Origin of the sequence: Bradyrhizobium hereditatis (genome assembly GCF_020329435.1) — a bacterium.
Classification (GTDB): Bacteria; Pseudomonadota; Alphaproteobacteria; order Rhizobiales; family Xanthobacteraceae; genus Bradyrhizobium; species Bradyrhizobium hereditatis.
This window is the reverse complement of sequence record NZ_JAGKJK010000010.1, coordinates 229,910-287,580: the sequence shown is the minus strand read 5'-3', so window position 1 is coordinate 287,580 and position 57,671 is coordinate 229,910. Positions and strand designations below refer to the sequence as shown.

Below are 57,671 nucleotides of genomic sequence, written 5' to 3'. Positions count from 1 at the left end.
CTTGGCTACTCGCCAGTTCGCTGAATCCGCAGGGCGCCCGGCGCGTTCGCAACCTTCCACATATCTCGGCCAATGGCTCTTCACCCAGGTCGGCATCAGGAAGTTTGCGGAAATCGGATCCCAGCCACGGGCGGCTGCTTCCGTTACTCCCTTTGAGAACGGCGCCACCGCCGTCACCACGATCGGTGGGTGAGGTCGTTGCAGAGGACGCTGGATGAAGCCCTGGCCGATATCCTCGATCAGGGTTTTCTGAACCGATATGTTCCAGTATTTGCCTTGAAGATTGTACGGCGGCTCGCTGGCCCAGATCTGAAGCACCTGATTGATCGCTTCCAGGAACATGGCGTTCCTATCTGCGTCCAGATTCCCGAACACTTCCGCGTCCGATAGCAGGCCGCCCGGGCTGATGCCGAAGATCAGGCGCCCATCAAGCATGTGATCAAGCATCGCGATCGAGGCTGCGATCGCTGCCGGATGCGCGTTCGGCATGTTAACGGTGCCAGTGCCGAGCTTGATTTGCCTGGTTGCCGCAGCAAGCCATGCGATGAAGGCGATGCAGGATGTAATGTTCTCGGCTCTATCCGTGGTGTGCTCGCCGACATAGCCTTCGGTAAACCCGAGCTCATCGGCCAGCAGGAAAGCCTCGCGATCCTCCTTGAGCGAAAGGCGCCAATCCTTGTCGACAGGGTGGATCGGCATTGTAAAGAACCCAAGCTTCATGGTCCGTTCTTCCCTAAGGGCGCCTTTTGTTTGGCACAGAACGTGCGTTGTTCGCCGCGCGAAAACAAGCTCAAAGTCGAACAATATCCGAGAACAAACTTGACCTTTGGCGGTCTCACCCTTCTAATCCCGAGAAAATGCCGATAGTTGGCCGGGGAGGTCACGCCAGAATGAAAGCCTCGGCTTTCGCGTATGCCCGCGCAACCAGCGTTGCAAATGTGCTGGAGCTGCTGAGCGCGTATGGCGAGAGGGCCAAGGTGCTGTCGGGCGGGCAGAGCCTGCTGCCGGCGATGAATCTGCGCCTGATCGCACCTGAACTCGTCGTCGATATCGGCGAATTGGGTGAATTGCGCGGGATCGCGGTGAAGGGAAGCGTCATCACCATCGGTGCGCTGACTCGTCATGCAGATCTTCTGAAATCGTCGGAAATTGCGGCTCACGCTCCTTTGTTGAAGGATGCAGTCGCCCATGTCGCCCATCCCGCAATCCGCAACCGAGGAACAATAGGTGGAAGCCTAGCGCAGGCAGATCCAGCTTCGGAACTGCCGGCCTGCATGCTCACGCTTGGCGCAACCATTGTTGTTTGCGGACCAGGCGGCGAGCGACGGATTGCGGCGCGCGAGTTCTTCTCTGGCATATACGAAACCGCCCTTACGCCGCAGGACCTGCTGGTCGCGGTCGAGTTGCCCGTGACGCCAAGAACGTCAACGCATTTTTTTCATGAGTTCGCCCGTCGCCATGGCGACTACGCGATCGTTGGCCTCGCAGCGCAAGCCGTCGTGACGGATGGACGGTTCGCTGATCTCCGTCTTGGTTTCTTTGCTGTCGGAGATCGCCCGCTACTGGCTATGTCGGCCAGCAGACTGGTTGGTGTCTCCATTACGCCTGCAGTATTGTCCGAAGCATGCACTGCGTTGGATGCGGAGCTCGACCCCCCGGAAGATCAGCAAGCCACATCCGCCATGCGCCGGCATCTCGCGAAGGTCTTGCTGACACGTTGCGTATCCTCGCTGCTCGCCCGTCCTGATCTCTGTGCGGGAGCATCGGCGTGACAGGTGCAGTTGCGATTTCCCTGAGTGTCAATGGTGAGCGGGTTGACGCGAGCGTATTACCGCGCCTGAACCTGGTGGATTTTCTACGCGAACATCTCAAGCTGACCGGCACGCACATAGGATGCGAACACGGCGTATGCGGCGCATGCACAGTCCGTGTCAATGGCGATATTGTTCGTTCTTGCCTCTTACTTGCAGTACAGACGCACAATGCATCCGTAGAGACGATCGAAGGGCTCTCTGACAACGGTGAGATCGCCGATTTGCAGTCCGCATTCCGAGAACGTAACGCACTGCAATGCGGCTTCTGCACACCGGGGATGCTGATGGCAGCGCAGGATCTGCTGAAGCAGTCACGGTCTCCGGACCGGGAGCAGATTCGCGAACATCTCTCGGGCAATTATTGCCGCTGTACCGGATACCAGGCAATCGTCGACGCCATCGAGACCACCGCGCGGGCGCGTACCGGACGCTTGCCATGACATCGGAAGCGGAAAATCCTGAAACGCTTTCCGTACTGGACCGTCCGAACTCTTATATCGGCAGGGCAGTGCCGCGGCCGAACCTCGACCGGCTACTGCAGGGACGCGGGCTCTATGTCAGTGATATCGAACTGCCACGCATGGCGCATGTCGTGTTCGTCCGTTCGCCGCACGCACATGCGAAGATCAACCGCATTGACGCTTCGGCAGCCAAACAGATGCCCGGAGTTATCGCCGTCGTGTCAGGCAGAGAACTCTCAAACGTCATCACGCCCTGGGTCGGCGTACTCTCGCATTTGAAGGGCCTCAAATCTGCTCCTCAAAATGCCATCGCGATCGATCGTGTCTGCTGGCAGGGAGAGGCAATTGCGGCCGTCGTGGCAAGCAGCCGTGCCCAGGCCGAGGACGGTGCCGAGCTTGTCTCGGTCGAATATGAAGAGCTCCCTGTCGTCACGGATATGCGCACGGCGCTCGATCCAGCGACGCCCGTGATCCATGCTTCACTTGGCGACAACCTAGCTTTTGAGCGCATTCACGATGCGGGCGCCGTTGACCATGCGTTTTCCGAAGCTGACGAGATGGTGGAGGCAGAGTTCGTTTTCGGACGCCACACCGGCGTGACGCTGGAGCCGCGCGCAGTGGTGGCAGACTGGAACGCGGCAGAAGCAAGGCTGACCATCTATCAAGGCACGCAGGCGCCGCATATGGTGCAAAATATCGCGGCGCTCCATCTCGGCTTGAGGGAATCGCAGGTCCGCGTGGTCTGCAAGGACGTCGGCGGCTCCTTCGGTATCAAGGTCCATATTTATGCCGATGAGATGGCGACTTATGCGCTGTCCAAGCTGTTGCGGCGTCCGGTCAAGTTCGTCGCCGACCGGGTCGAAAGCTTCAACACCGACATTCATGCCCGCGACCATCGCTGCAAGGGAAAGATTGGTGTCAAGCGCGACGGCACCATCACAGCATTCGAGATTGATGATCTCACGGGCATCGGACCTTATTCAATGTATCCGCGCACCAGCGCGATCGAGGCCAATCAGGTCGTCAATCTCGTCGGCGGGCCCTATGTAACCAGGAATTACCGGGCCCGCGCCCGCGTCGTGTTCCAGAACAAGAACGTGATGTGCCAGTACAGAGCGGTTGGTCATCCGATTGCCTGCTCGGTGACGGAAGGCCTCGTCGATCTGGCGGCCATGAAGATCGGCATGGACTCTGTTGAAATCCGGCGCCGGAACTTGATCGCCGATGACGGATACCCCTGTGCCTCGCCATCGGGCCTGCGCTTCGAGCAACTGTCGCATCAAGCGGCGCTCGCCAAGATCGTCAGGATGATGGATTACGAGGCGCTGCGCGCGGAACAGGCTGCCCTGCGCAAAAGGAATGTCCATCGGGGGATCGGCATCGCCAGCTTCATCGAGGTTACCAATCCCAGCGCAGCGTTCTACGGGGTCGGGGGCGCGAAAATATCTTCCCAGGATGGCGTCGCGGTTCGGCTCGATCCTCAGGGTTCGGTGATTTGCCAGACCAGCATAACGGAACAGGGGCAGGGGTCCGAAGCGCTCACGGCTCAGATCGTTGCAAGCGTGCTTGGCGTGTCGATGGATCGCGTTCGCGTGATCCTGGGCGATACCGACAACACGCCATATGGCGGGGGCACCTGGGCCTCGCGTGGCGCTGGCATCGGTGGCGAGGCCGCACTGCAGGCCACCAAGGTACTGCGCAAGAACATTCTCGATATCGCGGCGGCCATCCTCCAGTCGGCGCCGGGTGAACTCGACATCGTCAACAACAGGGTGGTGAATGTCGCCGATGGCGCGCCGCGGATCGAGTTGAGCGAGCTCGGTCGGATTGTCTATTTTCGTCCCGATACGCTGCCGCCGGGTATTCAGCCCGAGCTGATGGCGACCAGACACTTTGTCCCGCGCGAATACCCCTTCGCCTTCACCAATGGCATTCAAGCCTCGTGGCTGGAGGTCGATATCGAGACCGGGTTTATCAAGCTGCTGAAGCATTGGGTCGTCGAAGATTGCGGCACCATCATCAACCCGCAACTGGTCGATGAGCAGATCAGAGGTGGCGTGGTGCAGGGCATTGGTGCCGCTCTATTCGAGAAATGCGTGTATGACGAACGTGGTCAACTCACCAATGCGAACATGGCCGACTATCTGTTTCCAATGGCTGGGGAAATGCCTGACATCGATGTCGGGCATGTGGTGTCACCGACTATGGAATCTGAGCTGGGCGCGAAGGGGGCGGGTGAGGCTGGCACGGCAGGTGCCGCAGCGGCAGTAACCAATGCGGTCAACGACGCACTCAGGCCGTTTGGGACAATTATCACGGAGATTCCTCTGACGCCTCAGGTGATCCTGACCGCCTTAGGACGAATCTAGTACGAAGAAGGGCGGTAACCGCCGCCGTTCGCGCTATTCGGCTGCCGCGTTCGCAATCGTGCTCGCCTGCCGGTTTGTGACGACCACCTTGATCGCGTCGTCGATGCGCTCGCGGGCATATCGCAGCGCAGTCGGCAGGTCGGCTAGCGGAAATGTGTGGGTATGGATTTTCGTGGCGTCGAAACGCTTCTCGGCCATCAGCGCCATGGCGCGGTGAGTAGCGCTGCGGCCTTCGCCTCGAATTCCGTACGCATAAATATTGTTCCTAACGAGATGCGCGAGATCCATCACGACTGGATCGTGCGGAAACGCGGCCAGACATATTTTCCCGCCGCGATTGGTCATGTGAATGGCCTGGTTGATTGTCGCCTCGTTGCCGGCGCACTCCACCACATAGTCTGCGCCGATGCCGCCGGTGAGTTGTTTAACAACCGCGACCGCGTCTTCGTCGTTGATATTGATGACACGGTCGGCCCCGAGCTCCTGGCCGATCGCGAGCCGTCTGTTGCGCGTTCCAGTCAGAATGACCGGGCTGGCGCCAAGCGCCTTTGCGACGGCCACTGCGAGTAGTCCGATCGGCCCCGGGCCGATCACCACGACGCTCTCGCCGGCAATCAATCCCCCCAACTCCGTCAGTCCATACATCGAGGTCCCCGCGGTAACGACCAGCGTTGCCTCGGCGTCACCCATCGTGTCGGGTACCCGCGCCAGCGTGTTGATGTGATTGACCGCGTATTCGGCAAAGCCGCCATCCGTCGTGAAGCCGTTTGCGCGATGGCCTTTTTCCGGCTTCCCGTAGTTCAAGCATGACGTGTACATGCCCTGGCGGCAGCGTTTGCACTGTCCGCATCCGGCATGAATCTCCACGCTGACCCGCTCGCCGATCTCGAATTCGTCGACGTCGGGCCCCAGCGCTACGACCGTGCCCATATATTCGTGGCCGGGCGTGAAATTCTTGTTGAAGGGCAGGCCGCCTCCAATGCTGGCCGGCGAACCCCGATGAATGATTTCGAGATCGGTGGCGCAGATCGCAACCGCATCGATCCGGATCAAAACTTCGGCCCGCGAAGGAATGGGTACCGGCTTCTCCCGCAGCAGGAGCTGATCCGGATCGCCGAGCACCCAGGCTCTCATCCGCTCAGGAATCGGAAGATCGGGCGACGTCTTCACGCTTGGAGGTTGGTACATGATCCTCTCCTCTCGCGCTGGATGCTAGCGCAAATCGCTGGCACGCGAAATTGCCAGATGCCGCCGGCGCCGTAGCTTGCTGCAAAGCAACACGTCTGTCGCAAAACCTTCATACGCGGTCTATACTTGCACACCGGCTGATGCTGAAATCGCAAATGGCGATGCTAATCCGGAGTGACACATGAACGCCGCCCGCTTTGTTCTTGCCCTATTGGCGCTGTTGTTGATCGCGCCCTGGCAGTCCGCCAAAGCGGCCGATGTCATCTGCTACAATTGCCCGCCGGAATGGGCGGACTGGGCGTCCATGCTCAAAGCCATCAAAGCCGATCTCAACTACGATGTCCCGCACGACAACAAGAATTCCGGCCAGGCGCTGGCGCAGATCCTTGCCGAGAAGAATAACCCGGTCGGCGATATCGGCTATTTCGGTGTCACCTTCGGCATGAAGGCCAAGGCGCAGGATGTGCTCGAACCCTACAAACCCGCAAACTCGGATCAGGTGCCCGCTGGCCTGAAGGATGCCGACGGCTATTGGACTACGATTCATTCGGGCACGCTGGGGCTCTTCGTGAACAAGGACGCGCTCGGCGGCAAACCGGTGCCGGCCTGCTGGAAGGATCTCCTGAAGCCCGACTATAAGGGCATGGTCGGCTATCTCGATCCGTCGTCCGCGGCGGTCGGATATGTCGGCGCTGTCGCCATCAATCTGGCGCTTGGCGGCTCTGAATCGAACTTCGATCCTGCCATCAACTTCTTCAAGGATCTGCGGAAGAACGACCCTATCGTTCCGAAACAGACTTCCTATGCCCGCGTCGTCTCCGGCGAGATGCCGATTCTTTTCGACTATGACTTCAACGCGTATCGCGCGAAGTATTCAGAGAAAGGCAATTTTGAATTCGTGATCCCCTGCGAGGGATCGGTGGTGTTTCCCTATGTGGTCGGCCTCGTCAAGAACGCCCCCCACAAGGACAAGGCCAAGAAGGTGCTGGACTATCTTTTGTCCGACAAGGGGCAGGCGATTTGGACCAACGCCTATCTTCGCCCCGCGCGACCGATCGATCTGCCTGAAGCGGTCAAGAAGAAATTCCTGGCTGACAGCGAATATGCCCGCGCGAAGAATGTCGATTGGGGCCAGATGGAAAACGTGCAAAAAAGCTTTGTCGACCGCTATCTCGCCGAGGTCCGCTGAGGCAATATGGCCCCTCTCGCCCGGGGCGCCAATTTCAGATGTCACATAGGTCCTTCGTCTGGCTATGCCTGCTGCCGCTCGCGGTGGTGACAGCAGCATTTTTTCTGCTGCCCATGGCGCGGCTCGTCGTAACCGGGGCAGGGGGACCGCAGGGGCTCGCGGGATATCTCGCGATCCTGACCGAGCCGCGCTACCGCGCGACGCTTTTCAACACGGTCCTGCTCGCCACCGCGACCACCATTGTAACCCTGATCGTGGCAACAATCGCCGGGATGTTCTTGCAACGGCATCGATTCCCCGGGCGCGCCGTTCTGATCGCGATGCTGACCTTTCCACTGGCGTTTCCAGGCGTCGTGGTCGGTTTCATGATCATTCTGCTCGCCGGACGGCAGGGCTTGATAGGCGATTTCTCCAACCGCCTGTTTGGTGAGAAGCTGGTCTTCGCCTATTCGATCTACGGGCTGTTTCTCGGATATCTCTATTTCTCCATTCCGCGTGTCATCCTCACCATCATGGCTGCGGTACAGAAGCTCGATATCGGGCTGGAGGAAGCCGCGCGTTCGCTCGGCGCAAGCCCGTGGGCGGTGCAGCGCGACGTCGTTCTGCCGGCGCTGGCACCGGCTTTCGTCGCCTCCGGCGCAATTGCCTTTGCGACCGCGATGGGAGCGTTCGGGACAGCGTTTACGCTGGCGACGAACATCGACGTGCTGCCGATGCTGATCTATACGGAGTTCACGCTGGCCGCGAATTTGTCGGTCGCGGCGGCGCTGTCGGTCGGCCTTGGTATCATCACCTGGTTCATTCTTGCGCTTGCCCGTTCCTTTAGTGGAAGCGCCGTAGCTGCCGCCGGATGAAGCCATGCGGGATCGCCTGATCTTCACCGGTCAGCTCATCTTCACCCTGCTGGTCGCTTCCTTTTTGGTGGTCCCGGCGATCCTGTCGATTTCCGCCGGCGTGACCGTGAACTATTTCCGCGGCATCCAGTCCGGCGTGACGCTGCAATGGGTCGCGCAGGTATGGGACCTCTATGCCGGCACCATTCTGCTCTCATTCGTGGTCGCATTTGCAACCCTCGCACTGACGCTGATCGTCGGCGTACCAGCCGCCTACGCGCTGCACATCAGGGGAGGGCGCATGTCGCGTCTCATCGAGGAGATCATCACTTTGCCGCTCGCGATCCCCGGCCTCGCCATCGCGCTGGCCTTGCTCTTGACCTTTGGCGGCTTCGGCGACTTCCGCCGTTCCTGGCTATTCATTCTCGTGGGCCATGTCATCTTTACCATGCCGTTCATGGTGCGGTCGGTGATGGCCGTATTTGCGACCATCGACATCAAGACGCTGGACGAAGGCGCAGCGTCGCTTGGTGCTTCGCCGTGGCGGCGCTTCCGCGATGTGATCGTGCCTAATGCACTGCCGGGCATATTGGCAGGCAGCCTCATGGTAGTGACGTTGTCGCTCGGCGAGTTCAACTTGACCTGGATGCTGCACACACCATTGACCAAGACGTTGCCGATCGGGCTCGCCGACAGCTATGCCTCGATGCGGCTGGAAGTAGCTTCGGCCTATACGTTGATCTTCTTCGTGATGATCATTCCGCTGCTGGTTGCCATGCAATTGCTTGCCGAGAAGGACATGAGGAGATGAGTGCGCAGACCGGGCATGGCGCCGCGGTACGTATCGAGGCCTGCGGCAAGACCTTTGCGGATGGCACTCGCGCGCTCGAACCGGCAACGCTCGACATCGCACGCGGTGAAACACTGGTTCTGCTTGGTCCTTCCGGCTGCGGCAAGACCACCATGCTGCGCATCATCGCCGGCCTGGAGCAGCCCGATGCAGGCGGCAAGGTATCGTTCGACGGCAAGGACATGACGGCCGTGCCGATCGAGCGGCGTAACGTCGGCATGGTGTTTCAGTCCTACGCGCTCTTTCCCAACATGACTGTCTCGGAGAATATCGGTTATGGCCTGAAAATCCGCGGGGTCTCTAACAAGGAGCGTGCCGAACGCGTCGCCCAACTGGTGGCGCTCACCAACATCTCAGGCCTTGAGAATCGCCGCATCGACCAGCTTTCCGGCGGCCAGCGCCAGCGCGTGGCGCTGGCGCGTGCGGTTGCGATCCGGCCGGGCATACTGTTGCTGGATGAACCGCTGACGGCGCTCGATGCTGCATTGCGCGACCGGCTGCGCAGTGAACTGAATCGCCTGCTGCGCGCGCTTGGCATCACCACGATCTATGTGACGCACGATCAATCCGAGGCGATGGAGCTCGGCGACCGTATCGTCGTGATGCAGAAGGGGGAGATTGCCCAGATCGGTACGCCGCGCGAGATCTACTTCACGCCGCGAAGCCGTTTCGTCGCTGAATTCATTGGCGCTGCGAATATCGTCGAAGCAGCTATCGAGCACGGTCATCTCATATTGCCGGGTGGACGGCAACCGATTTACTGCGACACGGACGTGCCGGCGGCGGTTGCGATGATCCGCCCCGAAACGATCCGCGTAGCGGCAGCTGGAGCTGCGTCGCTTTCCGGTACCATCGACAGCGTCAGCTTCATTGGCGACAGGCAACGGTTGGTCGTAAGCGGCGTATCCGACAGGTTGATCACGATCGACGCGCCGAATACGGTTCAAGCCAGGCCCGGTGAACGGATCGGACTATCGATTTCGCCGGATGCCATCCGCTTGCTGCCGCCCGAGAACTGAGAAGGTCGATGTCGCCAAAACCGGTTCATATTGCCCAGATTTCCGATCTGCATATCAAGCCGCCAGGATCACTTGCCTATGGCCGCGTCGATACCGCCAAGGCGCTCGAACGCTGCGTGGCCGCTCTCAATGAATTCGAGCCGGCGCCCGACTTTGTGGTGATCTCCGGTGATCTGGCGGACACGCCGACGGCCGAGGAGTACCAGCATCTTAAGCGGCTGCTGGCGCCGCTCAGGCTTCCGTTTGCCGGCATTCCGGGCAATCACGACTCGCGGGAGTTGATGCGCGCAGCGTTTCCTTCCGCTTCGTATGCTTTCGTATCCGGTCCGCTTAACCAGAAGATCGAGGTGGCTGGGCTCGACCTGCTACTATTGGACTCGAGTGTGCACCGAAAGCCGCATGGCGAACTCGATGAGCCAACGTTGCAATGGCTTGATGCGATCCTCGCTTCCTCTCCCCATCGGCCGGCGCTGCTGTTCCTGCACCATCCGCCATTCAAGGCAGGCATTTGGCACATGGATCGCCAGAATCTCCTCAACGCGGACCAACTCGCGCCGATCGTCCAGCGTCATCGGCGCGTGCAATTGATCGCGACCGGGCATGTCCATCGGGCGACGCTGACCATGTTTGCGGGCGTGCCTACCACGATCTGCCCGGCCCCTAATCACGCGGTCGATCTCGACCTGGCCGAGTTGCGCGAACCCTCCTTCAAGGTCGAGCCGCCAGCCTTCCATCTGCATAGCTGGTTTCCGGGCGAGGGGAGCGGCGCCGTCGTCACCCACCAGGTCCCCATAGGCACCTTCGACGGCCCACACCCGTTTTTTGGACTGGACGGAAAGCTGCTTTAACTGCCTTCCACATCTTCAGCCGGCAAGAAGCCGGTCGATTCGCTGTCCGCCCATCGCACATTGTGGGATCATTGCAAAGTGGAGAGTTCGGAGGCAAGCTTTGCCTAACTAAGAGGCGGCGCCGTACGTGAAAATCTGCCGGCGAGGGGGAGACGAATGCGTCTGATCCAGTTGCTGCTGCCTGTGTGCGTGGTGTTCTCAATCCAGCACGCGATCGCCCAAGCGAACTATCCGGATCGGCCCATCAAGATGATCGTGCCGCTGGCCGCGGCAAGTGCCGTCGATGTCGCCGCGCGGATCGTCACCCTGAAGATGGCCGACAATTTGGGCCAGCAGATCGTGATCCTGAACCAGCCGGGTGCGTCAGGACTGATCGGGGCGGAAGCGGTCGCCCGCGCCGAACCGGACGGCTACACGATTGGCGGGTTCAACGACAGCATCATGACAATGGTGCCGAATCTGCAGTCCAAAATGCGCTGGGACATCTTGAAGGATTTTGAGCCGGTGTCTTTGGTTGCAACGGTGGAATGGGGACTGGTTGCCAGCAATCGAGCGAGCTTCAAGAGTGCAGCAGATCTGATCGCGGCCGCAAAGGCGGCGCCCGGCAAGATCGACTATGGTTCAGGCGGACCGGGAAGCCCGCAGCATTTGGCGATGGCGATGTTTGCATCGGCGGCAGGCTCATCGCTTACGCATGTACCCTATAAGGGCGCTACCCAAGCAGCCACCGATATCGCAGCCGGCCAAATCCCCGTCGGCTTTCAGGGACTGGGCACGGTCGCAACGCTCATGCGCGGCGGTCAGCTAAAGCTGATCGGGGTGACCACGGAGAAGAGATTACCGCAATTTCCTGACGTGCCGACCGTCTCGGAATCCGGCCTACCCGGCTTCCTTTTCAACTCATGGTTCGCGGTTCTTGCTCCAGCGGGTACCCCGAAGGATATTCTCGCCCGCCTGAACGCCTAGGTGCTGAAGGCGGTCCACGATCCCGAAGTTCGCCGCAAACTTGAAGAGCTTGGTTTCGCGGTGCGCGGTAGTTCAGCGGAGGAGCTGCGTGCCATGACGCGCGATCAGCTTGCGAAGTATGAGCGCGTGATCAGGGAAATCGGAATCGCCAAGGAATAGCTGCCGACTGTTGGCGCCGTTGCCGCCCGCGGCCGGCAATCAATCCTGCGATCAATAGCAGGCGTAGCGCCGGCCGCCGCGGCCGATATAGTAGTCGGCGCCCATCGCACAGGGGCTAACACCCCACGCATAAGCTCCGCGAATCTGACTACGCAGCTGATATTCGCCGGTATAGGGGCTGTTAGGCCCCTTGTTCTGGCAGTTTGCGTTCGGATAGAATTGTGCACAGTAGCCAGGATTGTAGACCACCTCCTGTGCCGCGGCCGGCATTGCGACTGCTGCAGAAAGGAGGGCTGCTCCGCCCAGCAAAGCAAATCTCAACATAGTATTTTCCTCAATCGCTATCAAAGCGCGCCGGATCGAGTACTCTTGGCCGCCGCGCGGTTTGTGTTGAACGGCTAGTTCGAGCCGTTAGTGCCAAGCATGCCCGGAAAGGTTCACCGAGGAGACGGTGCAATGTGCGGAGTGGCTGGACCGTTCTGCAACCAGCAGTTGGCGAATGGAGAAGCTGGCTCTCAGATCCAGACCGTGCGCTCGCAGTTCATCACAGGCGCCGGATCGTCAGCCGGTCATCGGAATAATTCCGCCTCTGCGGCACTGTTGCCTGGAAGCGGGACAATATTATGCGCCAAGCAAATGCGATCAGCCAGACATATGCTGAGCTGATCGCATTACCTGAAGATGCTGAAGTTTTACGCGCTGACCATCTCGCGCTGTTCCGCCTTGGCCGCGGACGTGAGAGCTGGATTCGGGCAAAGCATAAGGATGCCGATGTACTCTATGCCCTCGTGAATGAAGTTCTTGATTTGTACGTCGTAAGTCGCGTCGACGTTGGTACCAATCTTCATTAACACCGGAAGCGGATTATCAGAGCGATAGTTGGAAAACGTAATCGAAGTTATGCGTTCGGTTATTTCTTTGGGAATGGCTCCGGCGTGCTTTTCCCAGTTGTTATAGCCCTTTGTTGAACCATATTGGTCGGCCCAATCGGCCGGTCGCGGCAGCAGCGTCTTTGCGAACATTCCAAAACTGTATGCTCCATTCGTCTTTTCAAACTCGACGAATTTCCTAGCCGTCGCCTTGATATTGGCCGGGCTCGTCAGAGCATTCATGTTTTTCTCGAATTCGTCGCTGTAAATGCCACCCATCGTCGACTTCCTTTGCAGGTTGAGCTATCGGTATTGAGGCGTGCACCAGGTTCGCGATCGTCTGGCACCGAGCTGTTTTGCTTCACCAGATGGCGTCGCCTTGTCGAAGCCATCAAATGTCGCGGTCACATGCACGCTGTTGTCAATTTACAGCAAAATCCCTGGTTGCACAAAACGTTTGTAATGTTGGATCGCCTTTCTGCAGTCCAGGGTTGTATCTCCCATTCGACAGCGGATGAAATCTAATGAAGAGTACTTCGGTTGCTGTCGCAGCGCCTAAGCCCCAGAACACGAACATCCGGCGATCACTCGAGGGCTCAATTCCGGCTGTATTGCTCAGTTTCGCCGCGCCCAGTTTCGTTCAAATTCTGGTTCAAAATGCAGTAGCAGCTATCGAGATTTTTTTCCTCAGCCGTCTTGGCATCGACGCGCTTGCGGGAATAAGTGTCGTTGCGCCGCTCGTTACGCTATTTGTTGCAGTGACCACCATTGCTATGGGTGGCGCGATATCGTCCGCGGTAGCTCAGGCGTTGGGCGCCGGAAGATCTTCGGAAGCGGAGACGCTTGCGATGCATGCGATCCTGCTTTCGCTGATCCTTGGTGCAGTTTCGGCCGGGATACTGCTTGGTCTTGGACCAGTGATCTTCGGTGCGTTAGGAGCAAGGGACGAATCTCTTAAGCAAGCGTTGGCGTACTCCAATGTCGTATTTGGTGGCTCGGTCAGTCTTTGGCTTCTCGGTAGCCTGACCGCCATAATCCGGGGCACCGGAGACATGAAAACGACAGTTCGCATCACCATTTTGCGCGCGGCCGCTACGCTCCCGCTTTTCGCGATTCTGATATTTGGATGGGGACCGATTCCCAAACTTGGGATAGTAGGCGCCGCGATCGCGATGTTGAGCTATTACGCGCTTGGCGTCGTCGGAATGTTGATCCATTTGCAGTCCGCCAAAAGTCCCATCCATCTCACCTTCGCGAATTTTCGACTCCGTTGGGACCTCTTATCTCGTATTCTTAAGGTTGCATCTCTGTCATCGATGCAGATACTGGTCACCAACGTCGCTCTGATCGCGATCACGGCATATGTCGCTCGCTTCGGGGTCGAGGCGCTGGCCGGATACGGATTGGCTTCCCGCGTCGAACTTCTTATTTCGTCTCTGGTACTCGCCTTTGGGGTGGGCACGACGACGATGGTAGCGGCTTGCGTCGGAGCGGGCCTCCTTGAGCGGGCGCGTCGCGTGACTTTCGTCTCGTGTGCGCTGGCTGCTTCCGTGTTCACGGCGATGGGGCTCGGTGTTGCAATCTCAGGTCGGTCGATCGCTGGCCTGTTTACCGACGCCGAGAAGGCCGTTTCCGCGGCATCCGACTACTTCCAAGTGACAGGAGTGGCCTACGGGTTCATGGCCGTTTCGGTCGTGCTGCTGTCTGCCTACCAAGGATGGGGGCGGGCCAGCACTCCGTTGCTTGTGAGCCTGTCCAGGGCCGTTATAGTGTTGATTGGTGGATGGTTGTTGCTGCAACAGCCCGTCGCGCAGCTAGATTGGCTGTACTATCTGATCGCTGGTTCCACGGTTATCGGTGCGTTAATGCTGGCGGCCATCTTCATTTTTCGGCCGCTAAATCGACGCAGTGCCGCGCTTTCCGGTTGAAAAGCCGGCCGGCCTTGATTACGGAAGGGCTGCAACCCCTGTTCCCTGGAGTTTGACGTCGTGCCTCAACAAAGGACGGGTGAAGCTCACGGATTTTCGAACGGCAAGCTGTCGGTGCTGCGCAAGCACCCGTTTTTTGCTGACCTCGAGCCCGAGGCGTTCGAGCAACTCTGCCGTTATGCGAAACACGCCACGTTGAAGCGGGGCGCCACGCTGTTCTCCAAGGGAGATCCCGGCAACAGCCTGTATGCGGTGATCTCGGGCACCGTGAAGATGAGCATTTCCTCGCCCGATGGCCGTAGCGCGATTCTGAATATCATCGAGCCAGGAGAAATCTTCGGCGAAATCGCGCTGCTCGACGGCGGCGCCCGCTCGGCCGACGCGATTGCAAACTCCAATTGCGAGCTGTTCGTCATCGACCGGCGCGAATTCATTCCTTTCGTGAAGGAGCAGCCGGCGCTGGCGATGAAGTTCATCGAATTGCTCTGTGAGCGGTTGCGATGGACCAGCGACCAGGTCGAGCAGATTATACTGCAGAACCTGCCCGGACGGCTGGCGAGCGCATTGCTACGCCTGTCCGAAAAACACAAGCCGGCGCAGCCGGGTCGAACCATCGCGATCACCCAGCAGGAGATCAGCGAGATGGTCGGCATGACGCGGGAGAGCATCAACAAGCAGCTGCGCGCCTGGGCAAACCGCGATTGGGTGCGCCTCGAGCATGGTGCCATCGTCGTGCTGAATGCCGAGGCGCTTCGTGATCTCGCTGAAGCGGGATCCGGGAGTGAGGGGGAATAAGCTGCTTCTTATCCGCGACAACGCGGCCGGGCTTGCTTGCTTTCACATATCAAACACCGCCACGGCACGGATTGGCGACGCTGTCCCGCCGCGCCACTTCATCGGCAGGCCGATGAAAGTGAACTGGCCATGCCCCAGCAACGCTTCGAGATTGCACAGGCTCTCGATATGGGTGATGTCGAGGTCGAGGCAGGCCTTGTGAACGAGCGCGTTCACCTTGCCCTCGGGGCCCGGCCGCATCGAATCGATGCCGAAATGCACGATGCCCTGCAGCGCCAGCCATTCGGTGGCCGCGACGTTCACACCGGAATTGTCGGTTGAATATTCCTTGTGGGGGAATGTTCGCTCGTGATGACCGGTGCAGAGCAGGACGGTGCCGCCTTTCGGCACCGGCACGCCGGCCTTCCTCACCGCGGCTTCCAAATCGGCAGGCGTGATCTCGGCGCACGGTGCGATGTGGCGCAGGTCGAGGCAGATGCCCGGCACGATGCATTTCTCGAGCGGATACTGATCGATGGATATGCCGCTCTTGCCGAAATGCCTGGGCGCGTCGATGTGGGTGCCGGCATGGTCTACCATGGAGATGAACATAGACGCCAGCCCGTGCACATTGCCGGACTCCGCGAAGGATTCTTCGTGAGTCTTCCAAACGCCATGCATCACGGGTGGGTGGCCGGGATAGCTCGGCGTACGGTGATAGAGCTCGCGGCTGAGGTCGATGATCTTCATACGGAGTCTCCTGACGCGAACTGCGTTTGCTAGAATCCGAACGCCCTTGGCAGCGCCAGCGACAGCCAGGGTACGTAGGTCACGATCATCAGCACCGTGAACATCACGTAGTAGAACGGCCAGATACCGCGCATTACCTCGTCGACCGAAACCTTGCCGATGGCACAGCCGACGAACAGTGTCGTCCCTACCGGCGGCGTCAGCAGGCCGATGCCGAGATTGAGCAGCATGACGATGCCGAAATGCACGGGATCGATGCCGAAGCTCTTCACCACCGGCAGCAGGATCGGGGTGCAGATCAGCAGCAGAGGAGCAAGATCAAGCGCCGTTCCAAGAACCAGCAGCATGATGTTCAGCCACATCAGCAGCACGTATTTGTTGCTCGATGTGGCGACGAAGAATTCGGTCATCTTCGCTGGCATCTGCATCAGCGCGGCGACATAGCCGAAGCACGACGCGGTCGCGACCAGCGTCAGCACCATCGCCACCGTTTGCAGCGTCTTGTAGACCAGCAATGGCAGCTCGGACCATTTGTAGTCGCGATAGATGAACATGGTGACGAAGAACGCCCAGACGCAGGCGACCGCGCCAGCCTCGATCGGCGTGAAGACGCCGGTGAGTATGCCTCCGAGAACGATGACCAGCGTCACGATGCCCCATGCGGCGTCGCCGAGCATCTTGAGCGCCTGTCGGATCGGCACAGGCTCCCCCTTGGGATGCTTGTCACGATAAGCATAGAACAGGCAGAGCACCATCAGCGAAAAGCCGAGCAGCAGGCCGGGAAGCACGCCGGCCAGGAACAGGCTGGTTATCGACACCACGCCGCCAGTCGCCAGCGAATAGATCACCGAGTTGTGGCTCGGCGGGACAATGATGGCCTGCAGCGAAGCGCTGATGGTCACGTTGGTCGCGAACACCCGCGGATAGCCTTTGGCGGCCATCTGCGGTATCATCACCGATCCGATGGCGGAGGTGTCGGCGACCGACGATCCGGAGATGCCGCTCATGATCGTGGTCGCAAGGATATTGACCTGCGAGAGACCGCCCCGGATGCGGGTGAACCCGACGACCACGGCTGCAAAGTCGACCAGCCGCTTGGCCATTCCGCCCTCGGCCATGATGGCGCCCGCCAGTACGAAGAAGGGGATGGTCAACATCGAGACTTTCCCGACGCCGCTGGCAAATTGCTGCATGACCGCGCCGACCGGCAAATCGATCCAGAGCGCACCGACAAGTGCGGACAGCGCCAGCGCGTAGGCGATCGGCATGCCAATCGCGAAGAACAGGCACATGCTGAGGAGCAGGACCGCGATATCCATGGCAGTTACTCGACCGGTACGTGAGCATCAGCGCCGTCGCGCGGCGGCGGGCCGATGGTCAGGCGTTCGACGACGAACAGGAGCATCATGGCGCCGCTGACCACGATCGGGAGATAGGTGACGCCGACCGAAAGCCACGGAAATTCGTCCACCGAATTGTCCCAGGTGGTCCGAACGAGGCGCAGTCCCCAAACGATCATGAAGATAGCAATCACGCCCATCAATATTTCGCTGAGGAACAGCGAGGCGCGGCGCAGCAGCGGCGGCAATAGGTCAGTCCCAACCGTCATATTCATGTGAATGCGCTGGCGATAGCAGTTGGCTGAGCCGATGAAGGTAATCCCGACGGTCAACAACACGGCCATCGGTTCCGGCCATGACGAGGCGCTGTTGAGGATGTATCGGGTGTAAACGGCCCATGGGATCACCGCCGAGACCAGGACGAGCGCTACGCACGCGATCGCGGCGCCGGTCCAGTACACCGCATCGTTCACACGCCGGAAAATTCCGGCCACAGAATAGGACATTTTGACCTCGGAACTGACAGCGTTCTTGATCCCGCAAGAGACTCAAGAGGCGTGACCGGCACTAACAGACGCCGGCCACGCCTCGGTCGCGAGCGGTGTCTCATTGGACGGCTTCGATGCGCTTGACCATCGCGGCATACTTTGCGCCGTACTTGTCCCAAACCGGCTTGACGGCTTCCTGGAACGGCTTCTTGTCGATGTCGGTGATGATCTCGGTGCCGGCCGCCTTCATCTTTTCGATGGCAGCGTTCTCCGCTTCATACCAGAGCACGCGCTGCTCCTGCTGCGCTTCCTTCGCAAATTTCTTGATCAGAGCCTGGTCTTCCGGCGACAGTTTCTGCCAGGAGATGCGCGAGAACACCAGAAGCTCCGGAATGATCAGGTGTTCGGTCATCGTAAAATACTTGGCCACCTGATAGTGGTTCTGCGCCATGAACGAAGGTGGATTGTTCTCGGCGCCGTCGACCACGCCCGTCTGCATCGAACTGAACACCTGATCGAAGCCGAGTGCGACACCGTTGCCGCCCAGTGCGTTCATCGTGTCGACGAACAGCGGGTTGCCCATCATGCGGACCTTGAGGCCCTTGAGGTCGGCGATGGTCCGTATCGGCCGCTTGTTGTTATAGACATTGCGCGAGCCGGCGTTCATCCAGCACAGCGCGATCAGGCCGGTCTTTTCATTCGCGGAGATCTTCGCCAGCAATTCGTCGCCGATTTCGCCGTCGATAACCTTCTCCATGTGCTTTGTATTACGGAAGACAAACGGCATGTTGAAGACGTTGACGTCATCCACCACGGGACCGACGGCGCCGACCGAAATACGGGCGAACTGCAGCGCGCCGAGCTGGGCCTGCTCGATCATTTCCTTTTCGCCGCCGAGCTGCATCGAGGGGAACATCTGGATCGTCAGCCGGCCGTTGGTGGCGGCTTCCAGCTTCTTACCCATCCGGACGACGGCCTCGACCGTCGGATAGCCCAGCGGGTGAACGTCCGATGCTTTCAGCACCATCTTGGTTTGCGCAAATGCTGATGATAGCGGCGTCGTAGCCGCCATCGCGGCACCGAGCCCTGCGCTAAACTTGATGAAGTCGCGGCGTTTCATGGTGTTCCTCCTGACGTTTGTTTATCGTTGTGGACTTTCCAGACTCTACGGTTGTTCGTCGAAGTACTCCGGATTGATGTGCTGGGTGGCCGAGATGTTCTCGAGAAGGCTCTCGAGATGAATTTCCATTGCCCGCCTCGCGCCTTCCGCATCATGCGCCTCGATCGCGGTCAGAACGGCCTCGTGTTCGACGATCACCTTTGCGATCCGCCCGCGCTGGGGCAGGGTCAGCCGGCGATAGCGGTCGACGTGAACCTTCACTTGCTGGATATACTTCCAGATACCAGGATAGCCGGCGACATCAGCGACCGCAGCATGAAACATCTCATCGGCCTGATGGAACGTGTCGCTATCTCCGGCAGCGCTGGCCTCGCGCTGGCGTTCCAGGATCGACTGCAGCGCCAAAATCTGGCTCGATGTTGCGCGCTCCGCAGCTAGCCGCGCAGTGGTCTCCTCCAGCGCCTTGCGGATGATGATGGCTTCGGGCAGTGCTGCGATCGGAATGCGCGAGACAAATATGCCGGACTGGGGGTAGATCTCCAGCAGACCTTCATCCGATAGTTTGAGAATGGCCTCGCGGACGGGGGTACGGCTCACGCCGTAGGAGAGCGCAATCTGCGCCTCCGAGATGGCTTCGCCGGGGCGGCGCTGCAGCGACACTAGCTCGGCTCGAAGATCGGAATAGATCCTGGATGCGGCGGTCGCCGCGCGCGGTCTTCCGCTGCGGCGGGTACCGGCCGCAATCCGGCGAACCGTTGGTGCCGTCTTCTTTGATGCACGGGCGGGCATGTGTTTCCTCGATTAATATATTAGTATATGAATGTGCTTTGACAACCAAAAATAGTATCACGCATTGGTTGGTGCGGCGCGCGGCGTGTCGTTCAGGAGCTGGACGATGAGGTGAAGCTACCTCCGGCGGCTGATGAAACCGGCTCGCGTCCGCTGTTCATGTTGTTCGGCACCGATCAGCAAGTCGATCAGGTGTTGGGCCTGTTGCGGGTGAGCAGCCGCGGTCGTGATGCCGGCCGTGTACATCGTTGCAAGTTCGCAGTCCGGGGGCAGTGAGCCGCACAAGGTCACGCCCTTGGTGCTGATGATCTCGGTCGATTGCGTGCAGCCGATCGGACGCCGTGCTTCGGATGTCGCCAGTTCACGCATCGCTGTTGCGCCATTGGGGAAAATTCTTAAGCGGGCGGCGACCTCATCGGCGATGCCGAGTTGCTGAAGGACGTTTGCAACGTGAATTCCAGCCGTCGACGATTTGGTGTCCGGCACGAAGATAGCATCTGAGGCCAGCAAGACTTGGCGCAGGCCGACAGCATCCTTTACCGCTGCCTCCGGATCGCCGGAGCGAACGGCGAGGGCGGTTTCGACCAACCCGACGTCGTCTATCGATGCGGCAACGACAAGCTTCTCCTGCGCCAGTTTGGCGATGAGGGCCGCGGTCAGGATGACGATGTCAGCCGGCGTGCCCTGGCGCAATTTGTCTGCCATGACGCCGACCGCGCCGAACTCGCCCGAGATGTTGAATCCGGTCAGGGCCTTGAAGGCCGGCGTCAGGCTGCCCACCAGGCCTTGCGCTGCACCGCCGCTCAGGATGTTCAGGCTGACCATCAGGTCAATTCCATCGCGGCGATAAGTCTGTCGCGCGTGATCGGCAAATCGCGCACCCGCACGCCCAGCGCGTCGAACACGGCATTGGCAATGGCGGCCGTCACCGGACCGTGGGCGGCCTCGCCTGCGCCGACCGGGTCCATGTCGGAGCGCTGGATGAGTTCAACCTCGACATCGGGCACTTCGCTGAAGCGCAGGATCGGATATTCCGTCCAGGCTGTGCTCGTGATGCGTTGCCGGTCGAAGCGGACGCGTTCCTTTAGCGCCCAGCTCGTGGATTGAATGGCGCCGCCTTCGACCTGGTTGATGACGCCGTCGGGGTTGATGGCCTCGCCTACATCGACTGCCAACGTCAGCTTGTTGACGCGGATGTCCTGCGCGCCCTCGATCTCGGCGATCGCAGCGCAATAGGCGCCGGTGTTCTTGTAGCGGCCAAAGCCAATGCCGTACCCGATACCGGGCTGCTTCTCCGGCTTCCAACCGACACGGGCTGCGACGGCGCGGATGACGTCCTTGGCGCGCTCATCCCGCAAGTGGCGCAGCCGGAACGCGACCGGATCCTCGCCGCGCTCGACGGCGATTTCGTCGAGCATGGATTCGATCGCAAACACATTGCCTTGCCCACCAAGCGTCCGCAGTGCGGAGACGCGTATAGGCATCGTTGTCAGGCGGTGGCTTTCGATGTGCCAGGATGGAAAATCATAGAGCGGGATCGAATTACGATCACCACCCCCGCCATTGGCCTGCGGCGGATTGGTCGAGACCATGCGTGGAAAGGGGTTCTCCAGTTCGAACCCTGCCAGTAAGGCGGGCTGCGCCGCGCGACCCGGCCGCGCCACGTGGCCGTTGCTCCAGATGTCGTGTCGCCAGCCGATGATCTCATCCTGCGCATCAAGCTCGGCCTCGATCTCGATTGCCATCGCCGCGCCGAACGGCGCATCCGACATTTCGCCTTGCCGCGACCATTGCACCCGCACCGGCCGGCCGCCGGCGGCTTTGGCGAGCAGGGCGGCATCGAGCGCGACATCGTCGGCAGCGTTATGCCCGTAGCAACCCGCACCTTCGATATGCTCGACGGTGATGTTTTCGACGGGCAGCTTGAGAACCATCGCAAGATCGGTGCGCAGGAGATAGACGCCCTGGCTGTGGGTCCAGATTTGGAGGCGGTTGCCGGACCACTGCGCGATCGCACAGGACGGCGCTATCGATGCATGCGCAATATAGGGGCGGGTATATTGCTGCCGGATGGTTCGCGCGACTGTGCCGGGCGATGCCGCAGTTTTCTTGCTGATAACAGAGGATTCGCACGGCTGCGCTTTGGGGAAATTGGCGAGATCGCTTTCGTCCGGCAGGGGCTCGCCATCGGACCATTTCGCGCCTTTGCGCAGCGCATTGAGGGCCGCCTCCGCACCGTGCTCGGTTTCGGCGACCACTCCCGCAAAACTGCCGTCTCGCACGATTGCGACGAAACCGGCAACGGAACGCGCGTCATCTTCCCTCAGTTCGACAAGTTTCGCGCCTGCGTTCTCCGGGCGCAGCACGCGGCCATGCAGCATTCCCGCCAATACCTGATCATGGATGAAGCGCGGCCGCGCAAACACCTTGTCCGGAATGTCGATTCGCGGAACGGAATTTCCGGCCAACGTTCGGCGCGTCGCAATCTTGGGCGTCACACCGGGCGTAGCGTCGCGATCGAGCGAGACTTCTTCTGCGAGCTCCCAGTAGCTTGTCCTGATATTGCCGGGCCCTGAAATGGTGCCGTCCTCGATCTCGAGCGCATCGACATCGACCCCCAGCCGTTCCGCTGCCTGCTCAAGAAAGATCCGGCGGACCTCGGCGCAGGCATGGCGCAGCGCGCGGCCGGATTGCTGGATGGAAAGACTGCCCGATGTGACGCCTTCATTGGGACTGCCGGCGGTGGATGCGCGGACCATCTGCACGCGAGCCAGATCGATATCGAGCTCATCTGCGGCGATCTGCGCCAGCGCCGTCACGATGCCTTGTCCGATCTCCACCTTTCCGGGTGAGATCGCGACCTGTCCGTTGCTCGAGAATTTCAGCCACGCCGAGAGTTTTGGGTTCGCTGCAAGGCTTACCGGCAGTGTTGGCGGGGAGAGGGAGGGCGCCTGCTGGTTCATCCTGCCGCCATTTCTTCCGCCGCGCGCAGCACCGCCCGCAGCATGCGGTTATGCGAACCGCAGCGGCAGAGGTTGCGGTCGAGCGCTTCCTTCACCTCGCGGCTTGTCGGCGAGGGATTTCGTTTCAGCAGTGCCGCGGCGCTCATCAGGATACCCGAGACGCAATAGCCGCATTGCAGCGCCTGTTCAGCGATAAAGGCGCGCTGCAGCGGATGTGGTCGCTCGCTCGTTCCCAGCCCTTCGATGGTCATGACGTCCTTATCGGCCACCGACCATAGCGGCATATCGCAGGCGGAGACCGCGCGATCGCCGACAATCACATTGCAGGCGCCACATTCGCCGGCGCCGCAGCCGAAATGCGGCCCCGTCAAGCCAAGCTGCCCGCGCAAGATACTTAGCAATGAGCGGTCGGGATCGGCGTCAATTTCCAGCTCGACGCCGTTGAGGCGAAATCGAACGATTGGCATCGAGGGCAGGCCTTCTCTGGTGGCTTCTTATTGCGGTGGCTTGTCGAACTTCTTGACCACTTCCGCCCACTTCACGATATCGCCGCGGAGGAATTTGTCGAATTCGTCTGACGTCATTGACATAGGGACGACACCTTGCTGAGACCATAGTTTTGTGATGTCAGGTCGCTTCACAATGTCGTTCACCGCCGCGTTGAGTTTGTCGATGATCGGCTTCGGCGTGCCCGCGGGTGCCATCAGGCCGAGCCAGATGGTGGCCTCATAACCGGGAACGCCGGCCTCGATCACGGTCGGCGCATTGGGTAGCACGGTCGAACGCATCTTGCCCGTCGTAGCCAGCGCGCGAACCTGATTTTCGGCGATGTTGGGAGCCATCGCCGGAAGTGCATCGATCATCATCTGAACCTGGCCGCCGATCACGCCGCTGCGTGCCTCGCCGCTATTGCGGTACGGCACATGCACAAGATCGACGCCGGCCATGGCTTTGAACAGCTCGCCCGCCATGTGGTATGGCGTGCCCTGGCCGGAAGAGGCGTAGTTCAATTTTCCCGGCTGCGATTTGGCCAGCGCAATGAATTCCTGCAGGGTCTTGGCCTGCACGGAAGGATGAACCACGATCACGAGGTCGGAATAGTTCACCGGCGCGATCGGCGCGAGATCGCGCATCAGTTCATATTTGCGCTGCGGCACCAGCGATTCATTCGCGGTCTGGGTATTCGACATCATCAGCAGCGTGTAACCATCTGGCGGCGACTTCACGGCTTCCTGCGTGCCGATCACACCGCCGGCTCCCGTGCGGTTCTCGACCACAAAGGCCTGACCGAAACTCTCCTGCAGGATGTTGCCGATCTGGCGCGCCGTAACGTCGGCTGGCCCTCCGGCGCCGAACGGGACGACTATTTTCACCGGTCGCGAGGGATAGTCCTGCGCGTGTGCGCCAGTGAGCGACGTTGCGAGCAGAGCCAGAGCCAATACAATCCTTGGGCCCGTCATTTCTCCCATCCCCTGACGCTTGTTTTATTTCTTCTCGCAAGTCTAGCTGCAATGGGAACGCGCTGTCGACGAAAGACTGGCTGCGCGATCTTGGAATAAAAGATAATCTCGGGTGTCTCGGAAACCGCGCAGGAGCGAGCCCGAAGAAGGCTCGATAAAGGAATATTGGGAGCGCCTATGAAGATCTCGATTTCGCGACGTAATGTGCTCCAGGGCGCCGGCGCTGTTTTCGCAAGCGCAGCATTTTCAACGCGCGTGATTGCTGCTGCTCCGCCGCCGGAGGGAGTGACGCTCGCGTTGATCGAGGCTGCGAAGAAGGAGGGCAAGGTCATTTATTACACCTCGACCGATCTACCGGTCGCGGAGAAGCTGGCAAAAGCCTTTGAGGCGAAATATCCGGGCATTGCGGTACGGGTCGAACGCACCGGCGCGGAGCGCTTGTTCCAGCGCATCGGCCAGGAATACTCCAGCAACATTCATGCCGTCGACGTGGTGAATTCATCCGATGCGGCGCATTTCATCGTCTGGAAGCGCGACGGCATTCTGGCGCCTTACGTGACGGAGGATGTCGCGAAATATTATCCTGAGGAGCACAAGGATCCGGATGGTCAGTTTGCGAGTTTCCGTGTTTGGCTCAGCATCATCGCCTACAACACCAATCTGGTGAAGGCCGAGGAGGCGCCGAAGAGCTTTGCCGATCTGCTCGATCCGAAATGGAAGGGCAAGATCGTCAAAGCGCATCCGGGTTACAGCGGCACCATCATGACCGCGACTTATCAGATGCAGCGCGATCTCGGCTGGGGCTACTTCGAAAAGCTCGCCAAACAGAACATCATGCAGGTGCAGTCGTCGGCCGATCCGCCGAAGAAGCTCGATCTCGGCGAGCGCGCGGTGATGGCCGACGGCAACGAATACAACATCTTTCAGATGAAGGAGGCGGGCCGCCCGGTCGCGCCGGTCTACGCCACGGAGGGCTCGCCGCTGATCATCGGGCCGAACGGCATTTTCAAACATGCTCCCAATCCCAATGCGGCAAGGCTGTTCCAGTCGTTCAGTCTTAGCCGGGAAGCCCAGCAGCTCATCATTGACGTTGGCGGCCTTCGCTCGGTGCATTCGCAAGCCGTCGAAAAGGCCGGCCGCACGCCGCTCAAGGACATCAGGACGATGAAGGACGATGCGGCGGCGGTTGAGAAGGAAAGCGAGGCCATCAAGGCGCGCTACACAAAAATCTTCCGCGTTTGACCGGCATGGCTTCCGGATTGCCCAGGATTTCGGTCGCCGAAACGCTGGCCGAAAAGATCGTCGCACTCACGCCCGGTACATTGCCGGAAGCCACCGTGCGCAAATGCGAGGACCTTTTGATCGACGTGGTCGGCCTGTGCATCACCGCGCGCAACGAGGACTATATCAGAAGCGCGCTGGCCGGCTGCGACGACGATGGCCGATGCACGGCGATCGGGCACAAGCGGACCCTAAGCGCAGCCGGCGCTGCCTTCGTCAACGGCACCGCTGCGCATGGCGAGGATTTCGACGATACGTTCGAGGGCGGCCCGGTTCATGCAGGCTCCGTGATCGTGCCGGCGGTGCTCGCCGCTTGCGAGCGGCACAATCCGGATGGCCGCATGGCGCTGATCGGGATCGCGGTCGGCACCGAAGTGCTGTGCCGCTTGAGCCTTGTGGTGTCGAAGGCCGTTCACAAGGCAGGCTTCCATCCGACAGCGATATTTGGCGCGCTGGGCGCGGCGGCCGGCGTTAGCGCTGCGCTTGGCCTCAATGCCAGGCAGATCGTTGATGCGCTCGGTGTCGCCGGTAGCATGGCAGGCGGCATCATCGAATATCTTGCCGAAGGCGCCTGGACCAAGCGGCTGCATGCCGGTTGGGCCGCGCAATCGGGTATCCGCGCGGCGCTGCTGGCTCGGGCAGGATTCGTGGGGCCACGTACGGTGCTTGAGGGCGCGCATGGCCTGTTCCATGGCTTTGCTCGCACTACCCAGGGCGACTACGACGCACTGACCGGCGACTTCGGCACGCGATGGGTGACGGATACATTGGCGTTCAAGCCCTATCCATGTGGAACGATGGCCCAGCCCTATATCGATTGTGCGCGCCGCCTGGCCGCGCGCGGCATCAAGCCAGAGGACGTTGTCGAGATCGTCTGCGAGGTGGCGGAGGGAACCGTGCACCGGCTCTGGGAGCCGCTCGTCGATAAACAGCGTCCGGCCAACGGCTATGCCGCCAAGTTCGCCGCGCCTTATCTGTTGGCCGCCGGATTCGTGCACGGCGGCGTAGGGCTCGGTGCATTCACGGAAAGCGCAATCCGTGATGAGCGCGTGCTGGCGCTTGCTGCCAAGGTGAAATTCGTGATTGATCCGGTCAATCCATATCCGAACAACTACACCGGCCATGTCCGCGCCACCCTCAATGACGGCAGCGTTGTCGAGGAGCGCCAGCCCCATCTGCGAGGCGGCGCGCGGGAGCCGCTGACCCGGCAGGATGTGATCGACAAATTCAGGCTCAACGCCGAGTATGGCGGCTGGAGCGCTGCACAAAGCGATGCGGCGCTGCAGCTGATGGCGCGGCTGTATAATGGCCGCATCGATCTTTCCTCATTCCGCGGCTAGCAGCTTATGACCAAGGAACTCTCCGGCAAGGTAGCCGTCGTCACCGGCGCAGGCCGCAATATCGGCCGCGCGATCGCGCTGACGCTTGCGGAAGGCGGGGCGTCCGTCGTGGTGAGCGCGCGCAGCAACCGCACGGAGGCGGAAGCTGTCGCCTGCGAGATCGAGGCAGCGGGCGGCAAAGCGCTCGTTCAAATCGGCGATGTTGCCAACGCCGCAGCGGTGCAGGCGATGGTCGATGCTGCCATGAAGCAATTCGGCCGCATCGATATCCTCGTCAACAACGCTGCGCTGCGGCGCGAAAAGCCCTTCGCCGAGATGGATTATGCGGCGTGGCGCGAAATCCTAGACGTGACCCTCGATGGAACGTTCCACTGTGTGAAGGCCTGCCTGCCGGCGCTGCGAAAGTCGGGCGCCGGGACCATCGTCAATATCGGCGGTCTCAGTGCCCATACCGGCGCGAAGAACCGAGCCCATGTGGTGACGGCAAAGGCCGGTATCATCGGCTTCACCCGCGCGCTGGCGCACGATCTTGCCGATGACGGCATCACCGTGAACTGCGTTGTGCCCGGCCTGATCGGCACGTCACGGCCGAAGGATAAGCCCGAGCCGGCGCATCATCTGACGCATCAGACGATCACCGGCAATCGAGGCCTGCCGGAAGATGTTGCCGCGGCCGTACGTTTCCTTTGCGGGCCTGGCGCGCGCTATATCAATGGGCAGGCGATCCACGCCAATGGCGGCGCCTATTTGGGCGCTTGACGCATGGCTAGCGGCCGTTTTTGCAGGTGCACTGCCGGACAAAGCCCCTCGGCGACCGCGGTTTTTGATGTTATCTAAAACGCATGAACCAGCATACCAAGATCGATATCCGCCATTCCACCTGTCCGCACGATTGTCCGTCGGCCTGCGCGCTCGATATCGAGGTGATCGAGGGGCGTTCGATCGGCCGGGTCCGCGGCTCCAAGGTGCAGACCTATACCGCGGGCGTCGTTTGCGCCAAGGTGGCGCGTTACGCCGAGCGCATTCATCATCCCGATCGGTTGCTCTATCCGATGCGCCGCATCGGACCGAAAGGCTCCGGTCAATTCGCGCGGATTTCCTGGGACGAAGCGCTCGATGAAATTGCCGTGCGGTTCGATCAGGCCGAGCGCGAATTCGGCGCTGAATCGGTCTGGCCTTATTATTACGCCGGCACGATGGGGCTGGTCATGCGCGACGGCATCAACCGCCTGTCGCATGTGAAGAAGTATTCGCGCTTCTATTCGACCATCTGCGCCAACGTTGCGCGCGTTGGCTTTTCTATCGGCACCGGCAAGATCGCCGGGGTCGATCCGCGCGAGATGGGCGTGTCCGATCTCGTCGTGATCTGGGGCACCAATCCGGTGAACACCCAGGTCAACGTGATGACGCACGCCTCGCGCGCCCGGAAAGAACGTGGCGCCAAGATCGCGGCGATCGACATCTACAACAACGAGACCATGAAGCAGGCCGATATCAAGATCCTGCTTCGGCCAGGCACCGACGGCGCATTTGCCTGCGGCGTTATGCACGTGCTGTTCCGGGAAGGTTATGCGGACCGCGCCTATATGGACCGCTATACGGACTGTCCTGACGAACTCGAGGCACATCTGGCGACGCGCACGCCGGAATGGGCCTCAAGGATTTCCGGCGTGCCGGTCGAGGAGATCGAGGCGTTCGCGCGCGCCGTTGGCCAGACCAAGCGAACGTTCTTCCGCCTCGGCTACGGCTTCACCCGCAGCCGCAACGGCGCGACGCAGATGCACGCAGCGCTGTGCATTCCGGCGGTGACGGGGGCCTGGCAATATGAGGGCGGCGGCGCCTTTTTCAACAATGCCTCAATCTGGCAGTTCGACGAATCCATCATCGAGGGCCACGACGCGATCGATGACACGACACGCTGGCTCGACCAGTCCAAGATCGGCCGGATCCTGACCGGGGATGCTGAGGCCCTGAAGGGTGGTGGTCCCATCAAGGCGATGCTGATCCAGAATACCAATCCGATGACGGTCGCGCCCGAGCAGGCGCTGGTGCGTCAGGGCTTTGCGCGCGAGGATTTGTTCGTCGCGGTGCATGAGCAGTTCATGACTGAGACGGCCGCCATGGCCGACATCGTGCTTCCCGCCACGATGTTCATGGAACATGACGATCTCTATTACGGCGGCGGCCATCAGCACATTTCGGTGGGCGCGAAGCTGATCGATCCGCCCGGCGAGTGCCGTTCCAACCATGAGGTGCTGCAAGGCCTCGGCCGCCGCCTCAACGCCGTGCATCCCGCATTTGAGATGACGCCGCGCGAGCTGATCGACGCTACGTTGAAGAAGAGCGGTCACGGCGACATCGAAACGCTGGAAGCGGATCTGTGGCGCGATATTCAGCCGGACTTCCGCACCTCGCATTATCTCGACGGCTTTGCGCATGCCGACAAGAAATTCCACTTCAAGGCTGACTGGGCAAATCCGCCGTTCGGCAGGCCAGGTCTAGGCCCGTGGTCAGAAATGCCGTCGCTGCCCGATCATTAGACCATCATCGAGGAGGCTGACGAGCAACATCCGTTCCGCCTCGCCACTTCACCGTCACGCAGCTATCTCAACACCAGCTTCAACGAGACGCCGGGGTCGCAGGCTCGCGAGGGCGCACCGACGGTGATGATCCATCCGGAAGATGCCGCAAGCCTTGCGATCTCCGACGGCGAGGCCGTGACACTGGGCAACGCGCGGGGTGAAACCACGCTGACTGCGAAATTGTTCGATGGCGTTCGACGTGGCGTGCTGATTGCCGAGTCGATCCATCCGAACAAGGCGCATATCGGCGGCCGTGGCATCAACATGCTGACCGGAGCCGAAACAGTGGCTCCAGTCGGTGGCGCTGCGTTCCATGACAACAAGGTCTGGGTGAAGAAGGCCGCGCCCGCAGCCTAATTCCCGCTTGCAGCCACCGCCGTCCTGCCGCAAAAGTTTCCAATCCAGGGCAAACAGGCGAGCGGAACAATGAACGACATGACAAGCGTGATACGCGAGAAGCGCGGGCAGGCGTTCTGGATCACCATCAACCGGCCTGACAAGCGTAATGCGATCAACGCCGACGTCGTCGCCGGGATCGCCCGCGGCTATCGCGAAGCGCATGACGACACCGATGTCCGCGTTATCGTGTTGACGGGTGCCGGCGACAAAGCGTTTTGCGCGGGCGCGGACCTGCAAAACAGCGGCGCTGCCTTTGCGATGGATTTTTCCAGGCCGAACGTCGATTACGCGGACCTGTTGCGGCTGTCGCAAAACGCCACCAAGCCCGCGATCGCCCGGGTGGGGGGCGTCTGCATGGCCGGCGGCATGGGCCTATTGTGCATGACCGACATGGCGGTTGCCGCCGATCACGTCATCTTTGGCTTGCCGGAAGTGAAGGTCGGCGTTTTCCCGATGCAGGTATTGAGTCTGCTGCAATCGATCGCGCCAAAGCGGCTCGTCAGCGAATGGTCGCTTACCGGCGAGCCCTTCGATGCAAACACCGCCAAGGAAGCGGGCCTTCTGAATTACGTAGTGCCGGCGGCCGAGCTCGACGCCAAGGTCGACTGGCTGGTTAGCCGTATCGTCGACAAGTCTCCGACGGCGATCCGTCGGGGCAAATATGCGATGCGAGCGATCGCCTCAATGTCTTTCGATGAGAGTATCGCCTATACCGAGAGCCAGATCGCGTTGTTGGCCATGACGGAAGACGCCAAGGAAGGCCTCAAGGCCTTTGGCGAAAAGCGCAAGCCGGCATGGCCGGGCAAATAGCCTGATTGCGGTCCGGCGCCGCCTCTTAAGCGGACGGCGCGGCAGCGTCAGTTTTGGGATGACTTGGCAGGCGCCGCTAAAAACTGGCGGATCGCGCTGCGAGAGGTGTCGTTACTGGCCCTTGTCCGTCATCAACATCAGGCCCCAGGCCATCGTCGCCAATATCGGGATTGCCATGAGCGATGGACGACGGCAAAGGCTCTCAGCCATCGAGCAGGCGGGGCCGCCTGACCAGCCATTGTCGTGGGCCAGTCCGACGAAAATGATCGAAAGTGTGGCAAGGGCTGCAGCCATAACGATCGCGGAAACACCGAGGGTACGCATAGTCGGCACTCAAATACGTGAGGTACTTGAATACACTGGAATGGAACCTGAGCTGAATTCTGACTCGACTCAGACGGTTCCTTAGCCTCCCATGGGCAACACCAAGGCAAGCCGTCACGCGCGATTGTTTCTCGACTTCGCGCGTTCGGCGGCCTCACGCCACCGTCGAACAATTTCGGCCACAATGATGTATGTACCGGCAATCAGCAGAATGGCTTCGATCATAATTTGTCCTGCCGAGCTAGTGCGGCTGGCAAATTACAATCTCCGTGTGTAGTTGCCAAGAGGACAATCTACACCTGCAACGAATTCCGGTGGACGAAGAGTTCGAGCAGGGAACTCGCTGCATTCGGCCGACCAGCGCGTCCCGCGCTGATTTTAGGGCTTTCAATGAGCTACATGCCTGCCGGATGCAGCGGATAGCCGTTACCCGGCATTCGCCTTGAATCCGGCGGCTTCGATGCCGGCGATCGCGCAAGCCTCGTCATTATCAGACGTGTCGCCGCTGACACCGACCGCGCCTAGTAAAGTCGTGCCGTCCATGATCAGCACGCCGCCGGGCACTGGCACGAGCCGGCCTTGCGCCAGCGCATTTACCGCGCCGACGAAATAGGCTTGCTCCTGGGCTCGTTGGAACAACGCGCGCGATCCCATGCCCATCGCAAGCGCGCCATAAGCCTTGCCGTGCGCGATTTCGGCTCGCATCAGGCTGGTGCCGTCCTGCGCCGCCGTGACCTTCACGCAGCCGCGCGCATCCAGGATGGTGATAACCAAGGGCTTCAATTTCTTTTCGACACCTTTGGCAAGCGCGGCATCGAGAATCTTGCGGGCGATGTCGAGGGTAAGTTCAGCCATATATCAGTTCCTTTGCGATTGATGGGGATCGACGGTCTGCCGTCCGCTGTCGAGGCTCATCGCGAGCACGCGGGCGACATGTAGTGCTGCACGGTCCGTGCCGTCCTTGATCTGATGCCGGCAGGAAGTGCCGTCGGCAACGATCAGCGCTGCCGCATCGACGCGGCGCACCGCCGGTAGCAGCGATAGCTCGGCCATTTCGATCGAGGTTTGGTAAGTATCGGCGCCATAGCCGAACGCGCCGGCCATGCCGCAGCAACTGGACTCGACGGTTTCGATACTAAGATCGGGAATGAGGCGAAGTATCTTTTCGACGGGCTTGAATGCGCCGAATGACTTTTGATGGCAGTGGCCGTGAACCAGCGCTTTCGTCGGCATGGCACCGAGCGGTAATTTCAGGCGGCCCACTTCCGCCTCACGAACCAGAAATTCCTCGAACAGCAACGCGTGCGCGCTCACGCTCCTGGCGTCATTATCCGAGCGCAGCGAGAGCAGTTCGTCACGGAGTGTCAGAAGGCAGCTCGGCTCCAGCCCAACGATCGGGACGCCGCGCGCCGCGAATGGGGCGTAGGTCGCGACCAGCCTGTCCAGTTCACTGCGCGCCTGTTCGACCAGCCCGGCCGAGAGAAATGTCCGCCCGCAACACAGCGGACGGCCGCGATCCGGAGGGCTCGGGACATGCACGCGATATCCGCCTTCAACCAAGACATGCAGCGCAGCGTCGAGGTTCTCGCGCTCGTAGTAGCGATTGAAGGTATCGGCGAACAGCACGACCTCGCGGCCGTCTGCCGGGCCGAAGGCCTCCACCTCCGGCCTGAACACGTCGCGTCGGAACGCGGGCAGGGTGCGCTTCGCGCTGACGCCAGCAAACTTCTCAAACAACGCACGCAACAGCGCACTGTGGTTGCGCCAGTTGGCGAGCGGCGCGAACCGCGACGCCAGGTCTGCATAGTGCGGCAGATAGGCGACCAGCCGATCCCGCAGCGAAAGGCCATGCTTTGCCGCACGCTCAGCCAGCACCTCGATCTTCATCTTCGCCATATCGACGCCGGTCGGACATTCGTGGCGGCATGCCTTGCAGGAGACGCAGAGCTTGAGCGTCTCCATCATCTCGTCGGAGGCGAGGGCATCGGGCCCCAATTGACCCGATATCGCCAGCCGCAACGTGTTGGCGCGGCCCCGCGTGACGTCCTTCTCGTTGCGGGTCGCACGATAGGATGGGCACATCACGCCGCCCTCGAGCTTGCGGCACGCGCCGTTGTTGTTGCACATCTCGACCGCGCCCTGAAAGCCGCCGCCTGCGCCGGGATAGGCGGACCAGTCGAGCACGGTCTTCAGCTCGCCGACACGATAGTCCGGTCGATAGCGGAACAGCGAACGGTCGTCCATTTTTGGCGAATCGACGATCTTGCCCGGATTGAGCAGATTGTCTGGATCGAAGCGCTGCTTGACCTCCCGGAAATCGGCGACGATGCGCGAGCCGAACATCGCTTCGTGGAATTCAGAGCGAACTAGGCCATCGCCATGCTCGCCGGAGTGCGATCCCTTGTACTCGCGTACCATCTCGAACGCCTCTTCAGCGATGGCGCGCATCGCCTTGACGTCCTTCTCGAGCTTCAAGTTGAGGATCGGGCGCACATGCAGGCAGCCTTCGGAGGCGTGTGCATACATGGTGCCGCGCGTGCCATGCTTGGCGAAGACGGCGTTGAGCCGCTCGGTATAGTCCGCGAGGTGAGGCAGCGGCACGGCACAGTCCTCGACGAAGGAGACCGGCTTGCCCTCCTGCTTCATCGACATCATCACGTTGAGGCCGGAGGTGCGGAAATCCGCGATTGCCGTCTGCGTCGCGGGTTCTATGACATCGACCACACCGCCCCATTTGCGCTGCGGATGGTTCCAGCCAAAGCCAAGGTCTGACATCAGTTCGGAAAGCCGCTTCAGCTTTTGCAAATTGTCGGCCTGATCCTCTTCCGCAAATTCGACGATCAGCAGCGCATCCGGATCGCCGCGGACGGTCGCCTCGATCACCGGCCTGAACATCGCGATATCGCGCCCGAGCGCGATCATGGTGCAGTCAACCAGTTCAACCGCGATAGGACGCAGCTTCACCAGATGCTGTGCCGCATCCATCGCCTCATAGAAGCTGCCGAAATGACAGACCCCAAGCACCTTGTTGCGGATCACCGGCCACAGTTTGAGTTCGACCTGCGCCGTGAAGGCCAGCGTTCCCTCGGAGCCGACCAGCAGATGCGCCATGTTGTTCGGCGCATTGCGCGGCACTAGCGCATCGAGATTGTATCCGCCGACCCGGCGTTGCACTTTTGGGAACCGCTCTGATATCTCCGCAGCCTCGCGCTCGCCGAGATCGAGCATGTCGCGGAAGAGGGCAAGGCCGCTCTGCGGCGAGTTCACTCGCGCCAGATCCCGCGGCACCTCGCCGAAATGCAAAAGCGTGCCGTCAGCCAGGGCCGCATCCATCGAAATCGTGTTGTCGCGCATTGTGCCGTAGCGCAGTGAACGGCCGCCGCAGGAATTGTTGCCGGCCATGCCGCCGATTGTGGCGCGCGAGGCGGTGGAGACATCGACCGGAAACCACAGCCCGTGCTTCCTGAGCTGGCGGTTGAGGTCGTCGAGCACGATGCCGGGTTCGACCAGGCAGGTGCGGTTCTCGACATCCAGCGAGAGCAGGCGGTTCAGGTGCTTGGAAAAGTCGATGACGATTCCTTCATTGACGGTCTGGCCGCACTGCGAAGTCCCACCGCCGCGGGGGGTCACCATTCGCCCCTCGTCCCGGCAAATGGCCAGTGCCATCAGCGCCTCGTCCAGGCTGCGGGGCACCACGACTCCCGCGGGCACGATCTGGTAGAAGGATGCATCGGTCGCGTAGCGGCCGCGGCTGAAGGCATCGAACAGGATCTCGCCGGTCAAATTTGACCGCAGACGGCGTTCGAGCGTTGAGGCGTTCTTCATCCCAAATCCAAGTGATTCAGACGGCTAGTGTAATCCCTGCCGGGATTATGCACTTTTGCTCAGATGAGTTGCATTATGAATTCATAATCGGCAAGCTAGCCGGTGGCAGCTGTCGGTGCGTTGGTATCTCTTACTGTGGCCAGATGCTCGATAGCGGCGCTTCGCTTGTTGCGCAAATGCTGGAACAGGATGTCGCTCAGCTCGCTTGGCGCGCGACGGCGGAGCGCATCCAGGATCGCCTCGTGCTCGCGCATCGCCTCGCCCCAGCGCTGCCGCTTGCGGGCGAAATTGGCGGAATAGCGCACGCGGCGGATCCGGCCGGCAAAGCTGGCGTAGGTTGCGCGCAGGGTCTCGTTGCGCGCGGCGGCGACAATGCTTTCGTGGATGCGCTGGTTGACCTGAAAATAGTTGTGCATGTCGCTGTTAAGATAGTGGCCGTACATCTTATAGTGCAGCCGCTCGATCGCAGCGATTTCCTCGTCGGTGATGGCCTCGCAGGCAAGGCGCCCGGCGAGGCTTTCCAGGCCCGCCATCACGTCGAAAAGCTCCTCTAGGTCGCGCTCGCTAAGCTGGCGGACCCGTGCCCCACGGTTGGGCAGGAGCTCGATCAGGCCCTCCGCGGCCAAGACCTTGAGCGCCTCGCGCAGCGGTGTCCTTGAGATTCCAAGCATCTCGCAGAGCTGCCGTTCCGGAACACGTGCGCCATCCGGAATGTTGCCTTCGACGACATAGTCGCGAAGCCGCAGCAGGATTTCCCCGTGCAGCGAGGTTTCCTGGCGGTCGGCGTCATTGCCGGTGGCGGGCCGAGCGATCGGCATCCCGGTTTCGGGAATCGTTGGTTTCATTGCGCAACGGTAGTTTGTGAAATCTGCGTCGTCGACGATCCAGATTGAATACCAAATTTTGTTTGAAAAGACAAAAAATGAATGCAAAATTGGTTGCCCCTCGTCGAAGTCACGCTGTTTGGGAGGTTGTTATGCGGCAAGGACGCCATTTTCTGCAGATTCCAGGGCCTAGCCCTGTCCCGGACCGGGTTCTTCGCGCGATGGACATGCCCGTGATCGATCACCGCAGCGCCCAGTTCGCCGAACTCGGGCGGGCGGTGCTGGAGGGCAGCCAGAGGATTTTCCAGACCTCTGGACCGGTCGTGATCTTCCCGTCGTCAGGGACCGGCGCCTGGGAGGCCGCGATCGTCAACACCCTGTCGCCCGGCGACAAGGTGCTGATGGTGGAGACCGGCCACTTCGCCACGCTATGGCGCCAGATGGCGGGCCGCTGGGGAGTTGATGTCGACTTCTTGCCCGGCGACTGGCGCCGCGGCGCAGACCCGGCGGTCATCGAAGAAAGGCTGGCGCGCGACACATCGCATGCGCTCAAGGCGGTGATGGTCGTTCACAACGAAACGTCGACCGGCGCGACCAGCCGGATCGGCGAAATCCGCGCTGCGATGGACCGGGTCGGTCATCCGGCCTTGCTGATGGTCGACACCATTTCCTCGCTGGGATCGGTCGACTACCGGCACGACGAATGGAAGGTGGACGTCAGCGTCAGCTGCTCACAGAAAGGGTTCATGCTGCCGCCCGGCCTCGGCTTCAACGCGATCTCGGACAAGGCCCGCGCCGCTGCCAAGACCAACAAAATGCCCCGATCGTATTGGGATTGGGAGGAAATGCTGAAGCCGAATGCGAACGGGTTCTTTCCCTATACGCCGGCGACCAATTTGCTCTATGGCCTGCGCGAGGCCATCGCGATGCTGCTTGAGGAGGGGCTCGACAAGGTCTTCGCGCGCCATCAGCGGCTGGCCGCTGCAACGCGTGCCGCCGTCAATCACTGGGGGCTGGAGGTGCTCTGCCAGGAGCCGAAGGACTTTTCCCCGGTGCTCACCGCCGTACTGATGCCGCCGGGGCATGACGCGGACCAGTTCCGCAAGGTCGTGCTCGATAACTTCAACATGTCGCTTGGCTCCGGACTGTCGAAGGTTGCCGGCAAGGTGTTCCGCATCGGCCATCTCGGCGAGTGCAATGAACTGACCCTGCTCGCCGCGCTGACCGGCGTGGAGATGGGATTGTCGGTCGCCGGCATTCCATACCGGGCCGGCGGCGTCGATGCCGCGATGAAGTATCTTGAGCAGCGTCCGCAAGGCAATTCGCCGGCCCATCTCAAGGTCGTCGGCAGCTAGCCGGCAGTTCGCGCCCCGGGGCGCCGCCTTAGCTCTGCTCCTTGTGCATTGACGTGCTGCGTCCGGCGGGCGACAAGCCCGCCGGATAATGATATTCGACCGTCTCGCGAAGCCGAGGCAATACCGGGAAGGACGTCCATGACTGTGCATACTGGAAGGCATTTTCTGCAGATTCCGGGACCGACCAACGTGCCGGACCGGGTGCTGCGCGCCATGGATATGCCGACCATGGACCACCGGGGTCCGGAATTCGCCGAGGTCGGTCATGCGGTTCTTGCCGCCATGCAGCGGGTATTTCGCACCAAGCAGCCGGTGATCATCTATCCGTCGTCTGGCACTGGCGCCTGGGAGGCAGCCCTCGTCAATACGCTGCAGCCCGGCGACAAGGTGCTGATGGCGGAAACCGGTCAGTTCGCCGTGCTGTGGCGCGGCATTGCCGACAAATTCAAGCTCGATGTGGATTTCATTCCCGGCGACTGGCGCCATGGCGCGGATCTCGAGCAGATCGAGGCCCGGCTGTCGGCCGACAAGGCGCACAAGATCAAGGCCGTCTGTGTGGTTCACAACGAGACCTCGACCGGCTGCGTCACCCATCCGCAGGACGTCCGCAAGATTCTCGACCGCGTCAATCATCCCGCCCTCCTGATGGTCGACACCATCTCCGGTCTCGGCTCGCTGGACTATGAGCACGACGCCTGGGGCATCGACGTGTCGGTGGCGGGATCGCAGAAGGGCCTGATGCTGCCGCCGGGACTCGGCTTCAACGCGATCTCGGAAAAGGCGCTTGAGGTAGCGAAGGCCAATCCGGCCATGCGTTCCTATTGGGACTGGCAGGAAGTCATCGCCATCAACAAGGCCGGTACTTGGCCCTATACGCCCGCAACCAACCTGCTGTTCGGCTTGCGCGAAGCGGTGAAGATGCTCGAGGAGGAGGGGCTGGAGAACGTCTTTGCCCGCCACAAGCGCCACAGCGCCGCGACACGCGCAGCGATTAAGGTCTGGGGCCTGGAGACGCAATGTCAGGAGCAAGGCGCGCATTCGCCCGCGCTAACCGGCGTCGTCATGCCGGAAGGGCATGACGCTGACAATTTCCGGAAAGTGGTGCTGGAAAATTTCGACATGTCGCTCGGCACCGGCCTGAACAAGATCAAGGGCAAGGTTTTCCGGATCGGCCATATCGGCCATTTCAACGATCTGATGCTGATGGGCACGCTGTCGGGCGTCGAGATGGGCCTCGACCTCGCGAAGGTGCCGCATCGCAGCGGTGGCGTGATGGCGGCGATGGAAGTTCTCAAGGGACGCGAGGCCGTGCCAATGCCGAAGGCCGCCGTTGCCTGAGATCGTTCGACCGTAACAACAGAGAGAGCTGCGATGAACGCACCGGCGACTGCTACCGAAGACCTGATCTATTCCGTCGAGGACGGCATCGCCCGGTTGACGTTCAACCGTCCGCAGGCGCGCAACGCGCTGACCTTTGCCATGTACGAGCAGATGGCGGCGATCTGCGAGACCATCAACAATGATCGCTCGATCAAGGCGATGATCCTGACCGGTGCTGGCGACAAAGCATTCGCGTCGGGCACTGACATCTCGCAGTTCCGCGCCTTCAAGACTGCGCAGGATGCGCTTGACTACGAGGCCCGCATCGATCGCGTGCTCGGCGCATTGGAAGCCTGCCGCGTTCCGACCATCGCGGCGATCGCCGGGGCCTGCACTGGCGGCGGCGCCGGGATCGCAGCGTGCTGCGACATCCGCATTGGCACTGCGTCGACGCGGATGGGGTTTCCGATTGCGCGCACGCTCGGCAATTGCCTGTCGATGTCCAACATCTCCAGGCTGGTTTCACTGGTCGGCCCGGCGCGGACCAAGGACCTGATCTTCAAGGCGCGGCTGGTCGAGGCGCCGGAGGCGCTGGAATTGGGATTACTCAACGAGGTGGTGCCTGATGTGGCAACGCTGCAGCGCCGCGCGGACGAGACCGCAAAGCTCGTCGCCAGCCACGCGCCGATCACGCTCGAAGTCACCAAGGAGGCGGTGCGCCGCATCCGGCGGACATTGTCGCGCGACGAGGGCGAAGACCTGATCCTGCGCGCTTATATGAGTGAGGATTTCCGCGAGGGAATGGACGCGTTCCTCAACAAGCGCACGCCGAACTGGAAGGGCAAATAGTCGACAGGCGCATTCACGCCATGCAGATTTGAGCGGCCGCCGCCGACGCCGACTGTCGATCAGCGAAGCGTGGCGTCCGCGGCGGGCCAGCCAGAGCAAGCCATCGCGAACGCCATCATGCTTCTCGTTATGTCATTCGTCGGATCGCGACACGGACCGGCGACTATGGCTTCTTGAGGCAAAGACCAATGGCAGGAGCGGCGGCGCACTTGGCCCCATCGGGGGCGCCGCCGGACGGGCAGAACACCGACACCAGATTTTCGCTTGCATCGCAGCTGACCTCTCCGTCCGACTGAACCGACCTGATGGACGCGGCAGCCTGTCCGGGATCACCTTTCGCGCCAGGCGGACCTTGCGGTCCCTGAGGGCCTTGGGGACCCTGTGGCCCTTGAGGACCCGGTTGTCCTTGAGGCCCGGCCACGCCCTGCAAGCCCTGCGCGCCCTGCGGCCCGGCGGGACCCTGCGGCCCGGGATCTCCCTTCGGTCCCGGATCTCGTCCGCAGCCGGCGAGCGCCACTGTCGCGCCCATGAGGACGGCTATCACAATCCTTCTCATTCGGCTCTCCTCCTGATTGTCCTTGCAGCATTAGATGGGCCCACCCGCAGCCATGCAACGGAAAAGCGGCGAGCTCGAAGCGGTTGTTTCTGGCTACGAGACTGTTGCTGGAGGGCCGTTGCGCCTCATGCGAAAGTCATAGAAAGCGCAGCGGAGGGCGGCTTGAACTGTCGTCGGTTCGCCCGCAAGATGTGGCGGTCAACACGTCTGATTTTCAAGGTCGTGCAAATACATAGGGATGAAACTCGTGGGACACATATCAAAAGCAGCGGCCGCGTTGACGGCCATGATCGCGAGCACCCCGGCGCTTGCCGCCTGGGAGCCGACCAAACCGGTTGAAATCGTAGTTGCGGCGGGCGCCGGCGGCGCTTCCGACCAGATGGCCCGCATGATGCAGGCGGCGATCCAGAAGAACAACCTGATGAAGCAGCCGATGGTTGTGTCGCTTAAGGGCGGGGCGTCCGGCGCCGAGGCGCTGATGTATATGAAGTCCAGCGAGGGCGATCCCAACAAGGTGCTGATCGCCTATTCGCTGATCTACATGCTGCCGCTGTCGGCCAAGATTCCCTTCAACTGGCGTGACCTGACGCCGGTGTCGGTGGTCGCGCTCGACCAGTTCGTGCTGTGGGACAACGCGGACGGACCGAAGACGGTGAAGGATTTCATCGCGGCCGCCAAGGCGGCGAGCTCGCCGTTCAAGATGGGCGGCACCGGCTCCAAGCGCGAGGACCACGTGCTCACTGTCTTCATGGAGCAGAGGACCGGCGCGAAGTTTTCCTATCTGCCGTACAAGTCCGGCGGCGAGGCGGCGACGCAACTGGTCGGCAAACACACCGATGCCAACGTCAATAATCCCTCCGAGAATCTCGAAGTCTGGCGCGCCGGCCAGGTCCGCGCGCTCTGCGTGTTCGACAAGGAGCGCATCTCCTACAAGACCAAGGTCACCGAAACGCAGTCCTGGAACGATGTCCCGACGTGCAAGGAGGAGGGCCTCGACATGCAGTATCTGATGCTGCGTGCCATGTTCCTGCCCGGCAAGGTGACGCCGGATCAGCAGGCGTTCTATGTCGATCTGTTCCAGAAGGTGACGCAGACACCGGAATACAAGGAATATATGGAGAAGCAGGCGCTCAAGCCGATCTTCCTCACCGGCAAGGACATGCTGAAATTCCTCGAAGAGGACGACAAGCTGAACACCTCGCTGATGCAGGAAGCGGGCTTCGTCGCGAAATAGCGCGCTAGGTTCTCGAAATGGCAACCTTACTCCTCCGCGTGGCCGTATCCGGCCATGCGGAGCCGAACCGTCTCGATCTCCTCCTTCGACAATAGTGGCGGCGTGCCGATCTGCAGGCAGCCATGGTACTGCCGCGCCAGCGTCTCGACCTCAACGGCAAGCCACATCGCCTTCGGTAGCGACGGCCCAACCGCGATCATGCCATGATGCTCCAATAAGCACGCCAGCCGTCCCTCCAGTGCGCGCACGGCATGCTCAGAAAGCTCCTGGGTGCCGAAGGTCGCATATGGTGCGCAGCGAATAGTATCGCCGCCGGCCACGGCGACCATGTAATGAACCGGCGGGATCTCCATGCCCATGATGGCCAGCATGGTCGAATAGGGCGGATGCGCGTGGACGATCGCCTGCACCTCCGGCCGCGCCTTGAGGATGTCGCGGTGAAACCGCCACTCGCTGGACGGCCGCTGCGACGGATCGTGATTGCCGTCCAGGTGCATATAGACGATGTGTTCGGGCTTCATCGCCTCATAGGGTGTGCTGGTCGGGGTGATCAGCATGCCATCGCCATGGCGTAGACTGATATTGCCCGATGTGCCCTGATTGATGCCGAGCGCATTCATGCGCAGGCAGGCATCGATGATCGATTGGCGTTTTTCCCTGTCCTTGGTAGCAGGCATGTCGAACCCTCTTGCAGACGGCGGACAATGCTTGATTATTGCGCCGCAGTATAGTCGGACATGTGCAAATAGCTGACTGGGAGAAGTCATGACGCGCGCAGTGCTTGGCGTTATCGGCGGATCCGGCGTCTACGATCTGCCGGGGCTGGAGGATATCAGCGAGGAGACCATCGACAGCCCCTGGGGCGACCCGTCCGCCGCGCTGACGCGCGGCGTCATCGACGGCTTGCCGATCGTGTTTCTGCCGCGGCACGGCAAGGGGCATGTGCTGTCGCCCTCCGACATCAATTACCGCGCCAATATCGACGTGCTGAAGCGGGCAGGGGTGACCGACCTGGTTTCGCTGTCGGCCTGCGGTTCGTTCAAGGAGGAGCTGCCGCCCGGCACCTTTGTGCTGGTCGATCAGTTCGTCGACCTGACCTACCGGCGCGAGACCTCGTTCTTCGGCAAAGGCTGCGTCGCCCATGTCTCGATGGCCAATCCGGTGTCGCCGCGGCTGCATGTGCATCTCGCCGCCGCCGCCGAGGCCGAGGGGATCGCGGCAGTGCGGGGCGGCACCTATGTCTGCATGGAAGGTCCGCAGTTCTCCAGCCTCGCCGAGAGCCTGATGTACAAGGCGCAGGGGCATTCGGTGATCGGCATGACCAACATGCCCGAGGCAAAGCTCGCGCGCGAGGCCGAGATCTGCTACGCCAGCGTGGCGATGGTCACCGATTTCGATTGCTGGCATCCTCATCACGATGCGGTCACCGTGCAGGACATCATTCGCGTGCTGAACTCGAACGCAGGCAAGGCCAAGGCGCTCGTTGCACGTCTGGCCAAGGATTTTCCGCGCGAGCACGAGCCATGCCCGATCGGTTCGGACAAGGCGCTCGATACCGCCCTGATCACGGCGCCGGAAGCGCGCGACCCGCGGCTGCTGGCCAAGCTCGACGCGGTGGCCGGAAGGGTGCTGAAGTCATGAAGGTCGACGGCCGGCATTTCCGCAGCATTTGGCTCGAGGCCGACGGCTGGACCGTCGGCGCAATCGACCAGCGGCGGCTGCCGCATGAATTCGTGGTGGCGCGCCTCACGAACGCGGCGGAAGCAACGGAAGCCATACGTTCCATGCTGGTGCGCGGCGCGCCCCTGATCGGCGCCACCGCGGCCTATGGCATGGCGCTCGCGATGCGGGCCGAGGCGTCCGACGCCGCGCTCGATCGCGCCTATGCGATGCTGCTGGCGGCGCGGCCGACGGCGATCAACCTGAAATGGGCGCTCGATGAGATAGCGCGTTTGCTTCGGCCGCTGCCGGCCTCGGAGCGCGCCGCCGCGGCCTACAAGCGCGCCGGCGAAATCGCCGAGGAGGACGTTGCGATCAACCAGGGCATCGGCCGACATGGCCTGGCGCTGATCGAACAGATCGCGGCGGCGAAGACGCCGGGCGAGCCGGTCAATATCCTGACCCATTGCAATGCCGGCTGGCTGGCGACGGTCGACTGGGGCACCGCGACGGCGCCGATCTACCTTGCGCATGATCGCGGCCTCAAGGTCCATGTCTGGGTCGACGAGACAAGGCCGCGCAATCAGGGGGCTTCGCTGACCGCCTGGGAACTCGGTCATCACGGCGTGCCGCACACGGTCATCGCCGACAACACCGGCGGTCATCTGATGCAGCACCGCATGGTCGATCTCGCCATTGTCGGCACCGACCGGGTGGCTGCCAATGGCGACGTCTGCAACAAGATCGGGACCTACCTGAAGGCGCTCGCCGCTCATGACAATGGCGTTCCGTTCTATGTTGCACTGCCGTCGCCTACCATCGACTTTAATATCGACGACGGCATCGGCCAGATTCCGATCGAGCAGCGCGGCGCTGAAGAGGTGACGATGATGACCGGCCGCACCGCCGATGGGCGCGTCGAGACCGTGCGCATTGTTCCCGAGGGTTCGCCGACCGCCAACTACGCCTTCGACGTTACCCCGGCGCGGCTGGTGACGGGACTGATCACCGAACGTGGTCTGCTGCGGCCCGAGCGTGCTGCACTTGCGAGCGCATTCCCGGAGCGCAGCGCGAGTCATTGACGCCAGCGACAGCGGCACGTATCCCCGTTTGATCACGCCGTATCGGGGGTCGCCGTCTCCATGTCCAATACCGACATCGAAATCGTCGTCGAGGATCCGACCGCACCCGAGGCCAATTCGCCTCAGGTCGTAAGCGTCCGGGTGGTCGACGTGGTCGTCTCGCTCCTGCTGCTCGCGCTCGCGATCACGCTTGGTTACGACAATTGGCGGACGGGGGCTGGCTGGGAATCCACCGGACCGCAGCCTGGATACTTCCCGTTCTACCTCTCGATCATCCTCGGCGGCGCCAGCCTTTATGGCCTGGTTGCTGCGTTCGCGTCGCGCCGGGAGGCCTCCGAAAGTTTCGTCACGCAAGCGCAACTGCGCCGCGTGCTCGCCGTGTTCATACCGACGGTGCTGTTTGTCCTCGCTACCCAATTCCTCGGCCTCTATGTCGCGAGCTTCCTACTGATCTCCGGCTTCATGCGCCTGGTCGGCAAGATCGCGCTGTGGAAGTCGCTGCTCACTGCCTTCGTGTTCACCGCCGCGATGTTCGTGACTTTCGACGTCGCCTTCGATGTCATCATGCCGAAGGGCCCGCTCGAAGCGGCGCTCGGCCGCTAACGGACTGGGCATGACTCCTTCCGTCATTGCGAGCGAAGCGAAGCAATCCATCGTGCTGCAAAGCAAGAATGGATTGCTTCGTCGCTTCGCTCCTCGCAACGACGAAATGCGTGGGATTACCTGATGGAAGCCATCGGCCTCTTGATGCACGGCTTCGCCGTGCTGCTGACCTGGAAGACGCTGCTCCTGATGATGACCGGGCTGGTGCTCGGCATCTTTGTCGGCGTTCTGCCCGGCCTCGGCGGCCCCAATGGGGTCGCGATCCTGCTGCCGCTGACATTCACGATGGATCCGACATCTGCGATCGTGATGCTGTCCTGCATCTATTGGGGCGCGCTGTTCGGCGGCGCTATCACCTCGATCCTGTTCAATATTCCGGGCGAAGCCTGGTCGGTCGCGACCACCTTTGACGGTTATCCGATGGCGCAGCAGGGCAGGGCGGCGGAAGCGCTGACCGCCGCCTTTACCTCGTCCTTCATCGGCTCGCTGGTCGCGGTGATGCTGATCACCTTCCTGGCACCGATGATTTCCTCGTTCGCGCTGAAATTCGGACCGCCGGAGTTCTTCGCGGTCTATCTGCTCACCTTCTGCTCCTTCGTAGGGCTCGGCCGCGAAGCCAAGCACAAGACGGTCATTTCGATGTCGCTCGGCCTTTTGCTCGCCGGCATCGGCATGGACACGGTCTCCGGCCAGTTGCGCATGACCTTCGACTCGCCGGAGCTGCTCCGCGGCATCAACTTCCTGGTGGCCGTCATCGGCCTGTTCGGCATCAGCGAGATTCTGCTGACCATGGAGGAACGCCTGGCGCTGCGTGGCCATGCCGCTGGAATCTCGCTGCGCGTCGTGCTGTCGGTCTGGAAGGATCTTCCGAAATACTGGGTGACGCTGGTCCGCTCCTCCTTTATCGGTTGCTGGCTCGGCATTACCCCGGGCGGCGCAATCGCTGCATCCTTCATGGGCTATAACCTCGCCAAGCGCTTCGCGAAGGATCAGGACAGCTTTGGCAAGGGCCGCATCGAAGGCGTGTTCGCACCGGAAACTGCCGCGCATGCCTCCGGCACTTCGGCGCTGCTGCCGATGCTCGCGCTCGGCATCCCCGGCTCCGGCACGGCGGCGATCCTGCTCGGCGGGCTGATGGTGTGGGGCCTCAATCCCGGGCCGCTGCTGTTCGTCGAGCACAAGGATTTCGTCTGGGGCCTGATCGCCTCGATGTATCTCGGCAACGTCGTGGGCCTCGTGCTGGTGCTGACGACGGTTCCGATCTTTGCCTCCATCCTGCGCGTGCCGTTCGCTGCAGTAGCGCCGATGATCGTAGTGTCCTGCGCGATCGGCGCCTACGCGATCCAGAACGCGATATTCGACATCTGGCTGATGCTGGGCTTCGGCGTCGTCGGCTATGTGTTCAAGAAGATTGGCATCCCCTTGGCGCCGTTCACGCTGGCGCTGGTGCTCGGCAACCGCGCCGAGGATGCGTTCCGCCTGTCGATGATCGGCGCCGGCGGCGACCTCAAGGTGTTCTGGTCGAACGGCCTGGTCGGCTCGATCACGACGCTGGCAATCGTTCTGTTGTTCTGGCCGCTGATCGACAGGGCTTTTGGCAGCATCACGCGCATGCTCCGGCCGGCGAAGGCGTAGCGATTTGACGCGATGAGTAGAGCCGTCATTGCGAGCGAGGCGAAGCAATCCACGTTTCGACTCGGGGATAGATGGATTGCTTCGCTGCGCTCGCAATGACGTGGATATAGTTTCGCGATCTCGCGACATGAATTGCCCGAGGTTTGCATCGTCTTTGCCCTCATCGAGATCAGAGGGCGCAGGGAAGACCGGGTGCTGGCTGCACCCGCGGTCTCGTGTGCCGTTGCGCATAAAGAAAAACGCACCCGAGCATACAGGTACAGCGGAAACACTCCGGCCTTCCCTGCGCAATGGCTTTACGGCTTACTTCGTGCTCTTCCTGGTGAACGGCTTTATTGCCACCATCGCCCCCGAGAAGCTTTCGCTGCTCTTGGGAACTTAACGCCAGCACCGCGGCGCCCGAACCACACGACTTCGCCGTACGCATCCGGCGCGCAACGTCTCTCGCGCCCTCCGCGTCCATCGCATCTCACTGCACGTTGGTGACGATGGCCGACGCCCCTCATCTTGCGGTGAGACGGGCGGAGTTATGCGACTGATTTGGGTGAAAACGGAAGCGGAATATTTTTGATTCCGGGGCTTGACGCAATTTCGGAAAATCAGAAGTGATTTGCCGTCGTGCCAGTTTGTCGCGGCTTCCACCGTTCGATTGTGCTTGCGCTGCGCAGCAAATCACCGGGGGGCAAAGCAACAGCGTGCCCACCATCTCGCCGCATGATCGGTGATAGACGGTGGGCACGTCGCCGGCGCTCCTTTGCCCACCCTACGACTGTCGTCATCCCGGAAGCAGCCGCTTTGGCAGGCTGAAGGCAAGCCGGTAGATTGGCAGACTATCGATCGCAACGTGATCCTCGGCGGGAAGCGTCTTGCGCAGGTGATGAAGCGCGTCGCGAACGGCGGCTTCGTCCAATCCCTCGATCAGCAGGAGAGCGGCGAACGAGCCGTCACTGCTTCGCATGCCTTTCTCGCGGGTCTTGATCGAGGTTTGCGCGATATCGGTAAGCAGGAGCCGCGCGGCAATGATCCGGTCGAGGCGAGCCAGATCGGCGACGAGTGCGGAAGCGTCCCAGGACGGCGTGGCGTCGAGACGCAAGGGAGCGACGATACCGCCCTGGCCAGTGCCGGCTGAAGCTGCGATGCGGCCGCCGCCGCGCGCGAAATTGCCGAGCCGGGGCATGATGCGTTGCGACCAAGGCGTCGGCGCGTTCAGCCGCGCCAGATAATCTGCTCCGCCGACGACACGTTCATCTTCCAGCTCATAGAGAATGAAGTAGCGGTTCACCGACGCGCCCAGCGCACGGAAGACGCGGCACGCCAGAAATCCGTTGATGCCGACGCGTTCGGCGGCATGTTCGCGGGTTATCCAGTGCGCCCAATCGGTCTCGTCCTGCGGGGCGAGATCACTCCAGATGGCGAGGTAGCCGGCTTCCTGCATATCAGTCTCCATCCGTCATTTCGGGCCAACGCGGACGGCCGCCGGCAGCGAGGCGGGCAGTTGGCCTGCAGTCTGCAATGCAGCTTGCATCGCAACAATGTAGCCATAGGGGCCAAGGCCTGCGATGACGCCTTTCACGGCCGCCGAGAGCTTGGAGTGGCGATGCAACTCGTCGCGGGCATGGATATTGGAGATGTGCACCTCGTAGATCGGCCCCTCGAAGATCTTCATGGCGTCGAACATCGCAATCGAGGTGAAGGAGTAGGCGGCTGGATTGATGATGAGGGCGTCTGCCGAGGTGCGCGCAGACTGGATCAGATCAACCAACTCGCCCTCATGGTTCGACTGGTGAAATGCCAGTTGCGTGCCGGTGAAGGCGGCGAACTCTTCGCAGGACGACTTGATGGCGTCGAGCGTGGTCGAGCCGTAGATATGCGGCTCGCGGATGCCGAGCATGTTCAGGTTCGGGCCATTGAGGATCATGATGCGCATGGAATGCCTTTCACGGGATAATGAAAGGGCAGTGTAGCCGATCGCGGCCACATGTCAGCCGCAGGCCGTAGGGCGGATTAGCGTAAGCGTAATCCGCCGCTCATGGCAAACCTCGGCGGATTACGCTTTCGCTAATCCGCCCTACGCCTGGAGTCGGCTCACACCACCTTGCGCTGGCGCAACTCGGCTATCTCGTCCTTCGCAAAGCCGAACTCGGCCAGCACTTCCTCGGTCTGTTCGCCGAACTCGGGCGGCCGAGCGGCCATCCGGCTCGGCGTGCGCGACAGTGTCACCGGCTGGCCGACGAGCTGGATGTGGCGGTTCTCGTCGTTCGGTACGTGTTGCGCGATGCCGAGATGCTTGACCTGGGCGTCCTCGAACATCTGGTCGATCGAGTAGATCGGGCCACAGGGCACGCCGGCCTCGTTCAACTCCCTGACCCAGGTCTCCGTGGACTTCTTCTCGGTGAGTTTTTCGATCGCTGCATTGAGCGCGTCGCGATTCTTCGAGCGCGCGGGCGCGGTGGCGTAGTCGGGGTTAGTGATCAGTTCCGGCGCGCCGATCGCCTGGGCGCAGCGCTCCCAGATCCGTCCACCCGTCGTGGCGATGTTGATGTAGCCGTCCGAGGTCTTGAATACGCCGGTCGGGATGCTGGTCGGATGGTTGTTGCCGGCTTGCTTGGCGACTTCCTTTTCCATCAGCCAGCGCGAGGCCTGGAAATCCAGCATGAAGATCTGCGCTTGCAGCAGCGACGTCTGCACCCATTGGCCCTCGCCGGAAACCTCGCGCTCCAGGAGCGCGGTGAGGATGCCGAGCGCGCAGAACAGCCCGGCGGTGAGATCGGCGACGGGGATGCCGACCCGCATCGGGCCCTGACCCGGCGCGCCGGTGACCGACATCAGCCCGCCCATGCCTTGCGCGATCTGATCGAAGCCCGGCCGCTTGTGGTACGGACCATCCTGGCCGAAGCCGGAAATGCTGCCGTAGACGATCCGCGGGTTGATCTGGCGCAGGCTCTCATAATCGATGCCGAGTTTGCCTTTGACGTCGGGCCGGAAGTTCTCGACCACGACGTCTGCCTTCGTGGCGAGGCGCTTGAATACCTCCAGCCCCCTGGGATCCTTCAGGTTCAGCGTCATGGCCCGCTTGTTACGGTGCAAATTCTGAAAATCCGAGCCATGACGCGGGCCGCCCGGCTGCTCGCCACCGCCATCCTCCAGCAGCGCGTCGATCTTGATGACGTTGGCTCCCCAGTCCGCCAATTGCCGGACGCAGGTGGGCCCGGAGCGAACACGGGTGAGATCGAGCACGGTGAAACGGGAAAGGGCCTGCGAAGCATGTGGGAAAGGCATTGAGAAACCTTGTTTTTTTCGGATTTTCGCGGATGGGAAAGGCAGCCCGGTCCGACTTAAACAAATCCGGCGCCGATTTCCAACAGCTTGTTCGGCGCTGGTCGGGCCTGGCTTCAATCGGAGAAGATAGTTCAAACACCGCAATTCTACGGGGTGGCGCCAGTGACTTCTGCTTTTCGCCCCAATGCCAAGCAAAGCTGCGCAACAAGGCCAGCGGTAAACAAGCATTAATAGCGCGATTCTAGCTTGCCGAATGCTTTTCGATTTCGTGTAGTTCAACGACCTGCCGACGGGCCTGATCGATGAAGAAGAAGCTTTTCCCATTCGATGAAGCCTGGACTTTTGCAGCCGCGGATACCGGCAACGGCCTGACCCTTTCGGCCCACGACCCGGCTGGCGATGGGCTCGAGATCGATCCAGGCGATCCTTTCCCCTTGGCGGCCGACACCGTGACCACGGTGGTCGCGACCGCTGCGAAACCCGTGGCCTCGATCGCCACGCTCGCCGACTATCTCATCAACGGTTTCTGGCACTACAACAGCACGATCGCCCACCATTGGGCCTCCAACACCATCACCTATAATATCAGCGGATTGAATTCGTCGGAGCAATTCCTCGCACTGACGGCGCTGCAGGCATGGAGCGAGGTCGCCAACATCACCTTCGTGCAGACCACGGGCTCGGCGAACATCACGTTCACCCACAACGGGACGATGCAGGCCTATGCCAGCGGGAGCTGGAACGGTTCGGGCGCAATCGTCTCGATGAACATCAACATCAGCACCGACTGGGTCACCACCGACGGCGGCGCCTATGACGGCAAGACCGGCATCGATAGCTACGCCTACCAGACCTACGTTCACGAAATCGGCCATGCGCTCGGCCTCGGCCATCAGGGGCCGTACAACGGCAGCGCGTCGTATTCGGCCAATGCGCTTTATGCCAACGACACCTGGCAATATTCGATCATGTCGTATTTCTCGGAACCGAATTATTCCGGGAGCTCCTACCGCTACGTTGTTACGCCGCAGATGGCGGATATCTACGCGGTGGCTGCGATCTATGGCGCGGCGACCTCGACGAGGATCGGCGATACCGTCTATGGCTTCAACGCCAATGCCGGCCCAGTCTTTAATTTCGGCAACTACACGTCGGCGCCGGCGCTTACCATCTACGACAGCGGCGGTAGCGACACGCTCGATTGCTCGGCCTACTCCAGCGCGCAAACTATCGACTTGCGTTCTGGTGCGTATTCCTCAGTGGGCGGCCTCGTCAACAATATCGGGATCGCGCTCAGCGCGGTCATCGAGAAAGCCATCGGCGGCAGCGGCAGCGACAGGCTGACCGCAAACGACCTGGGCTGTACACTGTTGGGCGGCGGCGGCAACGATACGCTGATTGGTGGTGCGGGAAATGACTCCATTTTGGGAGGCTCTGGTACGGACGTCGCGGTATTTACAGGCTCTCGCGGTAATTATCTGATCGTTTTTAACTCCTCAAATCAGACATATACGGTGATAGATCAGCGAACTGGATCGGCTGACGGGGCGGACTCCCTTACGGGGGTCGAGAATTTCCAGTTCTCCGACGGGACCTTTGCGAGCTCGACCTTCACGAACTCGCCAACGGTTATAGAGGCGCATGGATCGACCAGTCTTGTCCAGGTTTCCTCTTATTACTTTCTTCAGAGCAACAGCAGCGGTTCCGGCCCTGAGCTGTATTGTTACGGAGCGCCGGTCGTAGTGGGCCAGTTCGGCGCTTGGACGCCGATCGGAACGGAGCAGACGGCGAGCGGCTACCAAGTCGTGCTGAAGTACGGGACGGCCGACAGCTACATCGTCTGGAGCGTCGACGGCAACGGCAACTACATCACCAACACCGCGCCTGCTTCGGGGAGCAGCTCCGGCATTGTGTCGCTGGAAACGAGCTTCCAGCAGGATCTCAACGGCGACGGCACGATTGGAGTAGCGCTCGCGTCAGGAACAGCCATCGAGTCCCTCGGATCAACCAAGCTGGTCCAGGTCGGCAATAACTATTATCTCGCCAGCGTCAGCGGCAACTCCGGCCCTGAGCTGTATTGTTACGGAGCGCCGGTCGTAGTGGGCCAGTTCGGCGCTTGGACGCCGATCGGAACGGAGCAGACGGCGAGCGGCTACCAAGTCGTGCTGAAGTACGGGACGGCCGACAGCTACATCGTCTGGAGCGTCGACGGCAACGGCAACTACATCACCAACACCGCGCCTGCTTCGGGGAGCAGCTCCGGCATTGTGTCGCTGGAAACGAGCTTCCAGCAGGATCTCAACGGCGACGGCACGGTTGGCGCTTCCACCGTCTCGCAAGTGGCCCCGACTACGCCAGGCGCTCATGATGCGTTCCGGTTCCGGGCAGATTTCGGTGGGGGCGGAACTGATTCTGTCTGGCTGGCCGAATTTTCAGCCAGCTATGCAAACCCGGAAGCGCTCGTCCAGGCAGATTCGTCGTTTCAGCCAGCTAATGGCGACCAGAATGCGATAATCAACGTCTTCGAGCACGACGACGTAAAGTTTCAGGTGGCCGAGTTGCCCGTTGGCTTTTTCATCCTGCATTAGCCTGACCGGCCCAGAACACAACGGGCATGGACCGGTCCCGGAGCATGGGCTAATTCAATGTTATCCGGCAAACAGAGGGCGAGCCTGATCAGAAGCATTCGCTTATTTCGATAATTGTAACCCGATTCCTGCTAAAGCTGTGCTTGATACATTCAAACGCATACCACCGGGCGACGAGAGCATAGGGACGTACATTTGGCGGAGCAATGACTGCCCGAGTGGGAGAGACTTGAGCGCTTGCAACGCGAGGCCTCTCATGTTGATAATGACTAGATCAAGTTTGACATGGCCTCCCATCAATTGTTAGCGGCGCCTTCTGCAGTCCGACAACTCAGACATTCGAATTGTCAGTGCCCTATTTTTGCCAATCGCGATTCATCAGATGAACGGTAATGGTAGCGTTAGGGTCGATGCAGCAACGTCGAACTTGATGGATGCTTTGCGCGGCGTGAGCGCAATGATCGTTGCGTGCGTCCACGGATTCCAGGTATTCGTCTTGCCCTATTATGGGGTCGGTTCTCCAAGCCATACCCTGACGAGTCTATTGGCCACTCACGCAGTGACAATGTTTTTCATCGTCAGTGGGTTTATGATATACATTAGCAGTCTTCGTCATAGAAATGCAGACGGGTCATTTCAAACGGCAAGGTTTGCCGTAGCGCGAATACTCAGAATTTATCCGCCGCTGATTGCGGCAATTGTCATCACGATACTAGTTTACTTGCTCATCCAGCTTCTGGATCTGCACGGCCGGGAGAGCTTTCGGCTTGGGGGCGAATTATTCGTTGCCCGAGAGCGCGCGATACTCGAATGGTCGGCGCTTCCCAGCACATTCTTTCTGCTCTATGGGGCGGTCCCCGGGGCTCCTCCGCCCATCAACATGAACGGGCCGCTCTGGACCTTAAGCTACGAATGGTGGTTCTACATTCTCATATTTTTGTCAGCACGGCTTGGGAACGGCTGGTCAGTTTCAACCTTGCTCCCGCTCGCCGCCATTGGCGTCATGCTGCTATATGGTCGCAACGCCTTGTTTCTTTGGTTTTTCCTTATCTGGCTTGGCGGCTTTTGGCTGGGGCACATTTATGTCAAGGGCCAACTTTTCACCGACAAGTTTTGGCCAAGGGCGACGGCACTGGCCGTCAGCGCCTTGATAATGATGTTCGTCATGGGGCAGGGGCACTTGGTGAGTGATCTGTTGAATCCTCTCGATACGCCATCTGCACAGAGGATGATGGTGATTGTGGGCGTCCTTCTTGCGCTTGTGGTAGCGATTCTGATTCGCTGGGCGACTTCTTCAGGTGTAGCAGTACCCAAGGCAATCAGCGGATTGGCGCGATTTTCATACACACTTTATGTCATCCACTATCCGCTACTCCTGCTGAGTTTCAGCTTGCTGTACCCGTTGCTTCACAATCGTGGCTGGATGATCTCCCTGATCGCAGCCGCGGCCGTCCTTGCGCCGATTAGCTATATCGCTTCAAAGCTAGCCCTTCTCGTTGAGAACAGGAAGCTGCTGAGCCGTTTGGTGCCTCGTACGCGCTACCTGCAGCAAAGGGCTTGATGCGATCACGAGGCCGTATCGCTCTTTCCCCAATTCCGCGGAAAAAAGCACGGCCAGCTGGCAGGACGAAAATCGGGGCAGGGGCTTTCCAGCCAAGGAGAGCTGGTTTGATCGTCTGCATCATAAAGCAAGTTTATTTCAATGACTTCCAGGGGCTGCATTGCGGCCTCTTAATCGCTCCTGTAGATAGGTTAAGGTGGGTTGAGTCCAGCAATTAGCGACCTCCCGGCTCGGTTCTTCGGTCTTGTCGGCAAGTGCGCTTCCTAGTCATTCGTGGCACGGCATGTTCCCAGGTCGTTGGTAGATCGACCGATCCATGTCGCGCCGGCCCGAAGATGATATGGCATTGAAAAAAAGTCCGACCGATCTGCTGAGTAATTCCGCCTGGAACGGGATCGCCTTTGCGGTGGCTGTGGCGTTGAACCTGCTGATTCTGCCGTTCGTGGTTTTCCGCCTCGGTGTCGCGGCATTTGGGGTTGCCAGCCTGGTTACGGCATGCGTGGCGCCCGCGCTGGCGTTCAGTAACGCGCTGGCGTTGTCTGCGACCCGAGAGCTTGCACAGCGGCTGGCGCCGTCGCAGCGCGATGAAGCGCAGCGCCACTTTGCCACCGCGATGATGTTGGCCATCGGCGTCGGCAGTTTGATCGCCATCATTCTCAGCCTCGCGGGAGCGCCACTCGCGCGCCTGGGATTCCATCTCGTTGGCCCGTCCGCTGACGATCTCGGCCTTGCCTTCGTGCTGGCGGCCGCCGGATGGCTGTGTCAGTGCCTTTCCGCCGTTGTTCTAGCATTGTTCACGGCACGACAGGATTATCGGCGGATTGCTACGATCAGCATTAGTGGCACGGTGATCGCGACAGCGTCGATGCTGTTGCTCATACCGCGCTGGCCGCACGCCTCGACATTTCTCGGCTGTCAGGCGTTAGGTTTCGCGACAAACCTGGCTCTCGCCTTCGGTTTGTCGCGTCGCGCGACCGGCGAATGGATGGCGTGGCCTGCACTTCATCGCGGGCCGCTTGGTCATTTGGTCAGGCTGGGCGGCTGGCAACTGGCGGCGCAGGCGGGCGCGGTCGTCACCGTGCAAGCGGACAGATATCTGCTTGGCGCTTTGTTGCAACCGCAATTCGTCGGATTCTATTCCATCGCGCAGCGGCTGGAAGAGGCGGTGTATATCGGCGTGCTCAAAGTCGGCGAAGTGCTGTTCCCGTTCTTCAGTACGCTGCAGGCAGAGGCCGACGATCGCAAGGTGGATTTGTTGTTTCGATCTTCCTGGGTTCTCAATGTGATTGCCGCAAGCGCAATCGGCGGACTTGTTCCGGTCGCCGGCCCGCTGCTTCATCTGTGGACTGGTGCGGAAGTGGCCGCCGAAGGCCAGCGGGTACTCGTGATACTGTCGATCGCCGGTATCCTCGGATCGAGCGCAAACGTTTTCGCATTCTACCTTTTGGCGCAGGGGCGGTCGCGCTCGAATGCACTGATATCGCTGTTGACCGGCATCGCTACGCTGGCGGCCAGCGCGGTCGCGTTGCCGTATTTCGGCTGGCAGGCGGCGGGCTGGAGCGCGTGCTTCGGCATGATCGCCCAGATGGTCACCACCGTCATCCTGCTGCGGACGAGCTTCAGTCTCGCCGGCATGTGGTCGCGCCTGGTCCACTTTGTGTTGGTGCCGCTGGGGGCAGGCATCGTCACGGCGCTGGCGCTGAGATGGTACCTGCACGATGCATGGTTCGGCCCTGCGCCGAGCTGGCCGTATGTGGGGAGCATCTATTTCGTGGCGGCTGGTATCATCTTTGTCGTTGCGGTCGCTGTGTCGCAGATCGGGGCCCATGGCGCGACGAGCCGGCGGGACCTTCACGTGATCGCCAGCCGCCTCCTTCCCATAAGGGGGCCGTAGGAAATGTGCGGAATTGCAGGCATCGTGAATCTCCGCGGCAACGCGGTCGAACCAGCGGAAATCTCGCGACTGACGAACCTGGTCGCGCATCGCGGACCCTTCGGCGAGGGAATCTGGTTCAGCGCGAACCGCAATCTGGCGTTCGGCCACCGTCGCTTGGCGATCATCGATCCCGGAGAGGGCGGCTATCAGCCGATGGTTTCTGCCGACGGCCGTCATGTGATCGTGTACAACGGCGAAATCTACAACTTTCTCGAGCTCCGGCGCGAACTCGAGGCGCAGGGCGCGGTCTTTCGCAGCCAATCGGACACCGAGGTCATTCTTGCCGCATGGCAAGCGTGGCAGGAGGGCATGCTGACGCGCTTCAACGGAATGTGGGCGCTGGCGATTTACGACACCTCGACCGAAGAGCTGTTTCTGGCGCGCGACCGCTTCGGCATAAAGCCGCTCTTGTATGCGCTGACACCGGACCGCTTTGTCTTTGCGTCCGAGCAGCGCGCATTGGCGCGAAGCGGCCTAATCAACGTGTCATTGGATGTTGATGTGGCACGGCGGCTCCTGGTCGATGCTTTCGGCATTGAGGGGAGCGAGCGGACGCTTTGCCGGGAGGTGCGGCGCCTGCAGGCCGGGCACTGCATGTGGTTGCGCCGGGGTCGACTGGAAATCCGGCGCTGGTGGCGGACGGTGGATCATTTGCCGACGATCCCGAAGACCGAGGCCGAACGGGTGGAGCGCTTTCGCGAGCTGTTTCAGGACGCCGTCGCGTTGCGAATGCGTAGCGACGTTCCAATCGGGACCTGCCTGTCGGGAGGATTCGATTCATCAGCCGTGATCTGTACGATGGCCGCGCACGAAAAGGCCGGCATGGGGCCGCGCGACAGCACCTCGTGGCGCCACGCCTTTGTTGCGACGTTTCCCGGCGCGGCCAACGATGAGCGGCCGATGGCCGAGGAGGCCGCGGCCTGGGCCGATGTTGCACCGATATTCCTCGAGATCGGCCGCGCTGATGCGCTGACCGAACTCGACCAGATCCTCGACGACAATGACGATGTCTATATCGGGCTTCCAAGTGCAGCCTGGCTGATCTATCGAGAACTCAGGCGTCACAACGTGACAGTGTCGCTGGATGGCCATGGCGCGGACGAGTTGATGGGAGCTTATTTTCAGGAGGGACAATCGGGAGCGTTCCGGCTGCGGAATGCGGCTTCTGCAATCGCATCAAATTCATCGCTGGCGAAACGAGGCATCGATCTGATGCGGACGCTGATGATCAAACGCAAGGGGCACTATTTCTTGCGCGGCGGTCTGCGCGACATTCCACCCGAGCTTCCGCTGGTTGGCGACGACGACGTGCTACCGTCCGACTGGGGCGCAATGAACCGCCGTCTGTACCGGATGTTTCACAGCACTGTGCTGCCCACCATCCTGCGAAACTTCGACCGCCTGTCGATGGCTCACGGTATCGAGGTTCGGATGCCTTTCATGGACTGGCGTCTGGTGACCTATACGATGGCGTTGCCGGACACCAGCAAGTCGTCAAACGGCTACACCAAGGTTGTTGCGCGACAGGCCATGGCCAACCTGATGCCGGAATCCATCCGCATGGGGCGGCGAAAGGTGGGGTTTAATTCGCCGATGCCCGAATGGCTCAACGGACCTCTGGCCGGGTGGGTCGCCGGTCTGCTCGACCAGAAAGTGCCTGCGTTTGCCGAACTGGTGGACGAGGAGAGCCTGCGCAAATCGGTCGATCATTTGATCTCGTCAAAGCAATGGGACTGGGAGTCGGCCGGTCGCATCTGGCCGTATTTGAACATGAAATGGGCGCTGGCAAGGTTCGCGTAAGTCATGCGCTTGTTTCAGAATAGCGGGCTTTATCCGTCCTATCTCGCGCACCTAAACCGCCTTGCGGCGAAGGCCCCTCATTTCGAAGCGCGGCTTCGCATCTTCCTGGATGACCGCTTCGGCGCGCTGCACTTCCTGAAACCGGTGCTCCAGGGTGATGAGGACGCGTTCTTCACCAATGGTGATGACGAACGGCTGCAGCGACTATGGGCTAGCGAGCACGGCATGCCGGGCAAGCCGACGCTCGAGGCCATCTTGCTCGCCCAGATAGAGCACCATCGAACGGAAGTTTTCTACAACCTGGACCCGGTGCGGTATCCGAGTTCTTTTGTCCACAAACTGCCTGGCTGCGTTAGAAAGACGCTTTGTTGGCGTGCCGCACCGTCGGGCAACGCCGACCTGACGGCATATGGCGCGGTCCTCGGCAATTTTCCCTCGATCTTGGATTCGTGGCGCCGCGCGGGGTGCCGTGCAGAGCTGTTCTTTCCAGCGCTGGACCCGAGCATGGATGAGTATGGCCATGGCGATCGGCCGATCGACGTGTTGTTTGTCGGGGGCTATTCTCGGCACCACACCATCAGGGCCAAGACGCTCGAACAGGTCGCTCGTCTCGCCGCTACGATGCAGATCGTCTATTGTCTCGATTCCTCTC

Annotated in this window: 50 protein-coding genes and 1 pseudogene (2 of these 51 running past the window's edge); 30 read left to right on the top strand and 21 right to left on the bottom strand. The window is 61.0% G+C overall.

The genetic code is table 11. From position 1 onward, the window contains the following. On the bottom strand, positions 1–720 hold the 5' portion of the coding sequence (locus tag J6524_RS24045) for an LLM class flavin-dependent oxidoreductase (protein WP_225675113.1). Its footprint begins 387 nt before the window's first position; 720 of the gene's 1,107 nt are visible here — the first part of the coding sequence; the start codon lies at positions 718–720; its stop codon lies off the left edge, out of view. Between the two features lie 170 nt (positions 721–890). On the opposite strand from J6524_RS24045, the gene J6524_RS24040 reads away from it, so the two are divergent. From J6524_RS24040 to J6524_RS24030, 3 genes are read left to right on the top strand one after another with little or no spacing between them, the layout of a single operon-like run. After that, the gene (locus J6524_RS24040; RefSeq protein ID WP_225675251.1) at positions 891–1,772 is read left to right on the top strand and encodes an FAD binding domain-containing protein; all 882 of its coding nucleotides are present in this window, start codon (positions 891–893) and stop codon (positions 1,770–1,772) included. Then, complete coding sequence (locus J6524_RS24035) at positions 1,769–2,254, top strand: (2Fe-2S)-binding protein (RefSeq protein ID WP_225675111.1); 486 nt, start codon at positions 1,769–1,771, stop codon at positions 2,252–2,254. The genes J6524_RS24040 and J6524_RS24035 overlap by 4 nt, the downstream gene beginning before the upstream one ends. After that, the gene (locus J6524_RS24030) at positions 2,251–4,644 is read left to right on the top strand and encodes a xanthine dehydrogenase family protein molybdopterin-binding subunit (protein ID WP_225675110.1); all 2,394 of its coding nucleotides are present in this window, start codon (positions 2,251–2,253) and stop codon (positions 4,642–4,644) included. The genes J6524_RS24035 and J6524_RS24030 overlap by 4 nt, the downstream gene beginning before the upstream one ends. A gap of 33 nt (positions 4,645–4,677) precedes the next feature. Here J6524_RS24030 and J6524_RS24025 read toward each other — a convergent pair whose 3' ends face one another. After that, entirely contained in the window at positions 4,678–5,832 is a 1,155-nt protein-coding gene (locus tag J6524_RS24025; protein ID WP_225675108.1) for a zinc-dependent alcohol dehydrogenase, read from the bottom strand. A 181-nt stretch (positions 5,833–6,013) separates the two neighbouring features. On the opposite strand from J6524_RS24025, the gene J6524_RS24020 reads away from it, so the two are divergent. From J6524_RS24020 to J6524_RS23990, 7 genes are all read left to right on the top strand, one after another. Beyond that, the gene (locus J6524_RS24020; protein WP_225675105.1) at positions 6,014–7,021 is read left to right on the top strand and encodes an ABC transporter substrate-binding protein; all 1,008 of its coding nucleotides are present in this window, start codon (positions 6,014–6,016) and stop codon (positions 7,019–7,021) included. Between the two features lie 38 nt (positions 7,022–7,059). Beyond that, positions 7,060–7,875: an ABC transporter permease gene (locus tag J6524_RS24015; protein WP_225675103.1), complete on the top strand. Its 816-nt coding sequence runs from the start codon at positions 7,060–7,062 to the stop codon at positions 7,873–7,875. 4 nt (positions 7,876–7,879) lie between these two features. Continuing rightward, the gene (locus J6524_RS24010) at positions 7,880–8,665 is read left to right on the top strand and encodes an ABC transporter permease (protein WP_225675101.1); all 786 of its coding nucleotides are present in this window, start codon (positions 7,880–7,882) and stop codon (positions 8,663–8,665) included. After that, positions 8,662–9,723: an ABC transporter ATP-binding protein gene (locus J6524_RS24005; RefSeq protein WP_225675099.1), complete on the top strand. Its 1,062-nt coding sequence runs from the start codon at positions 8,662–8,664 to the stop codon at positions 9,721–9,723. The genes J6524_RS24010 and J6524_RS24005 overlap by 4 nt, the downstream gene beginning before the upstream one ends. Positions 9,724–9,731: 8 nt before the next feature. After that, positions 9,732–10,571: a phosphodiesterase gene (locus tag J6524_RS24000; RefSeq protein ID WP_225675097.1), complete on the top strand. Its 840-nt coding sequence runs from the start codon at positions 9,732–9,734 to the stop codon at positions 10,569–10,571. 156 nt (positions 10,572–10,727) lie between these two features. Continuing rightward, the gene (locus tag J6524_RS23995; RefSeq protein ID WP_225675095.1) at positions 10,728–11,537 is read left to right on the top strand and encodes a Bug family tripartite tricarboxylate transporter substrate binding protein; all 810 of its coding nucleotides are present in this window, start codon (positions 10,728–10,730) and stop codon (positions 11,535–11,537) included. Further along, on the top strand, positions 11,538–11,696 hold the full coding sequence (locus J6524_RS23990; RefSeq protein WP_225675093.1) for a hypothetical protein: 159 nt from the start codon (positions 11,538–11,540) through the stop codon (positions 11,694–11,696). A 51-nt stretch (positions 11,697–11,747) separates the two neighbouring features. On the opposite strand, the gene J6524_RS23985 is transcribed toward J6524_RS23990, so the two are convergent. Both J6524_RS23985 and J6524_RS23980 read right to left on the bottom strand, forming a co-directional pair. Beyond that, positions 11,748–12,020 (bottom strand): hypothetical protein, encoded by a 273-nt coding sequence (locus tag J6524_RS23985; protein ID WP_225675091.1) that lies wholly within the window; start codon positions 12,018–12,020, stop codon positions 11,748–11,750. Between the two features lie 368 nt (positions 12,021–12,388). After that, positions 12,389–12,844: a hypothetical protein gene (locus J6524_RS23980; RefSeq protein WP_225675089.1), complete on the bottom strand. Its 456-nt coding sequence runs from the start codon at positions 12,842–12,844 to the stop codon at positions 12,389–12,391. Positions 12,845–13,089: 245 nt separating this feature from the next. Here J6524_RS23980 and J6524_RS23975 point away from each other — a divergent pair, with 245 nt between their 5' ends. Both J6524_RS23975 and J6524_RS23970 read left to right on the top strand, forming a co-directional pair. Then, positions 13,090–14,493 carry an MATE family efflux transporter gene (locus J6524_RS23975; protein ID WP_225675087.1) on the top strand — a complete coding sequence of 468 codons (1,404 nt, stop codon included), beginning with the start codon at positions 13,090–13,092 and terminating at the stop codon, positions 14,491–14,493. A 60-nt stretch (positions 14,494–14,553) separates the two neighbouring features. Further along, positions 14,554–15,288, top strand: coding sequence for a Crp/Fnr family transcriptional regulator (locus J6524_RS23970; protein ID WP_225675085.1), 735 nt, complete (start codon positions 14,554–14,556; stop codon positions 15,286–15,288). 42 nt (positions 15,289–15,330) lie between these two features. Here J6524_RS23970 and J6524_RS23965 read toward each other — a convergent pair whose 3' ends face one another. The 9 genes from J6524_RS23965 to J6524_RS23925 form a co-directional block, all read right to left on the bottom strand. Beyond that, positions 15,331–16,017 carry a cyclase family protein gene (locus J6524_RS23965; protein WP_225675084.1) on the bottom strand — a complete coding sequence of 229 codons (687 nt, stop codon included), beginning with the start codon at positions 16,015–16,017 and terminating at the stop codon, positions 15,331–15,333. Positions 16,018–16,046: 29 nt separating this feature from the next. Further along, positions 16,047–17,336 carry a TRAP transporter large permease gene (locus J6524_RS23960; protein WP_225675082.1) on the bottom strand — a complete coding sequence of 430 codons (1,290 nt, stop codon included), beginning with the start codon at positions 17,334–17,336 and terminating at the stop codon, positions 16,047–16,049. 5 nt (positions 17,337–17,341) lie between these two features. Then, the gene (locus tag J6524_RS23955; RefSeq protein WP_225675080.1) at positions 17,342–17,863 is read right to left on the bottom strand and encodes a TRAP transporter small permease; all 522 of its coding nucleotides are present in this window, start codon (positions 17,861–17,863) and stop codon (positions 17,342–17,344) included. 100 nt (positions 17,864–17,963) lie between these two features. Further along, positions 17,964–18,965 carry a TRAP transporter substrate-binding protein DctP gene (gene dctP / locus J6524_RS23950; RefSeq protein WP_225675078.1) on the bottom strand — a complete coding sequence of 334 codons (1,002 nt, stop codon included), beginning with the start codon at positions 18,963–18,965 and terminating at the stop codon, positions 17,964–17,966. Positions 18,966–19,010: 45 nt separating this feature from the next. Next, a complete protein-coding gene (locus J6524_RS23945) occupies positions 19,011–19,754 on the bottom strand; it encodes a GntR family transcriptional regulator (protein WP_225675076.1) in 744 nt (247 codons plus the stop codon). A 117-nt stretch (positions 19,755–19,871) separates the two neighbouring features. Further along, complete coding sequence (locus J6524_RS23940) at positions 19,872–20,579, bottom strand: molybdate ABC transporter substrate-binding protein (protein WP_225675075.1); 708 nt, start codon at positions 20,577–20,579, stop codon at positions 19,872–19,874. Next, positions 20,579–22,717 carry a xanthine dehydrogenase family protein molybdopterin-binding subunit gene (locus tag J6524_RS23935; RefSeq protein WP_225675073.1) on the bottom strand — a complete coding sequence of 713 codons (2,139 nt, stop codon included), beginning with the start codon at positions 22,715–22,717 and terminating at the stop codon, positions 20,579–20,581. The genes J6524_RS23940 and J6524_RS23935 overlap by 1 nt, the downstream gene beginning before the upstream one ends. Then, a complete protein-coding gene (locus J6524_RS23930; RefSeq protein ID WP_225675071.1) occupies positions 22,714–23,184 on the bottom strand; it encodes a (2Fe-2S)-binding protein in 471 nt (156 codons plus the stop codon). The genes J6524_RS23935 and J6524_RS23930 overlap by 4 nt, the downstream gene beginning before the upstream one ends. A gap of 27 nt (positions 23,185–23,211) precedes the next feature. After that, positions 23,212–24,177: a tripartite tricarboxylate transporter substrate binding protein gene (locus J6524_RS23925; RefSeq protein WP_225675070.1), complete on the bottom strand. Its 966-nt coding sequence runs from the start codon at positions 24,175–24,177 to the stop codon at positions 23,212–23,214. Between the two features lie 177 nt (positions 24,178–24,354). Here J6524_RS23925 and J6524_RS23920 point away from each other — a divergent pair, with 177 nt between their 5' ends. The 5 genes and pseudogenes from J6524_RS23920 to J6524_RS23890 all read left to right on the top strand — a co-directional run bounded on the left by J6524_RS23920 (position 24,355) and on the right by J6524_RS23890 (position 30,589). After that, positions 24,355–25,419, top strand: a complete 1,065-nt coding sequence (locus J6524_RS23920) for an ABC transporter substrate-binding protein (protein WP_225675068.1) — start codon at positions 24,355–24,357, stop codon at positions 25,417–25,419. 5 nt (positions 25,420–25,424) lie between these two features. Beyond that, positions 25,425–26,798, top strand: a complete 1,374-nt coding sequence (locus tag J6524_RS23915; protein WP_225675066.1) for an MmgE/PrpD family protein — start codon at positions 25,425–25,427, stop codon at positions 26,796–26,798. Between the two features lie 6 nt (positions 26,799–26,804). Further along, positions 26,805–27,557 carry a 3-oxoacyl-ACP reductase family protein gene (locus tag J6524_RS23910; RefSeq protein WP_225675065.1) on the top strand — a complete coding sequence of 251 codons (753 nt, stop codon included), beginning with the start codon at positions 26,805–26,807 and terminating at the stop codon, positions 27,555–27,557. 83 nt (positions 27,558–27,640) lie between these two features. Further along, positions 27,641–29,737, top strand: a pseudogene (locus tag J6524_RS23905) (molybdopterin oxidoreductase family protein). A gap of 69 nt (positions 29,738–29,806) precedes the next feature. Continuing rightward, positions 29,807–30,589 (top strand): enoyl-CoA hydratase/isomerase family protein, encoded by a 783-nt coding sequence (locus J6524_RS23890; protein ID WP_225675063.1) that lies wholly within the window; start codon positions 29,807–29,809, stop codon positions 30,587–30,589. A 111-nt stretch (positions 30,590–30,700) separates the two neighbouring features. Here J6524_RS23890 and J6524_RS23885 read toward each other — a convergent pair whose 3' ends face one another. From J6524_RS23885 to J6524_RS23870, 4 genes are all read right to left on the bottom strand, one after another. Then, positions 30,701–30,913 (bottom strand): hypothetical protein, encoded by a 213-nt coding sequence (locus tag J6524_RS23885; RefSeq protein ID WP_225675061.1) that lies wholly within the window; start codon positions 30,911–30,913, stop codon positions 30,701–30,703. Between the two features lie 426 nt (positions 30,914–31,339). Next, a complete protein-coding gene (locus J6524_RS23880; protein ID WP_225675059.1) occupies positions 31,340–31,768 on the bottom strand; it encodes a GlcG/HbpS family heme-binding protein in 429 nt (142 codons plus the stop codon). A 3-nt stretch (positions 31,769–31,771) separates the two neighbouring features. Continuing rightward, positions 31,772–34,738 carry an FAD-binding and (Fe-S)-binding domain-containing protein gene (locus J6524_RS23875; RefSeq protein ID WP_225675057.1) on the bottom strand — a complete coding sequence of 989 codons (2,967 nt, stop codon included), beginning with the start codon at positions 34,736–34,738 and terminating at the stop codon, positions 31,772–31,774. Positions 34,739–34,833: 95 nt separating this feature from the next. Further along, positions 34,834–35,556, bottom strand: a complete 723-nt coding sequence (locus tag J6524_RS23870; RefSeq protein WP_225675055.1) for a GntR family transcriptional regulator — start codon at positions 35,554–35,556, stop codon at positions 34,834–34,836. A 158-nt stretch (positions 35,557–35,714) separates the two neighbouring features. On the opposite strand from J6524_RS23870, the gene J6524_RS23865 reads away from it, so the two are divergent. The 4 genes from J6524_RS23865 (at position 35,715) to J6524_RS23850 (ending at position 40,876) form a co-directional block, all read left to right on the top strand. Beyond that, on the top strand, positions 35,715–36,917 hold the full coding sequence (locus J6524_RS23865; RefSeq protein ID WP_225675053.1) for a pyridoxal-phosphate-dependent aminotransferase family protein: 1,203 nt from the start codon (positions 35,715–35,717) through the stop codon (positions 36,915–36,917). 138 nt (positions 36,918–37,055) lie between these two features. Further along, positions 37,056–38,255, top strand: a complete 1,200-nt coding sequence (locus J6524_RS23860; RefSeq protein ID WP_225675051.1) for a pyridoxal-phosphate-dependent aminotransferase family protein — start codon at positions 37,056–37,058, stop codon at positions 38,253–38,255. 33 nt (positions 38,256–38,288) lie between these two features. Continuing rightward, complete coding sequence (locus J6524_RS23855) at positions 38,289–39,086, top strand: enoyl-CoA hydratase/isomerase family protein (RefSeq protein ID WP_225675049.1); 798 nt, start codon at positions 38,289–38,291, stop codon at positions 39,084–39,086. An 842-nt stretch (positions 39,087–39,928) separates the two neighbouring features. Then, positions 39,929–40,876 carry a Bug family tripartite tricarboxylate transporter substrate binding protein gene (locus J6524_RS23850; protein WP_249789605.1) on the top strand — a complete coding sequence of 316 codons (948 nt, stop codon included), beginning with the start codon at positions 39,929–39,931 and terminating at the stop codon, positions 40,874–40,876. A gap of 26 nt (positions 40,877–40,902) precedes the next feature. Here J6524_RS23850 and J6524_RS23845 read toward each other — a convergent pair whose 3' ends face one another. Further along, positions 40,903–41,553 (bottom strand): class II aldolase/adducin family protein, encoded by a 651-nt coding sequence (locus J6524_RS23845; protein WP_225675045.1) that lies wholly within the window; start codon positions 41,551–41,553, stop codon positions 40,903–40,905. A gap of 88 nt (positions 41,554–41,641) precedes the next feature. Here J6524_RS23845 and J6524_RS23840 point away from each other — a divergent pair, with 88 nt between their 5' ends. The 4 genes from J6524_RS23840 to J6524_RS23825 all read left to right on the top strand — a co-directional run bounded on the left by J6524_RS23840 (position 41,642) and on the right by J6524_RS23825 (position 45,855). Continuing rightward, the gene (locus J6524_RS23840; RefSeq protein ID WP_225675044.1) at positions 41,642–42,517 is read left to right on the top strand and encodes an S-methyl-5'-thioadenosine phosphorylase; all 876 of its coding nucleotides are present in this window, start codon (positions 41,642–41,644) and stop codon (positions 42,515–42,517) included. Then, positions 42,514–43,617, top strand: coding sequence for an S-methyl-5-thioribose-1-phosphate isomerase (gene mtnA / locus J6524_RS23835; protein ID WP_225675042.1), 1,104 nt, complete (start codon positions 42,514–42,516; stop codon positions 43,615–43,617). The genes J6524_RS23840 and mtnA overlap by 4 nt, the downstream gene beginning before the upstream one ends. A gap of 60 nt (positions 43,618–43,677) precedes the next feature. Continuing rightward, positions 43,678–44,220: a tripartite tricarboxylate transporter TctB family protein gene (locus J6524_RS23830; RefSeq protein WP_225675040.1), complete on the top strand. Its 543-nt coding sequence runs from the start codon at positions 43,678–43,680 to the stop codon at positions 44,218–44,220. 123 nt (positions 44,221–44,343) lie between these two features. Continuing rightward, positions 44,344–45,855, top strand: a complete 1,512-nt coding sequence (locus tag J6524_RS23825) for a tripartite tricarboxylate transporter permease (RefSeq protein WP_225675037.1) — start codon at positions 44,344–44,346, stop codon at positions 45,853–45,855. A 775-nt stretch (positions 45,856–46,630) separates the two neighbouring features. On the opposite strand, the gene J6524_RS23820 is transcribed toward J6524_RS23825, so the two are convergent. The 3 genes from J6524_RS23820 to J6524_RS23810 form a co-directional block, all read right to left on the bottom strand. Further along, on the bottom strand, positions 46,631–47,290 hold the full coding sequence (locus J6524_RS23820) for a hypothetical protein (protein WP_225675035.1): 660 nt from the start codon (positions 47,288–47,290) through the stop codon (positions 46,631–46,633). A 15-nt stretch (positions 47,291–47,305) separates the two neighbouring features. Next, positions 47,306–47,782 (bottom strand): type II 3-dehydroquinate dehydratase, encoded by a 477-nt coding sequence (locus J6524_RS23815; protein WP_225675033.1) that lies wholly within the window; start codon positions 47,780–47,782, stop codon positions 47,306–47,308. A gap of 158 nt (positions 47,783–47,940) precedes the next feature. Then, complete coding sequence (locus J6524_RS23810) at positions 47,941–49,134, bottom strand: CaiB/BaiF CoA transferase family protein (protein ID WP_225675031.1); 1,194 nt, start codon at positions 49,132–49,134, stop codon at positions 47,941–47,943. A 434-nt stretch (positions 49,135–49,568) separates the two neighbouring features. Here J6524_RS23810 and J6524_RS23805 point away from each other — a divergent pair, with 434 nt between their 5' ends. The 5 genes from J6524_RS23805 to J6524_RS23785 all read left to right on the top strand — a co-directional run. Continuing rightward, complete coding sequence (locus tag J6524_RS23805; RefSeq protein WP_225675029.1) at positions 49,569–51,722, top strand: M10 family metallopeptidase C-terminal domain-containing protein; 2,154 nt, start codon at positions 49,569–49,571, stop codon at positions 51,720–51,722. A gap of 382 nt (positions 51,723–52,104) precedes the next feature. Continuing rightward, positions 52,105–53,283, top strand: coding sequence for an acyltransferase family protein (locus tag J6524_RS23800; protein ID WP_312002459.1), 1,179 nt, complete (start codon positions 52,105–52,107; stop codon positions 53,281–53,283). 340 nt (positions 53,284–53,623) lie between these two features. Continuing rightward, positions 53,624–55,177, top strand: a complete 1,554-nt coding sequence (locus J6524_RS23795) for a lipopolysaccharide biosynthesis protein (protein ID WP_225675027.1) — start codon at positions 53,624–53,626, stop codon at positions 55,175–55,177. Between the two features lie 3 nt (positions 55,178–55,180). Continuing rightward, on the top strand, positions 55,181–57,019 hold the full coding sequence (asnB, locus tag J6524_RS23790; protein ID WP_225675025.1) for an asparagine synthase (glutamine-hydrolyzing): 1,839 nt from the start codon (positions 55,181–55,183) through the stop codon (positions 57,017–57,019). Between the two features lie 225 nt (positions 57,020–57,244). Next, a protein-coding gene (locus tag J6524_RS23785; RefSeq protein ID WP_225675022.1) for a glycosyltransferase family protein crosses the window boundary here: on the top strand, positions 57,245–57,671 show its start. 440 nt of this gene lie beyond the right edge of the window; 427 of the gene's 867 nt are visible here — the first part of the coding sequence; the start codon lies at positions 57,245–57,247; its stop codon lies off the right edge, out of view.

Coding starts and splice junctions, on each gene's coding strand:
- J6524_RS23885 (WP_225675061.1), bottom strand. CDS start 30,913: ATGCGTACCCTCGGTGTTTCCGCGATCGTTATGGCTGCAGCCCTTGCC.
- J6524_RS23995 (WP_225675095.1), top strand. CDS start 10,728: ATGCGTCTGATCCAGTTGCTGCTGCCTGTGTGCGTGGTGTTCTCAATC.
- J6524_RS23875 (WP_225675057.1), bottom strand. CDS start 34,738: ATGAAGAACGCCTCAACGCTCGAACGCCGTCTGCGGTCAAATTTGACC.
- J6524_RS24030 (WP_225675110.1), top strand. CDS start 2,251: ATGACATCGGAAGCGGAAAATCCTGAAACGCTTTCCGTACTGGACCGT.
- J6524_RS23975 (WP_225675087.1), top strand. CDS start 13,090: ATGAAGAGTACTTCGGTTGCTGTCGCAGCGCCTAAGCCCCAGAACACG.
- J6524_RS23920 (WP_225675068.1), top strand. CDS start 24,355: ATGAAGATCTCGATTTCGCGACGTAATGTGCTCCAGGGCGCCGGCGCT.
- J6524_RS23865 (WP_225675053.1), top strand. CDS start 35,715: ATGCGGCAAGGACGCCATTTTCTGCAGATTCCAGGGCCTAGCCCTGTC.
- J6524_RS23955 (WP_225675080.1), bottom strand. CDS start 17,863: ATGTCCTATTCTGTGGCCGGAATTTTCCGGCGTGTGAACGATGCGGTG.
- J6524_RS23965 (WP_225675084.1), bottom strand. CDS start 16,017: ATGAAGATCATCGACCTCAGCCGCGAGCTCTATCACCGTACGCCGAGC.
- J6524_RS23855 (WP_225675049.1), top strand. CDS start 38,289: ATGAACGCACCGGCGACTGCTACCGAAGACCTGATCTATTCCGTCGAG.
- J6524_RS23825 (WP_225675037.1), top strand. CDS start 44,344: ATGGAAGCCATCGGCCTCTTGATGCACGGCTTCGCCGTGCTGCTGACC.
- J6524_RS23890 (WP_225675063.1), top strand. CDS start 29,807: ATGAACGACATGACAAGCGTGATACGCGAGAAGCGCGGGCAGGCGTTC.
- J6524_RS24020 (WP_225675105.1), top strand. CDS start 6,014: ATGAACGCCGCCCGCTTTGTTCTTGCCCTATTGGCGCTGTTGTTGATC.
- J6524_RS23850 (WP_249789605.1), top strand. CDS start 39,929: ATGATCGCGAGCACCCCGGCGCTTGCCGCCTGGGAGCCGACCAAACCG.
- J6524_RS23845 (WP_225675045.1), bottom strand. CDS start 41,553: ATGCCTGCTACCAAGGACAGGGAAAAACGCCAATCGATCATCGATGCC.
- J6524_RS23960 (WP_225675082.1), bottom strand. CDS start 17,336: ATGGATATCGCGGTCCTGCTCCTCAGCATGTGCCTGTTCTTCGCGATT.
- J6524_RS23870 (WP_225675055.1), bottom strand. CDS start 35,556: ATGCCGATCGCTCGGCCCGCCACCGGCAATGACGCCGACCGCCAGGAA.
- J6524_RS23830 (WP_225675040.1), top strand. CDS start 43,678: ATGTCCAATACCGACATCGAAATCGTCGTCGAGGATCCGACCGCACCC.
- J6524_RS24000 (WP_225675097.1), top strand. CDS start 9,732: ATGTCGCCAAAACCGGTTCATATTGCCCAGATTTCCGATCTGCATATC.
- J6524_RS23925 (WP_225675070.1), bottom strand. CDS start 24,177: ATGACGGGCCCAAGGATTGTATTGGCTCTGGCTCTGCTCGCAACGTCG.
- J6524_RS23810 (WP_225675031.1), bottom strand. CDS start 49,134: ATGCCTTTCCCACATGCTTCGCAGGCCCTTTCCCGTTTCACCGTGCTC.
- J6524_RS23820 (WP_225675035.1), bottom strand. CDS start 47,290: ATGCAGGAAGCCGGCTACCTCGCCATCTGGAGTGATCTCGCCCCGCAG.
- J6524_RS23840 (WP_225675044.1), top strand. CDS start 41,642: ATGACGCGCGCAGTGCTTGGCGTTATCGGCGGATCCGGCGTCTACGAT.
- J6524_RS23915 (WP_225675066.1), top strand. CDS start 25,425: ATGGCTTCCGGATTGCCCAGGATTTCGGTCGCCGAAACGCTGGCCGAA.
- asnB (WP_225675025.1), top strand. CDS start 55,181: ATGTGCGGAATTGCAGGCATCGTGAATCTCCGCGGCAACGCGGTCGAA.
- J6524_RS23860 (WP_225675051.1), top strand. CDS start 37,056: ATGACTGTGCATACTGGAAGGCATTTTCTGCAGATTCCGGGACCGACC.
- J6524_RS23935 (WP_225675073.1), bottom strand. CDS start 22,717: ATGAACCAGCAGGCGCCCTCCCTCTCCCCGCCAACACTGCCGGTAAGC.
- J6524_RS23815 (WP_225675033.1), bottom strand. CDS start 47,782: ATGCGCATCATGATCCTCAATGGCCCGAACCTGAACATGCTCGGCATC.
- J6524_RS24025 (WP_225675108.1), bottom strand. CDS start 5,832: ATGTACCAACCTCCAAGCGTGAAGACGTCGCCCGATCTTCCGATTCCT.
- J6524_RS23800 (WP_312002459.1), top strand. CDS start 52,105: ATGAACGGTAATGGTAGCGTTAGGGTCGATGCAGCAACGTCGAACTTG.
- J6524_RS24040 (WP_225675251.1), top strand. CDS start 891: ATGAAAGCCTCGGCTTTCGCGTATGCCCGCGCAACCAGCGTTGCAAAT.
- J6524_RS23945 (WP_225675076.1), bottom strand. CDS start 19,754: ATGCCCGCCCGTGCATCAAAGAAGACGGCACCAACGGTTCGCCGGATT.
- J6524_RS23910 (WP_225675065.1), top strand. CDS start 26,805: ATGACCAAGGAACTCTCCGGCAAGGTAGCCGTCGTCACCGGCGCAGGC.
- mtnA (WP_225675042.1), top strand. CDS start 42,514: ATGAAGGTCGACGGCCGGCATTTCCGCAGCATTTGGCTCGAGGCCGAC.
- J6524_RS24005 (WP_225675099.1), top strand. CDS start 8,662: ATGAGTGCGCAGACCGGGCATGGCGCCGCGGTACGTATCGAGGCCTGC.
- J6524_RS24015 (WP_225675103.1), top strand. CDS start 7,060: ATGTCACATAGGTCCTTCGTCTGGCTATGCCTGCTGCCGCTCGCGGTG.
- J6524_RS23980 (WP_225675089.1), bottom strand. CDS start 12,844: ATGGGTGGCATTTACAGCGACGAATTCGAGAAAAACATGAATGCTCTG.
- dctP (WP_225675078.1), bottom strand. CDS start 18,965: ATGAAACGCCGCGACTTCATCAAGTTTAGCGCAGGGCTCGGTGCCGCG.
- J6524_RS24010 (WP_225675101.1), top strand. CDS start 7,880: ATGCGGGATCGCCTGATCTTCACCGGTCAGCTCATCTTCACCCTGCTG.
- J6524_RS23880 (WP_225675059.1), bottom strand. CDS start 31,768: ATGGCTGAACTTACCCTCGACATCGCCCGCAAGATTCTCGATGCCGCG.
- J6524_RS23985 (WP_225675091.1), bottom strand. CDS start 12,020: ATGTTGAGATTTGCTTTGCTGGGCGGAGCAGCCCTCCTTTCTGCAGCA.
- J6524_RS23940 (WP_225675075.1), bottom strand. CDS start 20,579: ATGGTCAGCCTGAACATCCTGAGCGGCGGTGCAGCGCAAGGCCTGGTG.
- J6524_RS23795 (WP_225675027.1), top strand. CDS start 53,624: ATGGCATTGAAAAAAAGTCCGACCGATCTGCTGAGTAATTCCGCCTGG.
- J6524_RS23930 (WP_225675071.1), bottom strand. CDS start 23,184: ATGCCAATCGTTCGATTTCGCCTCAACGGCGTCGAGCTGGAAATTGAC.